The sequence below is a fragment of the Natronomonas aquatica genome, assembly GCF_024449025.1.
GTDB classification, from domain to species: domain Archaea; phylum Halobacteriota; class Halobacteria; order Halobacteriales; family Haloarculaceae; genus Natronomonas; species Natronomonas aquatica.
This window is the reverse complement of record NZ_JAHLKM010000002.1, coordinates 1-56026: the sequence shown is the minus strand read 5'-3', so window position 1 is coordinate 56026 and position 56026 is coordinate 1. Positions and strand designations below refer to the sequence as shown.

Here is a 56026-nt window from a genome sequence, read left to right as displayed (position 1 = left end):
AACTCCGCGCGTCGGGTCGTCGTCCCGAGCGTGGTGAAAAGCCGGTTTTCCGATTCGGCGGTCGCATCGAGGTCCGGGTGTAACCCCTCGTTTTCGTCGATATCGAGCTCTTCGGCCAGCCGCCGGAGCAGCGTCGACTTGCCGGCGTTCGTGTAGCCGGCCAGTGCCACCAGATCGAACCCCGACTCGCGGCGCTGTTTTCGCCGGTGGGCTTCGGTCTCCTCGATCCGCTCTAGCTCGTCTTTGATCCGGCTGATCCGCGCTTTGATGTCCCGTTCGCGGGACTCGTCGTACTCGCCGAGTCCCATGAATCCCGGGCGCTCGTCGCGCTTTGCGAGGGAGGCTTTCGCCTCCGCGCGCGGCAGTTCGTACCTGAGCTCGGCCAACTCGACCTGTAACTGGGCCTTCTTCGTCTGGGCGCGCTGGCCGAAGATATCCAGGATTAGCTTGAACCGATCGAGAACTTCAACCCCCTCGGGGAGTTCGTTACCGAGGTTGTACGTCTGGTACGGCCCGAGCCGGTTGTCGAAGACGACTATCGTCGCCCCTTCAGCGGCGACGAGTTCGGCCAACTCCCCGACCTTCCCCTCGCCGAGACACAGCGCCGGATCCTCCGTGCGCGTCTGGGTGACCTCGCCGACGACGGTGTAGCCCGCCGCCCGGGCGAGATCGCGTATCTCCTCGGTGTCCGGGTGGCCGTCGTCGATACGTTTCGCGACGACGGCTCGACCATTAGTTCCCGTCACTTACCGTCGGGTACGTCGTCACGGTATTTAAGCACCGGGCAATCGTGCCAAGTCATGCCGTACCTACCGTGTTTCGAGGTCGTCTTCGTCCTTGATGATCCGTGTCTCCGCCTCGCCGCTGGTCAGCTCGTTGACGAGATCGTAAAAGTCGTTCTGGAGGCCGGCCGGGAACCGGAGCACGCCGACCCACGAGCCGTCTGGTTGCCACTCCTCGCGTTCGAGGTCGCCGAACTGTCTGATCTGCGCCTGGGCGCTGCCGGCGTAGTCGGCGGGGATCTGGGCGGCGATGACGACCTCGTCGAATCGGATCGGGATCACCGGCCGGAGCGCGTCCAGCGCGTCGTCGATCTGGTTTCCGACGGGCTCCATCGGATCGATCGTGAACCCGGCCTCGTCTAAGGCACGCTCGATCCGTTCCGGTGGGTGCGGCGCGTCGTCCATCTGGGGGTTGACCGCGTTCCGTGCGATCTCGTTTACGAGCTGGTTGTGCTTTCGATCCTGCATCTCGCGGCGCTGTTCGGCCGTGATCTGGATCTCGCCACGCTTGATAACCTCGGGGATGATCTCGAGTGGTTCGGTCGTCTCGAAGACCTCCTCCAAGGCGTTTTCCGGGGGTCGATCGCCGGAGGAGGCGTCCTCGAAGACGTCCTCGGCGGCGATGACGTCCTCCAGGTCGCCGTCGAACTCCCCGCGTCTGATCCCGAGGGCGGCGTCGGGATCGACGAGCACCTCGAAGCGCTGACCGTGGGACTCGAGTCGGGCCGTCACTGCCTCGTCAAGGGATATCATATGTGCCGGTAGACGCGCGGCTGATAAAAGGTATTGCCAAACGAAGACGAGCCCCGAAGGGCGGGATCGGAGTCGTTACTCCCCGTCGTCGGCGTCGGGATCGTCGTCGGACTCGTCGGCGAGGAGTCCGGCGGCTTCGAGATGGTCCTCGATCTCGTCGTCCGAGAGCTGTCCGAACCCGTCGTCGCCGACCGAGACGGTCGCCAGGCCGATCCCCTCCGGCGTGAGTTCGCCGTCGTTGACGGACGCCAGCGCCTCCAAAGCGAGGTCGACGCCCTCGTTGAGGGCGAGATCGTCCCGGTAGTGCTCCTCGAGGTAGTCCTCGATGTCCCCACGGTCGGCGCCGACCGCGAGCGCCTGCCACTCGTAGGGCGTTCCCGAGGGGTCCGTCTCATAGAGGCGAGGCTCGCCGTTCTCGATGCCGCCGATGATGAGCGCGACGCCGAACGGACGGGCGCCGCCGACCTGCGTGTACTGCTGGATGTGGTCGGTGACGGCCTTCGTCAGCGTCTCGACGCCGATCGGCTCTTCGTACCGGAGCTGGTTGACCTGTGCTTGCCGCCGCGCGAAGTCGATGAGTTGGCGGGCGTCGGCGACGTGGCCCGCGCTGGCGATGCCGATGTGGTCGTCGGCCTTGTGGATCTTCTCGACGCTGGTCCGCTCCATCAGCGGGCTCCGGATGCGTTTGTCCACGACCAGCACGACCCCTTCTTCGGTCCGGATACCGATGGACGCCGTGCCTCGTTTGACCGCCTCGCGCGCGTACTCGACCTGGTACAGACGGCCGTCCGGAGAGAAGATGGTGATCCCCCGGTCGTACGCCTGCTGCTGCGATTGTCCCTGCATTGTTTAGTTGTCGCGAATATCGAGTGCTGTCGCGCCGACGCGGCCATCCGAGTCGACGACGTCAATCCGGTCGCCCCGGACGACTGCGGGTCGCTCGGTGTCCGCGAACGCGACGGTTCTCTCTTTAGATCGTTCCGGCGGACGGCGTATATACTTTTCTTCACAGGCCCGGACGGTCCCGCTCGTTCCGCGGATCCGGAGGCCGACCGGCTGGCCGTCGACCTCGTCGATCGCCGCCAGGGCGGCCCGACACTGTTCGACGGCGTCCCGACGGACGCGGACGACGGCGTCGCCCTCACTGTCGTCGAAACGGAAGTGGAGCAGGCTCGAATCGAGCGCGGCACTGCCGACATCGCCGAGGAGGTTCCCCGCGGCGAACCAGAGCGCCCGCTGGAACGCCCGCCGGTCGACGTCGGCGTCGGGCCAGGCCTCGATCCCGACGGCGAGGTACCGCCACCGGGGCCGGAGGTGCTTCGGGAGATGCTTCACACCTTCGAAATCGGCCCCCAGACGCATAGCTCCGGCGGCACCGGTTGCGGATGGCCGCCTCTCATCGGCCGCCCTCTCCGTCGCCGTCGCGGGGTTCGACCCGGACGCCGGGTTCGATTACCGCATCCGAACGCCGCGTCCGGTTGCGGTCGGCCAGTTCGCCCCACGCGGCCAGACCGCTCGCGATCGCCTCACGCTCGAACCCGACCGTCTCGCCGACGGCTACCAGTTCCCGGGGCGCCCGTAGCTGTAAATGTGAACGCGCGTCGGCGGAGACGACGTACGGCGCGTCGTATTTTTCGACGAGTTCCCGGAGCTTTCGGAGCCCCTTGATCGCCCCGACCCGTTCGCCCCCCTCCGCCCGGAGGACGCGAGCGAGATTGAACTCCAGGTGGACGCCGTTCTCGGCGGCCGTCTTCGCCAGCACGTGGTTGATGTCCCCGCCGTCCATCGGGTGGGCGAGTACGTCCACCGCGGGCTGTTCGACCGCAAACCGGTTCAGCGACCCACCGTGGACACAGACGATCGTCCGCTTCGAACGGTAGTTCCCGACGAGGCCGCTCGCCTGTCCCGGATCGTCCGAACGGATCTCGATACCCCGGACCACGTCGATCCCGTAACGTTCCCCGATCCGGCCCGGATCGTACTCGGTCTGGGCGTCGCCGTGGTTCCGGATCACGACCCCATCGTAACCGAACGCCGCCGCGGTCTTCGCGAGCCTGGCGGCGGTCGCCCGGCCGTCGGGGTATGCATGGACGCCCTCGTACATGTCCGGGGGTCCGCTCCCGCCGACCTTTGGTGTTGTGTCTCGCCTCTCCGGCTCCCGTCTCACTGGCGTGGCGTCGCCTCGCGCGACGTATGCAGGATCCGGCCCCGACCGGCCACGGCGCCGAGCGAGAAGCCGACGAAGTGAGCAACCAGCGCGACGCCCGGCGCAGCCGTCGCGAGCGTCAAAACCGCGGCGACGACGGCGAAAAGCGTCAGCCGGCCCCGACGTCCGATCGGAAGCCACGCAAGCACCGCCTCGGAGGCACGGTTCCCCACCAGCGTGTAGCCGAGAAGCGCGAATATCGCTCCGCTGGCGCCGAGGACGGCAGTCGGACCGAGCGGGACGGTGAGGAAGATCTGTGCGATGGCGGCGATCGCGCCGGTACCGAGGAAGAAGGCGTGAAACCGGATCGGGGTCGTCACGCGGGCGACGAGCGGGCCGACGACGGCGAGCGCGACGGCGTTGGCGAGCAGGTGTGTGAATCCCCCGTGGGCGTAGACGCTCGTGACGATCGTCCAGGGTCGATCCCCGAGCGGGAGCGCCAGCGCGAAAAGCCCCGTCCCGATCCCGACGACCCCGCCGAGCGTCTGTACCGCGAAGACGGCGGCGAAAAGCGCGAGCGTCCGAAGCGTCGGCCTGGCCATATGCGTCTTCATCTTCAGGGCTCGAAGGTGATCAATACTCGAGGTCGTCGGTGTACCGGTCCAAAAGGAGGACGGCAACCGCACCGACGACCGCGGGGACGACGACGAGCGCGGCGGCGGACGGAGAGAGGGTGGGCACGCTACCGCTTATTTCGGTGATCGGAAGCCGCAGCGCGCCGACCATGAGGCTGACCAGAAAGACGAGCGTTCCCTGTCGGTATCGAGCCAGCGCTGCCCGGACGGCGTGGGCCACCGAGAACAGCCCCACGAGCGCGCCGGCCAGGAAGACGATGAGGGGAACGAGCGCCCCGAAAAGCGGTTCCGGGTTCCCGCCGAGCGCTGCGATCGCCCCCTCGACGATCGACCGGGGGATCGAACTGACGTACTCGTATTGGCCCAAGACGAGCAGGAGAAAGGCCCCGGAGACGCCGGGCAGCACCATCGCCGAGATCGCGACCGTGCCGGCGAGAAACAGCACCGGAAGCGTCGAGGTGCGCGTCCCGGACAGTGACGGATCCGTGAGGAGGAACGCGACCACCAGGCCGATCCCGCCGACGAGGAGCCGCGGCGGCGTCCGGAGGGTCACGTGGCGAAACAGCACGACCGCCGAGGCGGCGATGAGACCGAAGAAAAACGCGTAAGTCGGCGCGGGATACCGGGTAACGGCGGCGTGCATTCCGGTCGCGACCGTCGCGGCGGCCGACAGGACGCCAGCGCCGAGGACGAGAAGAAACGGAACGTCGGCCCGAACGAGCGCCGTCGCCGCCCGTCTCCGACCTTCGGCCGTGTGGAGGGCACGGAGCTGCCACAGCGTGTCCGTTCGGAGTCCCGTCAGCGCCGTTATCAGCCGCTCGTAGACGCCTACCACGAGCGCGATCGTCCCGCCGGAGACGCCGGGGACCGTGTCGGCAGTACCCATACAGACGCCCTTGAGATACACGACGAGCCACGCGCGGATCCCGGCGGCCCGGCTCATCAGGACGCGGGCACGACCCGGCTGTTTTCGGCCGTTTCGGCGCCCGACGTGTCGTCACCGTCGGTCACGTCGGACTCGCCGGAGTCGTCCACGTCGTCGCCGATCAGCTGGCTCTCGAGGGACGCTAACTCGACCGTCACGGGGCTGTCGTCCTCGCCGATGACCTGTGCCTCGGAGACGTTCGCCTGCCCGATCGCGCCAGCGTCGGGGGCGATGAACTGGTAGCTACCGTTAGACCTGACACTCGGGTTCGTGTACCCCTCCTCGGGGCCGAACTCGTCGTAGCCCGTCGTCGAGTACGGGAGCGTCATCTCGAAGTTCCCCTCGGCGTCAGTCTCGGCGTACTGGGCGTAGACGAACGTTTCGCCGGTCGTTGGGATCTCCATCTCGACGGACGCCTGGACCTCAGTGTTCGCCGGGCCGGTCCCCTCGACGGTCGCGCCGTCGACGCGCTCGAAGGTCTTGACCCACGATTGGCTCGCGGAGGGCGCCCGGCCGCCCAGATCGGTCGCCGTCTGCTCGCTGGCGTGGACCATCCGGAAGTGCTCGAGCGCCTCGACTCGCTCGGCGGGGGCTCTCAGACCGCCGTGCATGGCGTTGGGATCGTCCGCGGCCGCCTCGGCGGCGGCTTCCGAGGAGTTATACTGTTCGATCATGTCGCCGCCCTCCGGCTGGATCGCCCAGCCCTCCTCGAGGTTGCTTTCGCCGAACCGGAGGACGTTCGTCGAGGGTTCGATCGCGGAGCCGTGGTGTTGGTACAGCCGGACGCGCATGCTCTCGTAGGCGCGCTGTGGTTGAAGCGTCGTTCTCAATCCGCCCTCCTGATTGATCAGGAGGATCCCGATATCGGGTATCGTGCTGATCTGTGCGCCGTTGCCGAAGTCGACCTGTTGTCGGTCGATCCCTCGGGAATCGAACGCCGCGGGGGCGTTGTACTTGGTCGTTCCGGCGACGCCGAGCTGGTAGTCGATCATGGCGTACCGGACGCCCTCGCCCTCGCCGGCGTCCTCCTCTAGTCCGTCTATCGCGGCGGTCTCGTTGCCGGCGAGCAGGAAGTCGGCCGCGATCCCTGCGTTCTGCTGGAACGGGTTGGCGACCGGGACGCGTTCGCCCCGTGTCGTGATGTAGTGGCCGTAGTCCCACCACGCGATCACGCCGTACTCCCCGTCGCCGTACTCGTAATCCTCCCGGTTCTCGTAGAGCCCGTAGTACTCGAGGCTCGGATCGTCGCCGGTGCCGTAGGCCCCGAGTTCAGGCGTCTCCTCGGAGAGCCAATCGAGGCTGTCGCCCCAGTACTGCATCTCGCCGGGCTGGGTGGCCCGGTCCGCCGTCGCCGCCGTCGAGCCGGCGATGACGGTCGGGCCGGCGATGACAAACAGGATCGCGATGACGATCAACACCTGATACGGCTTGACGTTCCGGATGTCCTCCCGGACGTCCTCCAGGTCGACGAACTGGTAGATCCACCCGACGATGTAGGCGTTTCCGGCCGCGACCGCGACGACCAGATAGTGTTCGAACCGGGTCTGGGTCAGCGTAAACAGGAGCATGAACGCCCCGAAGACGGCGATCAAAAGGAAATCTGCCCGTGGGCGTTTTCGTGCGACGACGCGATAGAGGACGAGCGCCCAGCCGATCAGGGCGGTGTAGAACCCGAGCCCGTAGCTGTTATAGAAGAGCCCGATCGGGTCGCTAGGCGATTGGGCCTCGCCGATCGTCGCCGCGGTGTCGGTCGTCCCGAGCCCGGCGACGCGCAGGAACTGCGAGATGAAGAAGTCCGGTACATCGGGTGCGGCGACCGCAAGGATACCGACCCCGACCAGCCCGGCACCGAGGATCCCGAGCGGGTACGCCGTCCGGCTGAGTTCGCGCCGCTCCCATAGCCGGGCGACGCCGGCCATGAAGGCCGCACCGGCGGCGACTGCAAGCGGGAGGAGAACGTGCGCGATCGAGTAATCAGTCGGGTTTAAACTGAAATCCTGCAGGAACGGCACGACCAACACGGCCGCCGTCACCATCGCGACGACGGAGGGAATCGCGATGTGGTCCGGGCTGTGGCCGCGGACGAACTCCAAAGAGAGGATGAAAAAGAGGAACGCGCCGAAGACGCCGAAGAGGAAGACCGCCGGCGGCCAGTTGAGGACGGCGAGGGTAAACAGGACGCCGAGGACGAGTCCCCATTTCACCGGTTCGCGGAGCAATCCGAACTCCCGGGTCCGGATGAACTCGTAGATTGCGCCCTCACGCTGGGCGACGGCGAGGAACTTCATCCCGGCCGCCAAAACGAGGAGGGTGAGAAACACTTCGGCGACGTGGTGATCGTAGAATCCGGCGACGCTCCGGGTGAGGAACTGCCCCGGCGTGATCGCGAGCACGACCACGCCGATGATGCCGCCGAAACGCCCCCCGAGACGCTTGCCGATGTAGTACATCGGGATCGCACTCAGAGTAGCGAGCACCGGCGCGACGAAAAGTGTCGTCATAACGACGGTCTCCTGGGAGGGGGAGCCGAGTCCGACGACGAGCGCGACCGTCGCGACGAACTGATCGTAGATCGTTCCGAACTGGCCGGTTCGATGCCCGGCCGCGAACCCGGTCCAGGGATCGAACGGCATCGTGAACGGGTAGTTCTCGATGACGAAGTTCGTCGACCGGAGGTGGTAGTAGGGATCGTTCCCGCGGTAGAGCGGTTCGCCGTTCTGGCCGATGTTATCGGTGTAGTTTCGGACCCGTATCCAGAACATGAACAGCATGAGGGCTGCCAGAACGGGGATGTGATACAGCCGATATACCGTATCGATCTGCGACTCGTATTCCGAGAGTCGCTCCTCGAACTCGTCGAACCGCTGGCTCATTGTCCTGATACACTGTCAAAACGCGCATAAGCCTTTTCCATTGGCCTTCCGGGCGATCGTCGCCGTCCGGAAGATCAGGCGGCCACCGACAGCTACCACTGCGGCGGTTCGAGCCCGAACTCCTCGAGGAGGCCCTTCCAGCGTTTCTGGACGGTCAGCCGCGAGACACCGACGGCGTCGGCGACGTCCGACTGGGACCGGCGGTCCCCGGCGATGAGCGCCCCGGCATAGAGGCTGGCGGCGACCGTCGCCCGCTTGGATCGCTCCTCTGTGGGGACCGTCGAGAGAAACAGGTCGATCGCCCGGGATTTGGCGTCCCCGTCGAGGTCGAGCCGTTCGGCGGCGTCGTCGATGGCGGCGAGCCACTCCTCGTTTTCGACCTGATCGCGGGCGCGGTACATCTCTGGTCGTCTCCGGATCGGACTGCCGGATATATAAACTTCGTCACGGAAGCGCGATTCCGCCACCGCTACTGGAAGCCACGGATCGGCTGGGCCTCCGTGCTCTCGTCGCGGCCCACCTCCTGGAGCCGTTCGGCGAGCTGTTCGCGCGCGTTCTGTATCTCGTCGGCCCGCTCGATCAGCCGACCCGTATCGACCTCGACATCGGCGATCGGACCGACGCCGTGTTCGAGGATCGTGCGTGCGGCCTCGGGGTCGGGGAACTGCGGGTTCGTCTGGACGATGAGCCCGACCGAATCGAGCCCGGTCTCGGTCGCCCGGTGCAACAGCGCGCCGGTCGGGCCGGTAACCATTCCGCCGCCGCGGGGTGGGACGATCCCGGCCTCTTCGAGGACCGGCTCGGCCGATCCGGTCGCGATCCCGTACAGCTCCGGGGCGCCGTCTTTCTCCTCGCCGAGGCCACTCAGATAGAGCGGGAGGACGTCGTTCGAATCGACCCACCCGGTGACACAGTCGGCGAACTCGCTGGCCTGCGTCGGCGAGACGGGAACGTCGCTCTGAAGCGCGAGGAGCTCGGCCGCCTCGTCGGCGTAGAGCCGAACCGGCGGTCGAACCACAGAGGACTCGCCCTCGTAGACGGCGACCTGCGGGAGCCCCTCGCAGTGCAGCGACCCGTAGTACGTCATCCCGAGTGTCTCGATGAGGTGATCGGCGGCGATCTTGCCGACGAGCCCGGCCCCGGGAAGCCCCTCGATCAGCACCGGGTCGTCGAATTCGAGGTGATCGGTGTGGATCTGGATGCGCGCCATGACCGGATGAACGCCCCCGCCGGTAATAAGCGTGGGCTGTCAACGAGACCGCAGCTTCCCGGTCGTGGACCGATACCGACAAACCGTCGGCCGATCGAGGGGCACCATGGATCCGCTCTCGAGATACGACCCGCTCGCCGACGATCCGGCGGCGTTTCACGCGGCCTGTGAGCGCCCGCTGCCGTCGGTCGTCAGGGTCAACGGAATAAAGGCGACGCCAGAGCGCGTCCGGCGGGCTTTCGAGGCGGCGGGCGTCGAGTTCGAGCCCGTCGGCTGGCACGAGGGGCTCTTCCGGCTGGGCGAGGGGGAATCGCCAGGCAACTCCTGGCCGTTCGTCCACGGGTGGATCTACGGCCAGGAGGAGGTCTCGGCCGTGCCGGCGCTGGCGCTCGATCCACAACCCGGCGAACGGGTGCTCGACTGCTGTGCCGCGCCGGGCAGCAAGACGACGCAGCTGGCGGCGCGCATGGAGGATCGGGGGCTGCTGGTCGGCAACGACAACAACCTCGGGCGGCTGTCGGCGCTCCGCTCGAACGCCGAGCGCTGTGGCGTGAGCAACCTCGTCGTAACCAGGGCGGACGCACGGAACTTCTCGTTGAAGCCGTTTTCCGGCGAACGGTTCGATCGAACGCTCGTCGACGTCCCCTGTTCGTGTGAGGGGACCGTCCGGAAGAACCCCGAAGCCGTCGAGTCGTGGTCGCTCGATCACGTCGAGGGCATCGCCGGCGTCCAGCGGGGAATCCTCGCCCGATCGATCGAGGTGACCCGCCCCGGCGGAACCGTCGTCTACTCGACGTGTACGTTCGCCCCCGAGGAGAACGAGGCCGTCCTCCAGCACGCACTCGAGGAGTACGACTGTCGGCTCGTCGAGTTCGAGTTGCCGCTGGAGTCCGTCCCGGGGATCACCGAGTGGAACGGCGAGACCTTCGAGGACTCGATGCGGCGGGCAAAGCGGATCTACCCCCACCACAACGACACCGGCGGGTTCTTCTGTGCGAAACTGGAGGTGGCCGGATGACCGACGGAAACCGCGGCGCGCAGCCCGAAAGAAACGACGGATCGCGGTTCGATCGGCTTCCGGCGACCCCCGATGATCGGACCGTCGAGGGACGGGCGACGCGAAGGGAGGTGATCGAGTGGTGGGTCGAGCGGTTCGGCCTCGATCTCGAAACGTTCGAGGGATACACGTTCTGGGAGAAGGGCGCCGGCAAGATCTGGGCGTTCGCCGACGAGATCGAATCGCCGGCTGCAGTCGAGGGACTCGGCATGACGTTCCTGCGGACTAGACAGGAACACTGGAAGCCGACGACCGACGCCGTCCAGCGGTTCGGTCGCGAGGCCGACCGGAACGTACTCGTCCTCGAGGAGGCCGAAGCGAGGGCGTTCCTGCGCGGGGCGGACACCGACCCGGCGTGGGACGGGGACTGGGGGTATCTCATCGCCGCCCACGGGATCGCCGGCGCGGTCGAGCCGATCGGCGTCGGCCTGTATCTGTACGGCGAACTCAGATCCCGGATGCCGAAGGGCCGACAGCGGGAGTTCGATCCCCGTCAGGAGTAACGAACGCGAGGGCGAGAGGGCGGTCGTTCCCGGCCGCCGGGGCAGGGGCTACGAGGATACCGCCGGTCGCGCCGCTCACGTCTCCCGCAAGGTCCCGCCGCTCAGCCCGTCCCACTCGATGCGGTATCCGAGCCGCGAGAGGACGGCGCTCGTCTCGTCGATCCCGTGTCCGTCCAGAACGTCTTCGACGGCCGAAAGCGTCATTCCGGGTTCGAGCCGTGTCTCGACCTCCGAGAGCACGCCCGGCCGGAGGAACGTTCGGCCGACCTGTTCGTGGTCGGGCAGCGTCGCCGCCTCGATCGCCGACTCGGGAACGCCGTGGCGTTCGGCCAGCCCATCGACGGTCACGACGCCTCCCTCGGGAGAAAGCGGCTCCGGGATCGCGTCGGCGCTTTCCTTTCGGAGCCGCTCTTCGTAGGGCCGGAGCGCGTCCCGGACGCTCTTCAGCCGGACCGTTCCGGTGTAGGGGATCGCCCGCTGTCCCGTCGCCTCGATCGCCTCGCCGACGCCGAGGCTCTCGTCGTAGGCGACCAGAAAGGCGACGTCCTCCAGGTCGGCGAACCGCGAGAGCTTCTTTTCGACGTACTCGGGCGTCCAAAAACCCATGATCTCGAAGAAGACCCGGAACTCCCCGTAGGCCCACTCGAACGCGAAGTCCGGAACGACGACGTACTCGCCGGCCTCGAGCGGTTCGGGCTCCCTGAGGAGCCGCCAGTCGAGATCCAGCGCCGAAAAGCGGGAATAAAAATCCGATTCGACGCCGCTGTCGAAAGTCGGCTCGGCAACCGGCTCGATCCCGGGGACGGAGACGTCACCGTCCTCGAGGACCAGCCGTCGTTCGGTTCCGCGGTCGTCGATCGTCGCCTCGAGGTGCCACTCGTCGGCTTTCGCGACGGTACGAAGGAGCCGGGCGAAGCGGGTCCCGTACCGGCGCGAGCGTTTGAAAAGGGCGTCCGGGCCGGTGACGATCACCTCTCGCCCGCCGTCGGTCCGGTGGATCTCATAGAGCAGCCGGAGCCGTTTGACTGTCGAAACGAGCGCCTTCGGATCCGACGAGCGGATCCGGACCTCGACGGCGTCGAAGAGTGCCGTCTGGGCCAACGAGAGGTCGTACTGTCGTCGGAGCGAGGGGGGATCGTAGTCGGTGTCGATCCCGGCCAGGACGGCCGCCCGCTCTAGGTCGGCGAACAGCGACGACTCGACGGCCTCGGGCGACCGGCCGAGCCGATCCGCGGCGGTTTCGAGGGCGGCTTCCCGCTCGGTCGCCGTGACGACGCCGTCGGGTTCGGCGGCCTCGAAGGCGGCCGTCCGGGCGCGCCGGGGCTCGATCGGGGCCCGCGTCTCGAAGGTCGCCTCCCGTTCGAGCAGCTTCGCGAACCCCCGAACGAGCTTGAAATCCGCGGCCTCGCGCTCTACCTCTTCGAGTGCCGCCTCCAGCTCCGAGCGGGTCCGTCCGACGTGGCCCTGATAGACGCCGAGAACCCGCGCCGCGATCGCCTCGTCGTCGGGATCGGTAAACCGGGGGCGGTAGCCGCCGCCGGCTCGCGAGACGCGGAGCAGGTCCTTCGTCAGCATACGTTGATTCCGGTCTGCGGGATACAAAAGGTCCCCGGCGATGGGGGTGTTCGGATCCCGTAACACCATTATCGGCTCGCCTCCAATTCCGAGTATGGTGTTTTTCGCCTTCCTGGCTCGGCTCGGCGGCGAGTGGGTCAGCTATCCCGCGTCGGTGGTGATCCTGGCGGTGCTTTCGCTCGCGGGACTCGGTACCGGGATCCTCTTTGGCCTGAGCGTCGTCGCCTACCGGCGCCGCCGGAGCCGGCGATACGCGCTTATCGCCGTCGCCGTCGGCGCGCTCTTCGTCCGTTCGATCCTCGGAATGGGGACCGTCCTCGGGATCGTCCCGATGCCCGTCCATCACCTGCTCGGACACGGTCTGGATTTCGGTATCGCGGCGGTGATCCTCTCGGCGGTCTATCGGAGCGGTCCCGACCGTTCGACGACCGGCGCCGGGTGAGCGTCCGCCGAGGCCCTGCTCGGATTCACGGGCGACTGCGTGTTACTTGCCGTTCGACTCGGGCGCGTCGGCGGGGTCGATCACCTCGCCGGTCTCGGGATAGACGCCGACCTGATCGCAGAGATCCGCTATCGGACAGGCGTCGGGATCGTCCAGACACGCCGGTTCCCGGGCCGAGCAGTACTCCCGGCCGAACTGGATCATCGCGGTGTGGCCGAACCCACACTTCTCGCCGGGGACGGCGGCCTCCAGCGCTTGCCTGACCCCCTCGTGGTCGCCGTCAGCGGGGGCGATCCCCAGCCGTCGGGCGATCCGGTGGACGTGCGTATCGACGGGAAAGACGCTGCCGCGCCCGCCGGCGAAGAGAAGGACACAGTCGGCGGTTTTGGGGCCGACGCCGCCCATCTCGAGAAGCGTCTCCCGGACGTCTTCGGGTGGTTCCTCCCTGACAAACCGGTCGAACCCGTCGGCGCCGCCGTACGTCTCGACGATATCCTCGGCGATCCGGATGATCCGTTCGGATTTCTGGTTGTACAGTCCGGCCGAGGAGATCGTCTCCGCGAGTTCGGACTGTTCGGCGGCGGCAAGCGACGCCGCCAGGTCGTCCCCGGAGCCGTACCGTTCCATCAGGGCGTCGTGGGCGGGCTGGCTTGCCTTGTCGGAAGTGTTCTGGCTGAGGATCGTCCGGACGAGACATTCGAGGCCATCCCGACCGCCGTACGCTTTCTGCCAGTACAGTTCGCCGAGGCGATCGACGACCGCCTCCGATTTCGTCTCCGCCTCGTTCGGCTCGAACGCGGCGAACGCGCCGCCGCCCGAGTCGCCACCGGAAATGTTCTCGGCTGGCTCGTCGTCCATGTCCCCGCCTACGGTCGCCGGGAGAAAAACGCTGTCTTCCGGAAAACGCCGGTGTCCTCACTCGACCTCGAAGAGACATTCCAGTGTCGCCCCGTCGGCGAGCGCGTCGACGAGGGCGCGATCGATGTCGGCCGCTGCGGTGTCGGCGCCGATCATCACCGTCCGATCGTCGACGTACTCGCTTGTCCGCCCGACCATGCTACGGTCGCTCTCGAAAGTCAACGCCGGACTCCCACGACCCTCGATGATCTGTTCGTGGCCCTCGACGCGTAGCGTGGCGGTTATCGTCGCCGTCTCGGATCGGCAGGCCTCGACGAAGCGATCCTCGAACGCCGCCGGGACGGGCGCGGCCTCGATTCCGAGGATGCAGTCGCCGGCCGGCGTCAACCAGTCGTCGCTCGTGAACTCGAACGTACTCGTGTGTTCGGCGGTGACGTTTTGGTGGCCGATCGCCTGTACGCGCTGTCTCATTATCGGTTCGAGGCCGACGGCGCACTTCAGCGATCCGGAACGTACCGGGGGTGTGGCCGGTTCGTGACGTGGTCGTTTATATGTTCCCGAACATAGTGTGTGAACACTTAACGTAGCTTCTGCCGGGCTGTGAGGGGTGTTTCCACGGGTTATGCGCCCCACAAGCTTTAAATACCGACGCAATATATGTTTGGTTACCAGAACGCGTCCGGCGTTCGGCAGCATCGTCAGCCGACCAGAATGACAGGGAACCTTCCTTATACGGCGACCGACGGTTCAGCAGCGGTTGCTGTCCGCGGCCGGAGCGGTAATGGAGCAACGTGAGTAACCATGGCAGAGTCAATTAGCGAATCCGACAACGTAGAACTGACAGAAGACGACCTCGAGAACAAATCCAAGGGCCAGCTTATCAAGAAGGCCGGTCAGCTCCGTGACCGACGGAACGAGCTGAACCAGATGGCCTCCGAGCGCGCCTCCAAGCGAGATGAGTTCAACGCGAAGACCCGCGAGAAAGTCGACGAGGCCCAAGAGCACCGCGAGAAGCGCGACGAACTCAACGAACAGGTCCAGGAACACAAAGAGAAACGCAACGAACTCAACGCGAAGGCCAACGAACTCTTCGATCAGGTCGACGAACTGAAAGACGACCTCGAGCTGAACGAGGGCAAAAGTGTCGACAAGCTCGAAGAGGAGATCGAGGACCTGGAATTCAAACAGCAGACCGAGGTTCTCTCGACGGAGGACGAGCGCGAACTCATCGAGAAGATCGAGGAGAAACGCGAGAAGCTCTCCGACCGGAAGGAGAAACTCGATCAGGGCGGCGAACTCGAGGAACTCAAAGAGGAGGCCCAGGAGGTCCGCGCCGAGGCCTCGAAACACCACCAGAAGGTGACCGAACTGGCCGACAAGGCCCAAGAGCACCACAACAAGATGATCGAGGCCTACCGCGAGGCCGACGACATCCGCGACGAGGCCGACGAGTGGCACGACAAGTTCGTCGAGGCCCAGGAGGCCGCCGACCGCCACCACGAGGACTTCGTCCGCGTCCAGAAACGGCTCCGCGAGCTCGACAAAGAGGAAGAGGAGGAACGCGAGGAAGGCCGCGCCGAGGAACGCGAGGCCGCAAAGGAAGAAGCCGAGGAGATCTACCAGCAGTTCAAGGAAGGCGAGACCCTCGATACCGAGGACCTCATGAAGCTGCAGAAGGCCGGCAAGCTATAGCGGTTCACTGACTGTATCGGTCGAGTACTCGAGTACGTTTTTCCCGTGACGCTTAGCGCTCGGGTCGTTCCTCTCTTCGGTGAGTAGCCCCCGAAACTGTCGGCTCCGGACCGGTACCGTACGGTATATAGATCTCATAGCAAGCGACTTTCCCCGACCGTCGATACATCGGGTATGGATGCCGATAGCCCGGCGGCGTTCGGCCGACAGCTCGAATCGCTTACCGACCGGTACCTCGAGGATCTCACCGTTTGCGTCGGGACGCTCCCAACGCTCGTCGACCGGTACCGGGAGGGGGGTGACTACGGCCCGATCGTCGAGCGAACGCGGCGCCTCGAAAGCGACTGCGACAGGACGGTTCGGGAACTCGGCGGGTTCGTCACGGATGTCGATCCCGAAACGGCCGGTATCCGGCTGACCTGGATCTATTTCCACACCGACCGGCTGCTCGAGCTGTACGGTACCCTCGATTCGGTCGCCAACGCCACAGAGCAGTTCGCGACGGAGTTGGCGGCGATCGAACCGCGACGACGCGAGCCGTGTCTCGACGGCCTCTACCGGATGGCTGAACACGCCGTGGCCGCCGTCGACGAACTGGAAACCGCCGTATCGACGTTCGTTCGCGCGCTGTGTCGCCCGGACGGCGCCGTCTCGATCACCGAACAGGTAACGCGGATCCGAACACGCGAAAGCGAGGCCGACGCGATCCGAGGGGACGTGCTGTCGGCGGCTTTCGACGGCGATTCCGACGGCACAGGCGTCGTCTACCGGCAGCTCGCGGTACTTTTGGACGACGTTCTCGATGCGATCGAGGACGTGACGGACCGGATGCATCTCCTCTCGGGTACCGAGGAGTGGCTCGATCTCGACGTCTACCCGGCGCCGGAACTCGGGTAACGCCGGAGTAGACCAGGCGAGACGTCGGTTCAGCCCGCTGAAGTGCTACCGCCGTTCGAGCAGTTCATCTACATATCGTTCACGAGCGATACGGAATGGTATATGCGGTTCTTATAAGCGTTCATGTATCGGCAGAAAGAATTCCCGTTCAGGGCCAGATCGGATGATCTCCCGACACCGGCCGGCGGTCATCGTCGGCACTGGCGCGTTCGCGTTTTCCCCCGGCGGGATGGCAGGCTGGCTCGCCGACCCCATCTACGTCGATCCACACCTCGTCGTCCTCATCTTTCTGTTCGGGTTCTGTTTGCTGTACGCCGTCCTGTTGGCCGTCGATGTCGTGACACAGCGGCAATCGGGCGATCCGAACCCAAAGGAATGACGCGGGCGTTCCTCGACGGACGATCCCGTCGCTGTACCCGTATCTACGCGACTCGCGACCGCTCGTGAAAAACAGGCCGAGGGGGATTTAAACCCGATACGAGACTCCGCCCTGCTCGTTTCGTGTGGTTCGAATCCCGCTCTGCCGGTTCGTTCACCTGCTCGCTACGCTCACGGTTTTACTGTACGGGCCGAGGGGGATTTGAACCCCCGACCGTCTGGTTAAGAGCCAGATGCTCTCCCTGACTGAGCTATCGGCCCCGCGTTCCCACGTATCGGCGGTCGGTTCAAATAGGTTGCGTTCGTCGGGCGGATCGTCCGACAGTGGCACGACTCGGCGGGTACGGGCATATTAAGTGTTCGCCGCTCCTCGTCGCCGCTATATGAGCACCGCCATCTCGATGGCTTCGATGTCGACGTACGCGATCCTCGGTTGCGGGAGCGTCGGCCACGCCGTCGCGGAGGGACTCGTCGAGGAAGGCAAGGACGTACTCATCCTCGACCGGGACGAGGGGCGCGTCGAGGCCCTGCGGGATCAGGATCTCGACGCCCGTACGGCGGACATCCGCGAGGATGCCGCCGCGGAGGCCATCGCCGACCGGGACGTCGTTCTCATCCTTTCGTCGGACATCGAGGCGAACCAGGCGGCCGTCGAGAACCTCGAAAGGCGGAGCGGCGAGCGGTTCATTATTGTTCGTGCCTCCGATCCCGTCACCGCCGAGGAACTCAAGGAATCGGGGGCGGACGTCGTCATCAACCCCTCGAAGGTCATCGCAGACTCGGCGCTCCGGGCGCTCGAACAGGGGGAACTCGAGTACAAGACCACCCAGATGGCCGAGATCATCGACGGCGGTGACTCGCTCGCGATCCTGGCCCACCGTTCGCCGGGTCCGGACTCGATCGCCTCGGCGGTCGCGCTACAGGCGATCGCCGAGGCACGCGACGTCGAGGCGGATATCCTCTATGAGGGCGAGATCGGCCACCAGGAGAACCGCGCGTTCGTCAACCTGCTCGGCATCGAGCTGGTGCCGCTCTCGAACACCGACCTGGAGGAGTACGATACGCTCGCGTTGGTCGACTGTGCGAAGGCGACCGACCCGGTCGTCGAGGGCGACGTCGACATCCTCATCGATCACTTCGAGCCGGAGGTCGAGTACGACGCGGCGTTCTCCGACGTCCGGTCGAACGTCTCCTCGACGTCGACGATCCTCACGAAGTATCTCCAGGAGCTCGATCTCAGCCTTTCGGAGGAGGTCGCGACCGCACTCCTGTATGGGATCCGTGCGGAGACCCTCGATTTCAAGCGGGACACGACGCCGGCGGATCTGACCGCGGCGGCGTACCTGTATCCCTTCGCGAACCACGACACGCTCGAACAGGTCGAATCGCCGTCGATGAGCCCCGAAACGCTCGACGTGCTCGCGGAGGCGATCCGGAGTCGTGAGGTAAAGGGCTCACATCTGGTGTCCAACGCCGGGTTCATCCGGGATCGGGACGCCCTCTCGCAGGCCGCCCAGCACCTGCTGAACCTCGAGGGGATCACGACCTCGGCGGTCTTTGCGATCGCCGACGACACGATCTATCTCGCGGCCCGCTCGAAGGACATCCGGATCAATATCGGCAACGTCCTGCAGGACGCCTTCGAGGAGATCGGCGACGTCCGGGGGCACTCGACGGACGCATCAGCGGAGATCCCGCTCGGGATCTTCACCGGGCTCGAGATCACCGGCGACAACAGGGACACGCTGTTAGAGCTCACCGAACAGGCGGTCCGGTCGAAGCTCTTCGAGGCGATGGGCGTCGAGAGCGGCGGCGAGAGTTCGAACAGTAGCTAGACGTTCTCCTCGTCATCCGGATCCTGGAGCCGTTCGACGATGTCGTTGATGAGGACGATATCCCCGACGGCCCGGACCCAGCGATACGGGACGATGACCCCCTCCGAGTCCGAAACCCGGACGTCGAACAGCTCGTTGTTCACGTCGCCGAGCGCGAGCCCGGTGACCAGTTCCTTCTGTAGATCGAGGCGGATGTCTTCGATCTCGCCGACGAAGACGCCGTTGTTCGAGTACACTTCCCGTCCGACGAGTGACGTGATCTCCTGCGGTACGGACTCCGTTTCCATGGCGGCGAGTCGGGTGGATTCCCCTTAACTGTTGTCGCCTATCCGTCCGGTCACGCGAGGTCGAACTTCTCGGCGGCGGTCTGCATGTCTTTGTCCCCGCGGCCACAGAGGTTGACGAGGATCGTCCCGTGGCGGTCCTCCTCGGCGAGTTTGATCGCCAGGGCGATCGCGTGACTCGGCTCCAGGGCGGGAATGATCCCCTCGGCTTCGCTCAGCTCGCGGAAGGCAGCGAGCGCTTCCTCGTCGGTGATTCCGTGGTACTCGGCGCGCCCGAGCGACTGCAACGCGGCGTGTTCGGGTCCGACAGCGGGGTAATCGAGGCCGGCGCTGACCGAGTGATTCGTCGTTTCCTCGTCGATAACCTTCGTCTTCATCCCCTGGAAGACCTGTGGCTCCTCGTGTTCCGTTGCCGAAAGCGGCGCGGAGTGTTCGCCCGACTCGAGCCCCTTCCCGGCCGGTTCGGCCCCATAGAGCGAGACGTCCTCGTCGTCGATGAAGCCGCTGAAGAGCCCGATCGCGTTCGACCCGCCCCCGACGCAGGCGACACAGGCGTCCGGGAACTCCCCGTGGAGTTCGAGGATCTGCTCGCGGGCCTCCCGTCCGATGACCGACTGGAATTCACGGACCATCCGGGGGTAGGGGTCGGGGCCGACCGCACTCCCGACAAGGTAGTGCGTCTCCTCGAACGTTTCGGCGTAGTCCTCCAAGGCGGCGTCAACCGCCTCGGCCAGTCCCTGATTGCCGCGGGTCACCGGCTCGACCTCGGCGCCCATGAGTCGCATCCGAAAGACGTTCATCTCCTGTCGGTCGATGTCCTTCGTGCCCATATACACCGTCACGGGCATATCGAGCAGCGCACCGACCATCGCCGTCGCGGTGCCGTGTTGTCCCGCCCCCGTCTCGGCGATGAGCCGGTCCTTCCCGGCTCGCTTGGCCAGCAGACCCTGTCCGAGGGTGTTGTTCAGTTTGTGCGCCCCGCCGTGCAGCAGGTCCTCGTGTTTGAAGTAGATGTTCGCGTCGTATCGCTCGCTCAGCGTCTCGGCGCGAAAGACAGGGGTCGGACGGCCCCCGAAGTGTTCGAGCAGTCGATCGAACTCCGCGCGGAACGCCTCGGAATCGATCTCCGAATCGAACGTCTCGGCCAGTTCTTCGAGCGGTGCCTCCAGCGGTCCCGGAACGTGTCGCCCGCCGAATCCCTCGAAGTCACCGTCAGTGGTCATGTCTATCCACCTCTACGGGAACGGGCTAAATCATGGTACCGATTACGGGAGCCCCACACGACAAAAGCGAACGAGCGACAGGCAGCGTCGGAACGACACGCGATCGACGGGACATCCCCACGCTCGCGTCTATCGATCGTGAGTGTACGAACGATACACAGCCGGTGGAATTAATTCAGCCCTTTGTGAATCTGCCAGTATGAACGACGCAGAAGACATCGATGAGATTCGTGAACGGAAACGCGAGAAACTGGCCGTAGGTGCCGAATCGACGGACGAACCGGTAGACGTCGAAAGCGGCGAACACCTCGATGAGCTTCTCGAGGGGCATCCGGTCGTTCTCGTCGATTTCTACGCTGACTGGTGTGGGCCGTGCAAGATGCTTGCGCCGACCGTCGCCGAGACCGCCGCCGAAACCGACGCGACCGTCCTGAAAGTCGACATCGACGCCCACCAGGATCTGGCGACCGACTACCGGATCCAGGGCGTGCCGACGCTGTATCTCTTCGCCGACGGCGAGGTCGAAGAGCGGATGGTGGGGTTCCAGGACAAGGCGACGATCGTAGAGAAAGTAGAGTCAGCCGCCTGAATTCGATTCCCGGGTTACTCCTGTCCGGGCTCTCCGGGTGGCAACATCGCGTCGACGTCGGCGTAGTCGGCCAAAAGCTCACCCATTCTCGCGACGGTGTCGGCATCGCGCGTTCGGCCGCCCCGGATCACGTCCTCGATCCGATCGATGGTCGTCCGGGTATCGGTTCGAACCGAGATGATCGGCACGCCGGCCGATTCCGCCCGCCCAACGACGGCGTCCGGCGGGCTGATTCCGCCGGTCAAAACGAGACACTCGACGCCGCCCGCCTCGAGGGCGGCGGTCTGTATGTCGGGACGGTCGCCGCCGGTCACGAGTACCGCCTCGCGGACCTGCCGGAGCCGTCCGTGGGCCTCGTTGGCCGACATCGATCCGACGACGGATCGACGGACGCGGGCGTCGGTCGGGGCGTCGGCCGTCAGCAGCTCCGCGCCGAGTTCGTCGGCCAGTTCCGCGACCGTGACGCCGGCCAGCGCTTCGTCGTGTGGGATCGTCCCGTAGACACGGATTCCGCAACCCTCCAGAAACGGGACGACGTCGCTCGCGAGCGTATCGAAGGCGGCGTCGGGAACCCCGTTGAACAGGACGCCGCCGAGCCGGTCCCCGAGCAGCTCCGTGGCTGCCAGAAGGTCGTCGACGTCGCCCGGTTCGGAGAAGGGTGCGACGAGAACGACGGTCGCATCGAACAGCTCGGCGATGTCGCCGTCGGTCAGCCCGACGATCCCGCCGGTCGTCAGCGAGCCGCTCCCCTCGAGTATCATCCGGTCTACCTCCGCGGCGAGCGACTCGAACTGCGTCAGCACCTGCTCGCGGAGCGCATCGGGGTCCTCGCGGCCCCGGATCGCCTCGTGTACGAAGGTGGGCGAATAGACGATCGGCTCCATCTCGTGCATCTCGGCGTCGAGATCGAGCAGTTCGCGTGCGAGTTGGGGGTCCTCATCGAGGGTCTTGCCGACTGCCGACTGCAGTCTGGTCCCTTTCGGTTTCATGTAGCCGACGCGTTCGCCGCGGTCGCGCCCCGTGATCGCAAGCGCCAGTGCGACCGCGGTCTTGCCTGTGCTCTCTTCGAGTGAAGTGACGAGTACGGTCATAGTTTTTCGGGGTCGACGGTGAGACGGAGATCGACCGCGGCGACGCCGTCGGGAGTCGCCACGAGAGGGTTGATATCCAGTTCGACGATGGCTGGGAAGTCGGTGACGAGCTGTGAGATCCGTCCGATCGTCTCGACGATGGCGTCCTCGCGGACCGGCGGGCGGCCGCGTGCCCCCCGCAAAAGCGGCGCCGACTCGATCTCGTCGATCATGGCGGCGGCCTCGGGCTCGGAGACGGGCGCGATCCGGACCGTCGTGTCCTCGAAGACCTCGACGAAGACGCCGCCGAGGCCGAACAACACGACCGGGCCGAACTGCGGATCGCGGTTCGTCCCGACGATCGTCTCGACGCCCTCCTCGAGATCGATCCGATCCTGTATCTGAACGCCGTAGATCCGTGCGTCCGGCTGGTAGTTCCTCGCCCGGGTGACGATCGACTCGTAGGTGCCCTCGACGTCCGCCGGGTCGACGCCGACCTCGACGCCCCCGATGTCGGTCTTGTGAAGGATGTCCGGCGAGACGATCTTCATGACGACGTCGCCGCCGAGCCGTTCGGCCGCCGCCAGTGCCGCGTCCGGCGAATCGACGATCTCGCCGTCGACCGTCGGGATCCCGTAGGCATCGAGCAGTTCCATCGCCTCGATGCCGAGCCTGTTGTCCGACCGCCGTTCGACCCGTCCGAGGATCGAACGGGCAGTGTCGGTATCGACATCGAACTGCGTCGGCGATCGCTCTTTGCGGTCGCGGACCTCCCGGTATCGGTACAGCGCGTCGATCCCGCGGACGGCCCGGGTCGGATCGAAGTACGTCGGCGTATCGGTCTCCGCGAGCGTTTCGGCGGCTCCCTCGACGGCGGCGCCGCCCATCAGACAGGCCGCGAGCGGGATCGACTCCCGGCGGCGGAACGCTGCGAGCGTCTCCGCGAGCCGATCGAACGAGAGTACGGCGGAGGGACACGCGATGACGACCGCGCTCCCGACGGCCGGATCCGAGAGGACCACCTCGAGCGCGTCGTGGAACCGCCCGGCGGGCGCGTCGCCGATGACGTCGACAGGGTTGTGGACGTTCGCCGTCGCCGGCAGGGCGTCTGCGAGCCGTTCCCGCGTCTCTTCGGCCAGCGACGCCAACTCGGCGTTCGAGTCGCCGATCGCGTCGGTGGCGATCACGCCCGGCCCGCCGGCGTTCGTCACGACGGCGACGCCGTCGGCGGAGGGAACGGAGCCGCCGGCGAGCATCGCGCCGGTATCGAAAAGCGCCTCCGTCGAGTCGACCCGGATCGCGCCCGCCTTCCGCAGGCCGGCCTCGTAGGCCGCCTCGCTGCCGGCGATCGCGCCGGTATGTGAGGAGGCGGCCTTCGCCCCGGCGTCGGTCCGGCCGGACTTGAGGACGACGACCGGCGTCCCTTCGGTCACGTCCCGTGCCGCCTCGATGAAGCGCCGGCCGTCCTCGATCGATTCGAGATAGCCCAATACGACGTCGGTATCCGGGTCCCCGCCCCACGTCTCGACGAAGTCGGCCTCGTCGAGGACCGCCTTGTTACCAAGCGAGACGATGTCTTTGAACCCGATCCCGCGGTCGGCAGCCCACTCGAGGATCGCGGTGACGAGCGCGCCCGATTGACTCATAAACGACATCGTTCCCGGACGGGCGTTGTCGGGGGCGAACGTCGCGTTCAGCCCGGAGGGCGTCGAGATGACGCCGAGAGAGTTCGGCCCGACGATACCGAGGTCGTACTCGGCTGCTAGCTCTTCGAGTTTCGCTTCGCGTCTGGCCCCCTCGCTACCCGTTTCGCCGAACCCGGCGGTGACGACGACGAGGCTCTCGATCCCTTCCTCTCCGGCCGTCTCGACGGCTTCGAGGGCGGCCTCGGGTGGAACGACGACCACTGCGAGATCGGCGTCCGTTCCCGCGAGGCTGTCCCGACACGGGCGATCGAATACCCGGTCGATGTTGGGGTTCACCGGAACGATCTCGCCGGCGAAGTCCTCGAGCAGGTTCCGCGTGATCGCGCGGCCGACGGATCCCTCCCGTTCGGTCGCGCCGACGACGGCGACGCGCTCGGCATCGAACACGCCGTCTACCCGTACCATTCGGTCAAGACTGCGGTTCGCCGAAAAATATAGCCGTCGATCGACGCGACGCATCGGGGCGACGACCCGACCCGGGAAGGCGATCCGATCGTCCGTCGCTGTCGTCCGGCTGTCACCCGTTCTCGCCGTTTCCGCCGTCCCGGGCGACGGCCGCCCGCGTCTCCGCGTCGCTTTCCGTCCGGGTCCCCCCCCGATTGAGGCGGATCCGGAGCCGGTTTCGCGCCCCGACGGCGAGATACGACGCGATCGCGACGAGTACGATCGTCCCTCCCGCGGCGACGTCGTACCAATACGAGACCGTCACGCCCGCGACGGTCGCGAACTGCCCGACCGCGACCGCAGCCGCCACCGACCGCTTGAACCCTGTCACCGACGTCGAGGCGGCGACGGGGATCACGAGCATGGCGGCGACGAGGATCACGCCCATGATCTGCATCGCGCCCACGACGACGACCGCGGTCAGCACCGCGAGCAGCCGGTTGTAGCGCGCGACGTCGAGCCCGGCCGCCCGGGCACCGATCTCGTCGAACGTGACGTACACGAGCGGCCGGTAGGCCGCCGCGACGACGACGACGACGACGGCGGTCGTGGCCACGAGCGAGCCGGCGTTCGTCCGTGAGACTGTCGCCAACGACCCGAACAGGTAGGCATTGATACCGACGGCGATCCCGCCGTCAGTCGCCGTGATCAGGACGCTCCCGACGGCGAAAGAGCCGGTCAACACGATCGCGAGGGAGGTGTCACGGTACGCGCCCGCGTAGTCGACGAGCGTCTGGACGAGCAACGCGGCGACCGCGGCGACGACGAGTGCGGTGAAGATCGGGGGAACAGAAACCGCCAGAATCGAGTTCGCGAACAGCCCCGCGGCGACGCCGGCGAACGCCGAGTGTGCGAGCGTGTCGCCGATCATCGCCATCTCGCGGTGGACGAGGAACACCCCGACGAGGGGGCCGACGATCGCGACACAGACGGCCGCGAGGTAGGCGCGCTGCATGAACGGGGAGCCGAGCATCTCGATTCCGGTCACGCGGGCGAGAGCATCCAGCGCGGTCCCCCAGAGCCCGTCGAGCACTGCATCGAGGAGCCGGCTCGTCGCACTCTGGAGGGCGATCGAGGCGTTTCCTGCGGAACGTATCGGTTGGTACATCGTTATCAGTTAGTGGTCGTGGTGGATGACCCGCTGGGAGCCGCCGTAGGCGTCGGCCAACGCGTCGGTCTCGACGAACTCCTCGGGGTCGCCGTGGAAGTACAGCCTTCGGTTGAGACAGGCGATCTCGGAAGCGTGGGTCGTCACGACGCCGATGTCGTGTTCGATGAGGACGATCGTGATCCCCTCGTCGTTCAGCTCGTGCAACAGCCGATAGAACGCCTCCCTGGACTCGGCGTCGACGCCGACAGTCGGTTCATCGAGCGCCAGCAGGTCCGCCTCGCTGGCGAGCGCACGCGCGATGAACACACGCTGGCGCTGCCCGCCCGAGAGGCGTCCGACGCGTCGGTCCGCGAGGTCCTCGATCCCGACCCGCTCTATCGCCTCCCGCACCGACCGTCGGTCGTCGTCGGTGAACCGTCCGACCCATCGGTGGGGATACCGACCCATTCGGACGGCCTCCTCGACGGTGATCGGCATTTCGTCTTCCGTGGCGGCGACGTCCTGTGGGACGTAGCCGATCCGCTCGCCGTCGTCGAACTCGACTGCGGGTTCATCGAACAGCCTGACCGTACCGCTGTCGGGCGCTTCGAGCCCGATGATGAGCTTCAAAAGCGTCGTCTTCCCGGACCCGTTCGGGCCGACGAGCCCGAGAAACTCCCCTTCGGCAACGTCGAGCGAGACCGACTCCACGACCGGCTGCTCGCCGTACCCGAAGGTGACGTCCCGGACTTCTATAGCAGCCATTATGCGTCTAGGGCCTGTTCCAGCGTGGGTATATTCACGTTTTCCATTATCCCGACGTATCCCCAGCCGTCGGCGTCCCACTCGTCGGTCAACCCGGGCATGGCCGTCAGCGGCAACACGCCCTCGACGTTGGTCTCTTCGGCCAGTTGCTCGGCAGCCTGCTGGGATTCGAGGGGATCCGCACAGAGATACTCGATACCGTGCGTCTCGACGACTTCCCGGGCGCGCTCGATATCGCGCGACGTCGGCCTGTCGTCGGGAGAGACGTTGGTGAGCGATTCGACGGTGACGCCGTACCGGTCCACGAAGTAGCTGAAGGAGTCGTGTCCGGCGACGAGCAAGACGTCGCTGGACGCCTCGGCCACCAGCGAGTCGATCCGCTCGTGGAGGTCCTCGAGTTGAGCGCCGAAGCTCTCGGCGTTCTCGATGTAGGTGTCGGCGTTGGCCGGATCGACGTCGGCGAAACCCTGGCTGATCGTCCCGACCGCCTCCCGTGTCCGAATCGGGTCCATCCAGAAGTGGGGATCCATCGCCCCGCTGTCGTGGTCGTCCCCTTCCTCGTGGTCCTCCCCGTCGTGGTCGTCCTCCTCCTGTCTGTGGTCGCCGGCTTCGAGCAAGGACACATCGGCGCTGGCGTCGACCGTCGCGACGTCGGCCCCGTCGGCCAAGAGGTCGCCCCGAATGTTGTCGACCCACGGCTGGAATCCCTCCATCCCGTGGACGAACAGGTCCGCATCTCCGATGTCCTCACGGACCCTCGGCCCGGGCTCCCAGCCGTGTCCGTGCTGTCCGACCGGGACGAGGAGTTCCGACGCCGCCGCGTCGCCGGCGACGTGGTCTGCGATATCGCCGAAGACGAAAAACGACGACTGCGCGGACGTCTCGGACGCCCCGGCGTCTCCGCTGCCGCCCGAGCCCTCGAGACAGCCCGCCGTCGCCCCGATACCGCCCGCGGTTGCGGCCGCGAGCAACGCCCGCCGTCTGGTTAGCTCCATCGTATTAACAAATATCTATAGAAGTTTAATAACCTTGGCATTCGAAGTATATTACAATAATAAAAACGGGACACTGGTCGGTTTGATACTAACAACGAACCGGACATATTGCGTCGACTGCCAACCGACGGGATCGGAACCGGCGGACTACAGCGTCGTCTCCGTCCCGACGCCGTCGTCGACGGCCGTCTCGTAGACCAGTTCCGACGCGGCGGCGTCCAGTACTGCGGTCCCGACGGAGGCCACGACCAGCACGTCGTCGGGGTGGCCCCGTCCAGCGTTCCCCTCGAGGACCGCCGAGAACGGCGTCAGCGCGTCCGAACCGTGGTTCGGGAAGTCGCCGGTTTCGGCGGCCTCCTCGGGGACGTCGGCGAACAGTTCGGCCGCCCGATCGACGGTCCGATCGTCGAGTTCTCGCGTTTCGGGGGTGTAGGCGCCGACCGCCACGACGAGCGTTCCGGGCGCGAGGTCGTCCCCGTCGATGACGGGTTCGGTCGCCGTCGTCGCGGTGACGACCACCGAGGCGTCACGGACCGCAGCAGCGGGTGAACCGACCGCCTCACAATCGATCCCTCTCGCCCGGAGGTCGGCGGCACACGCCTCCCGGGAGTCGCTCGGGGCGTACACCCGGACCGATCCGATCCCGCTCGCCGCCGAGATCGCCCGGACCTGCCATCTGGCCTGTGTTCCGGCCCCGATCACGCCGATACGGAGCGGTCCGTCGATCGCCAGTTCCCTGGCCGCGAGGCCGCCGATACAGCCAGTCCGGGCGTTGGTGATCCGGTTGCCCGCTAGGTATGCGACCGGAAGTCCCGTCCGGGAATCGGTCAACGCGATGGCGGCGTTGACCGTCGACAGCCCGCGGGAGGGGTTGTCCCCGACGACGCTGGCGGTTTTTGTGGTAAAGTACGGCGAGCCGTGAACGTACGCCGGCATGACGAGCCCGGTTCCGGACGGATCGGGGCGCGGATCGCTACTCTCCGGCGGAACGGCGCCTTCACCGATCGGGAAGTGGGGGCGGTCGGGGCGTTCGATCTCGCCGCGTCCCTGGGCCCGGAGTGCGTCGGCGACGGCCGACAGCAGCGTTTCGAGATCCAGACACGCCGCCACGTCGCCGCCCGAGAGGACGCGCACGGTTCGGGTATCCCCCGGCGTCGTCATGCGCCGGTTTCGACGACGTCGGTTACGGTCGCATCGGAGAACCCGGCGATGCTTTCGGGATCGATCGGGAAGACCGCCTCCGGCGTCCCGGCGGCGGCCCACACCTCATCGAACTCCGTCAGCGTCTCGTCGAGGAATACCGGCACCGCCGTCCGGTGACAGAACGGCGGGACGCCCCCGATCGACCACCCGAGCGTCGTCTTGATCTCGTCGGCGTCGGCCATCGAAACAGTCGCCGGATCGACGCCGACCCGCGCCGCGATCTTCGCCTCGCTGACGCGGTTGGCGCCGCTGGTCACGGAGATGACGAGATCGCCTCCAGCCGAGAGGACGATCCCGCTCGCGATCTGTTCGACCGAACAGCCGACCGCCTCGGCGGCGTCGGCGGCGGTTTTGGTTCCCTCCGGGAACTCGTGGACAGCGACCTCGAACCCGTATCGCTCCTCGACGCGTTCTTTGAACTCCTCGGCGCGGGGGTGCATGGGGAGAGGTCCGGCGGCGCCTCGCTTGAAACTCACGGTCACTCGGCGACCGACTCTGCGGCGAGTTCCCGCAACGCCTCGGCGCCGCCGCTCGCGTACGGTCGCCCGTGGCCTGGACAGGCGGTCTCGAAGCGTCGGTCGGCGATCCGGCCGATGCTCTCGGTCGTCCGGGTCGTATCGTAGGAGTCGAGCCACGGCGGCGGGACGAACCCCGTATCGGTCCGCCAGACGAGATCGCCGAGCAACGCGGTCCCCGAATCCGAATGGAGAAACACAGTATGTCCGGGGTTGTGCCCGGGGGTATGAAGCGCCCGGAACCCACCGATCCACTCGCCGTCGGAGACCGGCCTGAGATCGGTACCGGACAGCGAATACAGCCGGCGGACGAGACGGTGGAACGCCCCCTTGTGGTGTCTCCACGGTGGCGACCACGAGCGTCTGACGAGCTGACAGTCGGGGGCGCCGAGATACACCGGGACGTCGAGGTCGACGCGAGCCAGACCGCCGACGTGATCGACGTCGTAGTGTGTCAACAGCACGCGATCGATATCCGAAAGCGCGTGGCCGGTCCGTTCGATCTCTCCCGAAAGCGACCGCCGCGGGAACGGCAAGCCGGCGTCGACGAGCGTGACGTCGCCGTCGTCGACGAGATACGCGTTCGCGCCGATCGGCTCCGGCCATGCCACCTCCAGAAGCCAGACGCCGTCGACGAGTTCGCGCGCCATCTACCGGAGCCGCTTGGAGACGTACGGCCCGTTCTGGTAGTAGCCGAGTTTCTCGCGGTAGTACTGACGGGCGCCGATCCCCGAAATGACCGCGAGCTTCCCGTAGCCCGCCTCGGCGGCCAGCGCTTCGGCCTCCCCGAGTAACTGTCGGCCGTAGCCGCGGTGTTGGTGATCGTCCTCGCCCGCCTCGTCGCCGACACCGATTTCGCCCCCGTAGACGTGAAGTTCCCGGACGAGGGCTGCGTCGTCCAGTTCCGTCCGGGTCGGGTCGTGGGGAAACCGGAGCCGACAGAAGCCCACCAGCAGGTCCTTCCGGAAGTCCTCGATTGAGATGAAGTGTTCCGTTCCACCGGCGGCTTCGTAGGTCTCGATGTCGAGTTCGACCTCCCCCGGCTCCTCGTCGTTCATGCCGACCTCCCGACAGCGGATACACTCACACGTCCAGCCGTGTTCGTCCATCCGTTTTCTGGCGAGCTGTCGCAGGTTCGACTTCCAGACGCCGGCGTCGATGAAATCAGCCGGGATGTCGCGCTGGACGCGCTGGAGGCGGGTGTACCGCGGGATCATCGATTTGATCTCGGCGACGAGGTCGGCGGCCTCCTCGTTGGTGAGGGGGTCGTACTCGTCGCGACGCCACATGTCGTAGGTGACGGTATCGCGGACGACGAGCGTCGGGTATATTTTCAGATAATCGGGCCGCCAGTCGGCGCACTCGAACAGCTCCCGGAAGTCCTGCAGGCACATCTCCTTTGACATCCCCGGCTGGCCGGGCATCATATGAAAGCCGATCTTGAACCCGGCGTCCCGGAGCCGTCGGTTGGCGTCCAGTGAGGCCTGGATCCCGTGGCCGCGGTGCATCTCGCGGTTGATGCGCTCGTAGGTCGTCTGGACGCCGACCTCGACTTTCGTCCCGCCCAGCCGTAACATTCGGTCGATCTGTTCGGGATCACACCAGTCGGGTTTGGTCTCGAAGGTCGTCCCGATGTTCCGTATCTCCGCCGTCTCGTTTTCCGCGATGACGTCCTCGAGGTACCGGAACTCGGTCTCCTCGGGATCGGGCTTGAACGAGTCTGTCTCGCTCGGTTGGGGCGGAGCGTCGAGATCGTAGTCGTTCATGGCCTCCAGTGCGCGCTTGAGGAACCACTCCTGGTAGTCGTGGCTCCGTGCGGTCATCGTTCCCCCCATCAGGATGAGTTCGACCTTCTCCACCGGGTGGCCGATCTCCCGGAGCTGGTGGAGCCGCAGCGTCACCTGTCCGTAGGGGTCGTAGTCGTTCTGCACCCCGCGGGCGGCGGCGGGTTCGTGGCCGGTGTAGCTCTGTGAGGAGGAAAACTCCGAAGCCGGCCCGCCCGGACAGTACAGACACTTGCCGTGTGGACACATATGCGGCGAGGTCATGATCGCCACCGGGGAGACGCCCGAGGCCGTCCGGACGGGCTTGCGCTGCAGCACCGATTCCAGTTCCTCGCGGCGCTCGTCGGGTGCGTAATCCAGCAGTTCGGTGTTCTTCGGGACCTTCGGCGAGGCGTGCTCCCGACAGGCGTCCATCTTGGCGGACTCGAGATCTTCGCGGTCGATCTCACCATCGAGGATCGAGGCGACGAGCGACTCACAGACGCGCTCGAACGCCTCCGAGTCGGCCGGGTCGGTGTCGGTACTCATGTCGTTCGCTATCGGCACAAGGGGACGCGTCGGGAAAGGGATAGCGGTCCGGAGCCCGGATCCGTCTCAGGCCGAAGGCGCGACGGTCGCCTCGGCGACGGCATCGACGACCGCCTCGATGACGGCGTCGCGTTCGCCTGCGAGGAACTCGAGTTTCGGCTGGCGGGCGCCGGGATCGGAAACGCCGGCGTTCGGAACCGCCGTCGAGACCGACTCGACGATCGCACCGAGGTCGAGTTCGGCCGTCGAACGGATGTGGAGCTCGTCCGTTCCGAACCCGACTACGACCGTCGAATCGAGCTGTCGGGCGAGTACGTCGAGCAACAGCCTGGTCGGCGGGAAGTCGTACTTGTGTGTGTACGCCTCGGTATCGAGGACAGTCAGGGGAGTGCCCTCGACAGTCCGCTCTTCGAGGTTCGGTCGCGCGGTGTCGAGTTCGGCCTCGAGTTTCGTTTCGAACTGCTCGGAGACCTGTTCGGCCAGTCCCGTCCGCTTTTCGAAGAGAAGGTCGATGACGAGCTGGCGTTTGTCCTCGTAGGACTGATAGAACGCCTCCAGGGCGATCGCCTCTCGGAGCCGCGTTGCCGCCTCGTCGTCGATCCCCGCCTCGGCGGCGAGGTCGGCGTAGACGTCGGGCGTCTCCGCCCAGTAGCTGACCGCCGGCAGATGCGTCACGTCACCGCGGGCGTCGTCGTTGACCGCCGCAGCCACGGCCGCCGCGACCGTCGTCGCCGTCCGGTCCTCGACGGTTACGAGCGAGTCGATCTCTCCTTCGATCGCGTCGTCGGCCGGCCGGCCGTCGAGGACGATCCGGGGCGCGTCGTAGATGTCGAGCAACTCGAGACCGTCGAGGGATGCCGCCGTCGATCCGGCGGCCGCGAAGACGAAAAGCGGCAGTTTCTCGTCGTGACGGTCCCGGTCGCCGAGCATCCGGGTGACGTCTTTCGTGGCGTCGTTCATGTCGTAGACGCCGTCTTCGAGCGGCCGGCGGTCGAAGTAGTGATAGACCGCGTCGGCGGCGGCGTGTTCGGCCTCGACCAGCGGGAGGACAGCACGCTCGATGGCGGCGCCGGCGACGTAGCCGTCGGTCGTCGCGTCGTGGCGGACCACGATCGGCCGAGATTCGATGACGGCCCGCCTGATCTCGGTCGCGACGGCCCCGATGTCGTCGGTTACCGCGTCGATGGCCGTATCGTCGGCGAGAGGTTCGACGGTCTCGGGGTTGGCCCGGTCGTCGAGGGCCTCTTCCATCCGCGATTCGACGGCCGAACGCGCCTCGCCTTCCAGCGCCACGAGCGATTCGGTTTCGATCTGGATCTCGTCGCGGCGGAGTCGAGCCTCGCCGTCCAGCCGAACGACGTCGTCGGCTTCGATGTCCGGATACGCCCGGACGCCGGCCTCGACGAACGCCGCACAGTCGACGACGCCGGTCTCGTCTCTGAGCTCGAACACTGTCGGTCCGGACGTCTGTCGGACCGAGGCGACCGTCCCTTCGAGTCGGACCGTCTCGCCGACGTGATCGCCCAGCGATTCGATCTCGGTTCGGTCGATGTCGGGTGCGGGTTCGTCGCCGTCTCCCTCCTCGGTCCGATCCTCGCCGGTCGCGGCTTCGGGCGTGTCGGCCGCCGTCTCCGCGAGGTCGGCGTCGCTCGGGTTCCCGCCGGTCTGTTCGTCGGCGCCCGCCGTCTGTTCGGTCGGTTCGCTGGATTCGGTCTCGGTCTCGGCCTCCGTCTCCGCTTTCGATTCTGTCTCCGTCGGCTCGTCTTCCGTGTCCGTCCCGGCGCTGTCGAGCAGCCGGTCGCCCTCGGGCGTCTGGACCAGCATGCCACGGAAATCCTCGGGCGATTGCCGGATCGACCAGTCGAGATCGATGTCGCCGTTGTCACGGACGTTGTTGACCTGGACGCAGATCTCGTCGCCGACCTCCCACTCGAGGCTCTCGAGGCGTCGGTCCAGTTTGCTCCGGTGGAGGAGCCCGGTTACGTTACCGATGTTGACGAACACGCCGAAGTCGGCGTATCCGTCGACGGTCCCGATATAAAACCGCCCCGGCGTCAGCTGTGACGGTTGGTTCCCTTCGAACTCGAAGACGACGTCTTCCTGATGGACGTCACAGATCGGCCCATCGGTCGACGTGCCGCAGATGATACAGTTGCCCATTATCGGACTCCAACAGTCGCGGCTTAAAACGGTTGTCGGATTCCGTCAGCCGTCGGCGCCGACGTTCTGGGTCGATTCGATGGTCCGGGGGTCCGGTTCGATCGTCGCGTACTCCACCGCCCGCCGGCCGAGGATCTCGACGCGTTCGCGGACGTCCCCGTCGGTGATCTCGCCGTCCGAAAAGCAGTTTCGGGCCCGCGGGATCGCGACCTGGTGGGGAAGCACCCACGCGTTGAGCGCCCGCCCGACCGATCGGAGGTGATCCAGCGTCGTCGTCGGGAACGATCCGCCGGCGACACACAAAAGCCCGACAGTCGTCGCTTCGAGTTCGTCGAACCCACAGTAATCTAGGGCGTTCTTCAGCGCCGAGGAGTACGAGCCGTGATAGACCGGGCTGCCGAGGATGACCGAATCGGCCCGCCGGATACGGTTTCTGAGCACCTCGGCGTCGCCCGCGTCGTCGGCGTCGGCGTCGTAGACCGGCAGCGAAAGCGACCGGAGATCGACGAGATCAGTTTCGACGCTCTCGAACTCGGCGGCGGCCGAAAGCGCGTGTCGGCACGCCGGACGGGTGTAGCTTTCCGCCCGAAGGCTCCCGACGACGGCCGCGATCCGTAGTTCGCTCATACGTTCCGATTGGCGGCAAGAATAAAAACCGTGGTGGATGTCTGATCGGATGTCCCGAAACGGCGGAAACGACGGGACACGCCGAAACAGCTCAGGTAACCGAGTCCCAGTCCCAGTATTGGCCGTGATACTCGACGGCCTCCTCGAGCCACTCGTCCACCAGCGCTGTCGGTTCGTCGAACCGCCCGAACGGGTCGTCGTACCCGTAATGATCCAGATCGATACGGCGGTCGAGGACGCCCTCGAAGACGCCCAGCGTCGCAAACGAGAGGTGCGATGTCTGGTATCCGCCCTCCTGAATCAGCGCGAACTGTCCATCCGCCGTCTTTTCGGCGAGGGTGCGGAGACGGGCGCCGAGGTTGCGGAACCCGTCTCTCGTGACGAGGTTTCGCGCGTTCGGATCCGCGGGTCCCGCGTCCTGTCCGGAGCTCACGAGGATGAGATCCGGGTCGTACGCCGACACGATCGGATCGACGATCCGCTCGAAGAGACGGTCGTAGCCCCGGTCTCCGGTGCCCGGTGGAAGCGGGACGTTTACGTTGTAGCCCTCGCCTTCGTCCCGTCCCGCCTCGTCGAGCGATCCTTCCTGGGGATGGTACTCGTCGTGCCACGACCCGTGATCGTTGTGGGCGCTCACGAAGAGGACGTCATCACGGTCGTAGAACGCCGCCTGGGTACCGTTTCCGTGGTGGACGTCCCAGTCGATGATCGCCGTCCGATCGACGCCTTCGGCGACCGCTGCCTCCGCTGCGATGGCGGCGTTATTATAAAAACAGAACCCATCGGCACAGGACGGCTGGGCGTGATGACCGCTCGGTCGACAGAGCGCGTACGGGACCGTTTTCGAACCGTCGAGGGCCGCTTCGGCCGCGGCGATGGCCGCCCCAGCAGCGTACCGGGCGGCATCGGCTGTGGCCCCGTTACAGCCGGTCGCCGTATCCTCTATGCGCCCCCCGCCGTCCGCACAGAACGTCTCTAGCCACCCGACGTACTCCGGGTCGTGTACGCGTTCGATCTCCGTGTGATCGGCCTCCGGGGGCTCGACGTACCGGTTTTCGTCCGGAAAACAGTACTCGAGCATGGCCCGGATGTTCTCGACGCGTTCGCGTCGGTCCGGGTGGGGCTCGTCTTCGGCCACGATCGGCGACGAGGGGAACTTGTACGCTCCGGTCGGCGGCTCGTGGTCCAACATTCGATCGTGCCAGTACGTCGTGAGCGCGGTCTCTCCGTCGGTGTCGGTCGGCGTCGACATTATCCAGCCCTCGCCCGGAGATCGTCCGGTCGGATGCGTCCGGTTTCCCCGCAGGTCATATGGCGACGGATACCGCCAGGAGATCTAAGGGATGGGATTCGTTCGAGCGTATCCGGTCGTTTCGTTGGCAGTGTCCGCTGTGTCATCTGCGAGGACATGTTCCCGTCGGTCAATATAAGATTCGTTCGAGGCAATCGAATTCCGGGACACCCATCCGGGGTCGTTCCGTTACCTGCGGAGCCGAACGACGACTGTTCCGTCGGCGCTGTCGACCTCGACCAACCCGTCGTCGGCGAGATCCTCGAGTAATCCCCGGAGCCATTCGCGGCCGTACTCGCCGTCGGGCGCGTAATCGACGCGGACACGCGGTCCGAGGCCGTCCAGTGGGAGTTCGTCGTACTCCCGCAGCGTCGAGACCACACGGCCGCGCATCTGTCGACGCGAGCCCTCGAACGCGGGCTGTGTCGGCACGTCGGGCGCGGTGAAATCGCCGGTCTGGTACGCGTGACACCACTCGCGCCACGGACAGCCCTCCCGGTCACATCCGGGCGTCTTCTCGCAGGCGACACCGCCCAGCTCCATGATGGCGTTGTTCCAGACACGGGACCGGCCGTCGGGCAAAAGCTCCTCGGCGGCCCGCCCGAACGCCGTATCGTCGTCTGGAACGTCAAACGCGCGGTAGAGGACCCGCTTGACGTTCGTGTCGACGACCGCGTTCCCGTCGTTGAACGCGAAGGAGGCGACGGCGTTTGCGGTGTAGGGGCCCACGCCCATCAGTTCCTCGAGGTCTTCGGGCGTTTCGGGGAACTCGCCGTCGTGTTCGGTACAGACCTGCCCCGCCGCCTCGTGGAGGTACTTCGCGCGGTTGTTGTACCCGAGCGAGTGATCGCTCCAGAATCCGACCACGTCGGCCCGATCGGCGGCCGCGAGCGCCTCGACGGTCGGCCACCGCTCGAGGAAGCCACGCCAGGCGTCGACGACCCGACCGAGCTGGGTCTGTTGGCTCATTACCTCCGAGACGAGTATCTCGTAGGGATCCTCGGTCCGTCGCCAGGGGTACTCCCGGTGGCTCCTCTCGTACCACTCGATGAGCGCCGAGCGAACGGGACCGAGGTCAGCAGGGAGCGCCGGCGTCTCCTCGCCCATACCACCCTTTCCGTCGGCCGGCGTTTGTGTGTGACGGTCCCGGGAGCGAAACCGACTTCCGCCGGCGCCGGCGAGAGGGGACATGGGACTAGACAATCTCTCGGCGGACATCGAGGAACGCTACGCCGATCTCGGCGACGAACTGACCGTCGATCTAGACAGCGAGACTCGAAACGAACTCGCGATGCTGGAAAGCGCCTATGACCCCGACGGGACCGACGAACTCGTCCGGCGGGCGGTACACATGCTGTTTCAGACCGCCGTCGAGACCGGAAACCTCGATTTCCACCTCCGGAGCGGCTACGACGTGACCTACGACGAGTATCTTATGGACATGACGATGGATAGTTTCAACCAACAACAGGGATTCCCGCAACCAGATACAAACGACGACCGACGTTATCAGTTCTAACAGATTGAGACAGAGTGTCTATTCTATAGATGTACATTTAATTTCGCTCTTCAGCATCGATATAGGGCTATATATTTTTTAGCCAATAAACGATTCAATACCATAATCCGGACGCCTCGGTGTCTACAATCGTTCACGATGGCGCTCTAGCTCGTTCTGTAGCTCCGCCCAGTTGACAGGAGGTTCGAATTCCTCTAGTGTCTGAATGAATGAATCGATCACCCCACTGTGTTTCCGGCCCCACGAGGGTTCGGCGACTTCATCCACCCGGTGGCTGATATCAGTACGTAGCGTCTCTAATTCCTCAAGACGTTGCTCGATCCCGTCGCAGTGATCGTCTATCTTGCGATGGGAGGCTATCTGCTGGAGGACATCGAGTTCAGCCTGCACGTCTTCAATAAGCAGTTTCTGCATCCGATTTTGGAGTGCGGTATCGGCCCACGCAAGAGCCAAATCGGTTTTCCCGTCCCCATCGTCTTCGACATCGGACACGGTAGTAGTGACTTCCAGCGTTTCTTCGATCACATCCTCGATGGCATCGATATCCTCCCGTAGCTCGTCGGCCCACCTGTCTGGATTCCGTAGTTTGCGCTCGAACGACTCAATTTCGACGGCAATCGCATCGGCGTCTCTCTGGGCATCGGTAGCGCCGGAACGTATCTCTCGGATAGCTCTGCCGATCGTGTAGATATCGTCGGGGCTCTGAGTGCGCTCGACCAGCGATGTGAGCCGCGATCCGAGGGCGTCGACACGCTCCTCGAGCGCCGAAATCTCCGACTCGAATTCGTTCAGCCGCGAGCGAACTACGTCGGTGTCCCTGACGGGCTCAGCGGCTTCGCGAGCATCCGCCAGCGCCGTCTGGGCGACCTCGACGCGTGTTTCGGGGGTAGCGACTACCTTCGAGAGGTCGGCCAGTGATTCGTCGATGCCCCTCCGCGTGACGGTTCCTTCCTCGCTGATTTCGGCGAGTGCCTTCCGCACCGCCTCGTGGTCACGATCTTCACCCGCGACAACCTGCTCGGCTATCGCCGTTACCGAACGGCCCATGAACTCGCTCGCGTCGTTCTCCTGGCCCATGCGCGGGATTACTTGAACGCGAGGTTATAGCTTTCGTCACGAAACTGATAGAACACAGTACCTCAATATAGCGGTATATAACACACTTTTGCGAACGTAGTCCTACGTTCCGGTCGGGTATCGAATATACCGATACATCCCCTCTCGTACCCCTATTATAAAGGATCTTTACCTGATCCTCGGTCGATTCCGGTGATGTCGGAGCAATCAAAGCGGTCGGGTGTATCACGGCGAAAGTTCATTATCACCACCGGGGCTGCCGGGGCTGCCGGCATCGCCGGCTGTTCCAGCAGCAGCGACACGGGGAACGGTAACGGGGACGGTGGCAACGGTGACGGAGCGAGCGACACGAGCAACACTGCGAGTACCGACGGCAACGGCGACGGGAACGACGGTGGTGGGACGGAAGCGCTTACAGCCGAGGGCTCTTCGACGGTATACCCGATCTCGAACACCGGCGCATCGTACTGGAACGGGAACCCGCCGGCGAGCGACGGCGAGTACTGGGGCTCCAACGACGAGACGTCCGTTCCCGGCTGGGGTGAGATCGAGACAGACATGAACCTCGCGGATTACTTCGCCAGCCAGTTCGGCTTCGAACCGACCGGCGAGCGATCGAGCGCACCCTTTACCGTAACCGTAGGTCTCAGCCACTCGGGGACCGGCTGTAAGGCCGTCCGTGACGGTCTGGTCGACATCGGCAACTCGTCGGGGCCGATCACCGCCGAACTGGGCATCAGCGACGAAGAGCGCGACGCGAACTACGTTGACCACGTTGTCGGCCGGGACGGACAGCCCGTGTTCGTCAGCCAGGACGTCTACGACGGCGGAGTCACCCAGCTCACCGGCGAGGAAGTCCGCGGCATCTATCAGGGCGAGATCAACAACTGGAGCGAGGTCGGCGGTCCCGACCAGGAGATCTACGTCATCGGCCGCGCCGAGGGCTCCGGGACGGACACGTCGTTCCGACTCAATATGCTCGGCGATGCCGAGGCGTCGATGGAAGTCGATACCCGAAAGGGACAGAACCAGCAGGTCAAGACCTTAATGCAGCAGAACGACGGCGCGATCGGATACATGGCGCTGGCGTTCCAGGGCGAGGGGATCGCGCCGGTCGCTATCGACTTCGACGGAACGCTCTATGAGCCCGACAAGGACGCCGAGAACACGATCTTCGACAGCGACTACCCGCTGAACCGCGATCTTCACATGTACACGCGGATCAACGACGAAACGCCGGACGGAACCGACATGCGGGAGGCCGCGTTCCTCAACATGTTCCTGACCGACTTCGGACAGCAGGTGTTCGTCGAGGGCGTCGAGTACATCCCGCTGCCGACGAGCGACATCGAGGCCGAGCGAGGCAAACTGCCGGACTCCGCCTGAACACGGTCGCCGTAGCCCCGGCGATCGACACTACGCTCTATGACCCCGTTTAGACACACCAGATACGGACTGATACCCAGAGAGAACGAATGAATCTGATCCCCCGGAGTCGCGCCACTGACTGGATAGTAGACGCCCGCAAATTCGTCGACGAGACCCCCACATCGGCGCTGGTAGCGCTCACTATCGGAACCGTTTCGATACTGAGCTCGCTGGGTCTCTTCTTCACCGCGTCCCCGCTGACTTCGGTCACCCTGCTAGTGTTTCTGGTCTCGGCCGCCTACGGCTGGATCCGCCATCGTGAGCTAACGGCACGTGCGGTGACGATGGCGATGACGGCTTCGATGATTCTCATTCTCGCGTTGATCGTCGTGTTCATTTTCGTCGAAGCCTGGCCTGCATTCGATGTTGCGCGGGCGGAGGTGTTCGGAATCAGCGTTCCGGGGCTGCGGCTGTTCGTCCAGACCGAGTGGGCACCCCGGGCGGCCGAGCGCTACTCACTGGTCCCGTTGATCCACGGTACAGTGATGGTAACTCTCGTGGCCACGCTCGTGGCCGGGCCGCTCGGTGTGGCCTCGGCACTCTTCGTCAGCGAAATCGCCCCCGCAGCGGTTCGGGAGGTTGTCAAACCGGGGATCGAGATCCTCGCAGGTATCCCGTCAATCGTTTATGGGTTCATCGGTTTCACGATTATCAGCCCGTGGGCGAGCGAACAGTTCGATCTCGTCGGCCAGGGTACCTATCTGTTCGTCGGGGCCGTGGTCGGTTTGATGGCTCTCCCGACAGTCGTCTCCGTTGCCGAGGACGCGCTCAACAGCGTCCCGGAATCGATGAAGGACGGCTCGCTCGCGCTCGGAACGACGGACTGGCAGACGATGACGACGATTACGCTTCCGGCGGCGTTCTCGGGGGTTTCGGCGGCGGTCCTACTGGGCGTCGGACGCGCGATCGGTGAAACGATGGCGGCGACAGTCATGCTCCGGAACAGCCCACAGCTCCCGGAGCCGCTGTACAACGTCTTTTACGGGTACGACACGCTCACATCGGCGATCGCGGCACAGTACGGTGAGGCCACAGCGGACCAGCTGAGTGCGCTCTTTGCGGCCGGTGTGGTCCTCTTTATTACCGTCATGTTCCTCAGTATCGGATCCCAACTGATCGAACGGCGCATGAAGCGCCAACTCGGGGGCCACGAATGAGTACGATCACCAGCCGAAATTCGCTCGTCAACGGAGGAACCAATCGCTACGAGTTCGTCGCCGGGGCGACGATCGCCCTCTCGGCACTGCTGTTCGCGCTCGGTATGACGGCGCTGTTCGAGTTCGTGACCCTCACCGATCCGATCGCTGGTGTACCGACCGTGTCGGTGCTCGGTGGCCTGCTCGTGTTGATCGGCATCGGTGTCATCGGGCTAGGTGTCTCTTCAAGCTTGGAGCTGATCGAGACGACGCCAGACCGTAGCGCCGGTCTCGTCGCGGGCGTCGTCTTCGGCGGGCTCTGGTTCGGTATCGGCGGTATCGTTGCTGCGGGAATACTCGGACTCGGCGGTGCCGGCTGGATCCTTCCGGCCCTCTTACTCGGCGGCGGGGCGTTCGCCGTGACGACTTTCACCCGGGAAGACATCGGCTCGACGGTTCCCGCAGGCGTGTTGGCAATCCTCGCTGGAGGCGTGTTCCTTACCGGCGTTCTCGGACCAGGTTGGTCGTATTCGCCCGGGTCATTCCCGTCCGATAACGCGGTGACGTTCTTTCCCTCAGTGATCGTGCCGGGATCGGTGCTGTTCTGTTCGTTGCTCGTCGGGTGGGCGTCGGCCAAGGCCTACGCCGGGTTCGGGGCACGCGGTCGGCACCTCGGCGCACACGTCCTCATCTATCTGAACGCGCTCGGGATCATCGCAGTGTTGTTCGGCTTGGTCGGCTTCGTGGTAATCAAGGGCGCTCCGACCGCTTTCACCGAAGTCGCGATCGGTCCGGGCGTCGGGCCCGAAGTCAGCGTCCTCGGGCTCTCGTTTTCGCTTCCGGTATCGTGGCCCTTCCTGATGAACGGCGCCTCGGTCTTCGTGCGGGTGGACGGGATCCTTCCGGCGGTCGTCGGGACAGTCTGGCTGGTGGTCGGCGCCGTTCTCTTTGCGGTCCCGATCGCCGTCGGAGCGGCGGTCTTCCTCGCGGAGTACGCCGACGAAGGACGGTTCACGAGTGTTGTCGAGGTCGCGACCAACGGACTGTGGAGTACGCCGAGCATCGTCTTCGGACTCTTCGGCGCCTCGTTTCTCATTCCGCGGTTCGGTGGCTCGAAATCGCTGATTGCGGGGATGTTGACGCTCGGGTTCATGCTGCTTCCGTTGGTCTTGATCACCAGCAGAGAGGCGATGCTCGCCGTCCCCGACGAGTACAGGGACGCGAGCGCCGCCCTCGGCGTCAGCAAGTGGCAAACGATCCGGAGCGTCGTCCTCCCCGCAGCGCTTCCGGGGGTGGTCACCGGGATAATTCTCGGTGTCGGCCGAATCGCCGGCGAGACTGCCCCGATACTGGTGACGATGGCCGGCGGAACGCTGCCCGCCGGGGGCGAGACGGTGGACGTCATCGGCGGCTTCGAGTTCATCGCCACGCCGCCGTTCGTCACGAACGAGGCGCTGCTGCAGGCGTCGAGTGCGCTCCCGTACCAGCTATACGCACTCATCACGGCGGGCTTAGGGGGACCGCAGTTCGAGGATGCGCCGTTCACGGCGCTGGAGTTCGCCTGGGCGAACGCTTTCGTGTTACTGACCGTGGTCCTGTCGTTCTACGCGATCGGAATCACGACGCGGTATTACTTCCGGAGGAAACTGAACCGATGAGCGAGCCATCTCCAACGACCGAAACGACCGAATCCGAATCGACCGATACAAACGATCCGACGTCAACGCGGACGGCGGCGACAGCGAGCATGTCCGGAACGTCAACCACCACCGGTGAGTCCGAGGAGGAACTCCGCGAGGAGTGGACCGACTACCAGTTCGCCGGCGAGACACATGTCGCCGCCGAGAACCTCGATGTCCACTACGGCGACGACCACGCGCTCAAGGACATCTCGATCGATATCCCCTCCGAGAGCGTCACGGCCCTGATCGGCCCGTCCGGCTGCGGGAAATCGACGTTTCTCCGGTGTATCAACCGAATGAACGACCGGATCCGGGCCGCAGAAGTCGACGGATCGGTCGAGGTCGACGGCGTGGAGATCTATCAGGACGGCGTGGATCTCGTCGAACTTCGCAAGCGCGTCGGCATGGTGTTCCAACAGCCCAACCCGTTCCCGAAGTCGATCCGGGACAACGTCTCCTACGGCCCACGGAAGCACGGGGATATCCGAACTGGTCTGATCGACAGATTGCTCGGACGGGGCGAATCCGACGCGGAGCTAGAGCTCGTCGAACGGGCGTTGAAACGGGCCGCCCTCTACGACGAGGTCTCGGATCGCCTCGGCGACAACGCTCTCGGGCTCTCCGGAGGGCAACAGCAACGGCTCTGTATCGCCCGGGCGCTGGCGACCGACCCGGACGTGCTACTGATGGACGAACCGGCCTCGGCGCTGGATCCGATCGCCACCTCGAAGATCGAGGATCTCATCACCGATCTGAGCGAGGAGTACACCGTCGTCATCGTGACTCACAACATGCAACAGGCGGCCCGGATCTCCGATCAGACGGCAGTGTTCCTTACCGGCGGTCATCTGGTCGAGTACGACGATACGGATAAAATATTCGAGAACCCCGAAAGCCAGCGTGTCGAGGACTACATCTCCGGCAGGTTCGGATGAAAATGGCCCGAACTGACTACCAGGAGCAACTAGACGCGCTCCGTTCGGACGTCCTCGAGATGAGCGATCTCGTTATAGAGCGATACGAGATCGCACTGAAGTCCCTCGAATCGAAAGACGAGTCGTTGGCCCGGGAGGTCATCGAGGGCGATCAGAGGATCAACGAGTTGTATCTCGAACTGGAGAGTGACTGCATCGACCTGTTCGCGCTCCAACAGCCCGTCGCGGGCGATCTCCGGTTCGTTGCCTCGTCGTTCAAGATCATCACCGACTTAGAGCGGATCGGCGATCTCTCGACGAATCTCGCCGGCTACGCGCTCGACGCCGAACGAGAGCGATACCCCGAAGTCGACGTAGTATACATCGGAACGGAGGCGGGTGCGATGGTAAGCGATGCGGTGGATGCCTACCGACACGACGATGCCGAGTCGGCCCGTGAGATCGCAGATCGCGACGACAAGATCGATCGGCTCTGTGGCGACGCGAGCGGGGTTGTCATCGAAGACCTGCTTCGAACGGAGTACAGCGACACCGACAAGGAGATGATGGACGACGTCTCGCGGTTGCTGTTGACGATTCGGGACCTCGAACGCGTCGCTGATCATGCAGTCAACTTCTGCGCCCGAACCGTCTACATAGCCGACCACGACACGGAGTTGATTTACTGACAATGCAACGATCGACCAAAGACACGGGCGGTCCGATAGAACGGAAGGTACAGGTCACCGGCGGGTCAACGTATACTGTTTCGATCCCGAAAACGTGGGCAGATACCCACGGGATCAGTTCCGGATCATCGGTTTACATATACCAATTCAACGACCGACTCATCATCGCCCACCCGGACAAAGATGGAGAGTTCCGGCGTTCGAGAATCAATGTCGAAACGGTAGGCGAAGAAAATCTAAGCGGACAGATCGGAGCCGCCTATGCCGCTGGTAGCGACGAGATCGTCGTTGAGTCCGATACGAACTTTTCAGCATCGGAGCGTCGTGCTGCCAGTCAGACGTTCACCGATCTCGTCGGGGTCGAGATAGCCACCGAGACTGAAAAAGAGCTGACCGCGAAGACGCTGCTTGATTCCAATGAGATCTCATTAGAGGGGACGATCGAACAGATTCGTCGGATTGCGCTGTCGATGCACGAACACGCTATCGAAGCCGTCGTTAACGACGACGAAGAGCCACAACCGGAATATATTATCTCCCGCGATGATGAAGTTGACCGACTGTTCGGGCTCGTCAGTCGTCAGTTCTACCGCATACTCACCGATATTCGTGAGGTAAGTCAACTGAAAGCTAATCGAAAGACAGCGTTCACCCAGTTCCGGACGGCCCGTCAGCTTGAACGAATCGCAGACCACGCGGAGCGTATTGCGGTCATAGCTGACAAACAAACTGAGCCACCCGATGTAAAGATCAGTGGGGAATTCGAAACGCTCGCGACGGATGCTCGTCGCGTTGTGCGAACGGCACTGGATGGCAACGCTGGCGAGGCGATGCTGCGGCGTAATGACGTTGTCAAGGAGCTTGACGCGCTGGATAAGGAACTGTACGACAGTCAGAGCGACGATGTGTATGTGTATGGGCGGGTACTCGAAAGCATCCGTCGAACAGCCGAATACGGCGGTAATATCGCCGAGATTGTCACACTCTCAGAGATGACCGAGCGGCCCTGAGTACATGTCCTGAGACGGTAATTTCCCTCACTCCGCATAACCGTTTACAGGCGATTGAGGCGAAAGCCCACGGCTTCGGCCGTTGGGGGATTTCAGTATTCAGCGACCGTCGCTGAGCTCGCCGAATAGGTGCAATACTCGCTGTTCGATTTCGTCACGATTCTCGTGCATTCGGTCCAAATCCGCGCTATTGGGAGCTTCAAGCGCCCAATCACGAATACCGACGTTTCTCCCGACTCACTGATATCGAGTGTTGAAGTCCGGATCCGAACGGCGGTCGGGGATGAGATCGAGCGTGCCTTCGATATCGCCGAGCACCGAAAGCGCGTAAAACCGGAGGTAGGCCACGACGGGGACCTGCAGGAGCGCCCAGAGGAGTATCATCGCGAGCACGAAGACGACTGCGAGAACCGCGAGGACGGCGATCCCGAGCGTCGAGGAAAGCGACAGGGTGAGGTACGCGAGCGCCGCGAGCAGTCCCAGCGGGATCAAAAAGATGAGCGCGCCGATCCCGACGCCGACCGACCTCAAAAGCCCCGCCGCGACGTTCAGTACGAACCCGAGAACGGCGTAGGCGAGATACTGTTTGGGCTCGGCCTTGATCGACCCCCAGAGGGGCCGCCATCCGGCCAGCACGCCGCAGTCGTTTTTGATCATGATCGGGACCACGAAGACGGTGGTAAACGACGAGACGAGCGCGTACAGGAGTCCGACGAAGAAAAACACCGGCAGTCCGAGGAAGAACGCGCCGAACGGGACGATCGGGTCGGAGGATCCCCGAAAAAGCGGCAGGAAAAACGCCGCCATCCAGCCGAGTCCGATCGCGAGGACGGGCAGCCCGATCGCGATCCGAAAGCCGAACAGTCGAAGCCCCTGTCGCCACCGTTCGTGCCAGTACTGACGGATCGAGACGGTCCCGTTTCGGAGGGATTCGACGAACACGAACTCCATGATCGCGCCGACGACGGTAACCAGGATCCCGAGCACGACGGCGGCAACGACGACGGCACCGACGATCGTCGCCGTTTCTGTGGGGAGGCTGGGCGGGATTCCCTCGGCGGGGACCTGCTCTGGGTTCCCGAGAACGTCGAACTGCGCACTCGGGAAGCCCAGACCGCCCCCGATAAAGAAGGCGACGACGGCGAGTTTGAGCCAGCGTCGGGGGCCGATCGGTGTCAGAAACTCCCGGGTGAGCGTAAACGCGTCTCCAACGTTTTCGACAGCGTGGAGGGCCATACGGGTAGTTCGTACAATATTTAAATAGATCTTTTGAAGGGTACGAATCGCCTTTTATTCTCGGACACCGTGTCATCTAAACGATCCCTGACGGGAGCCGACGCAAGCGGGCGGCGAAACACGTTCGACCGGGGAGACTTCGAAAAGAAAGTGCAAGGAACACAGCGCATAATCAGCATATCTCTTTGAAGTAAGTTTCCCACCGTCTATATTAGGTTTTTAACAACATTTGTCTGATATATATTCTTTTATTAGTTGGTTTTATAATTCTTTCCTCCGAAAACCGTAAGTGGTCAGATATGAACAACAAACCGACTCGGATCGAGCAGGCAACGGGGAAAAGCCAGGAGTCGAGGTCACACATCCCGGGAGAATGACAGACCGCAAGCGGCGACGATGGTGGCCCTCACGCTCGGTGCAGCGAGCAGTCCATCTCGTTCTCGCAACGATCCTGGGAGTGTTTCTCTACTCACCACTCAGGTCGATCCAGGGTAGTGATCTGGTCCTCCAGGTGATTGTGTTCCCATTTTTGACACTCTCGGGGCTGTTTATGTGGAAGGGACACGTCATCCGGACCCGATTGCGCCAGTTAGACCTGACTGGCGACACGTTCCCACAGAAACTGTTCTTCCTCGTCGCCCTCTCGTTCGTGTTCGGTGCCGGTCACCACATCGATCACGTCATTCGGGGCAATCACGTCGGGTGGCCGGTCATACCCGATATCAATGCGTTCACGTTCAGTCTGCTGGTGTATCCGTTCTTGGGTCTCGGATTGTATCTCGGCTGGCGAGAGCGTGCTGGCGTCCGATACTGGGCGGTGTTCTTCCTCGCCACGTCGGTATTAGTCATCCAGCAACACTTCGGACCGTATCCGAACGAACCGCCATCGCACGTCATCGGGCCCTACGAGAGTCGTCTCTTGGGGTTGGTCGCATTCGGTTGGTTGGTTGTCTTCACCCTCTTTATCGTCGCAGCACTACTGTACAGCGTAGTGGTGTGGTATAGACAGCGTGACAGCCACAGTGAGCGCACCCAAGTGGATTCGGGAGGGTTGTAGATGAGCGGAGACATCATTTACGAACGCGTGACCGCAGATATTGGGGGTGAGTTCGTGGTGTTTCGTATCGGGATGCGGATCAACAAGCTCTGGAAAGTACACAAGTGGGCCCCAGTTTTTGTGGCGATGCCACGAATGTTGCGGGAACTCGAAGAGGACCCCGACAGCGGGCTGCTTGGCTACCAGCGGAATCTCGGCATCCGAAACCACATCCTGTTCATGTACTGGCGCTCGTTCGAAGACTTACACGAGTACGCGCGTGACCCGGATCAAGAACACTTGCCAGCCTGGCAGGAGTACAATCAAGAAGCCGGAACCGACGGGGATGTCGGTATCTGGCACGAAACGTTCCTCGTCGGAGACGGAGAGTACGAAGCCGTCTACAACAACATGCCTCCTTTCGGCCTCGGGGCTATCTCAGACCGGATGCCCGCGTCCGGACAACAGGAAACCGCGGCTGGGCGTCTCGGTCGGACAGACGGCGATTCGATGCCTGAGAGTGTAGATGGACCAGCAAAGAAGGATCCCTGAGTTTTGCTCCGGAGGGCGGTTCTTCGCAGTGACCCGCTGTATTTGCGCACTACATTTTGTTTGTGAACCCTGACAAGACCTACGACTCGCTCATCGAACGCTGAATCTCAAAGCAGCGAGACGACCTTGCGGGCTGTCTTGTCGGTCTGGCCGACGAAGTGATGATCCGCACTCAGTACGACGACTTCGCCGCCGTGGTCGCGGACGCGCTCTGCGACCGCCGCCGCGTCGACGGTCGTGTCGCGCTCGCCGTAGACGACGCCGACCGGACAGTCGATGTCCGCGATGGCGGCGACGGCGTCGATCTCGGGTGCGAGTTCGGCCGCCGGCGACAGGGCGACGACAGATTCGGGGGTGACACCGGCGGTCGATTCGCGGGCCGCAGCGACCAACGCGAGACAGCCGCCGAAACTGTAACCGAACAGGCTGACGCGGTCGTAGTTCTTTCGGGCCCACGCGTACGCGTTGCGGGTATCCGATAGTTCGCCGTATCCCTCGTCCCAGGGGCCGTAATCGAACCGGAGACAGGCACACTCGAGCGCGTCGCTGACAGCTTGGATCCGGGAATCGCTCCGGTCGCCGCCCATCCCCGGGTGGGGCGGACACGCGAGGACACACCGGTCGCTTTCCGGAGAATCGAGCGTCCCCCGAACGTCCCGTTCGGCGGGGACGATGACTGACTCACTCATCGGAGGAGTCGGTCGCCGGTCATGGCGTCGGGGATCTCGACGCCGACGAGCGACAAAAGCGTCGGCGCGATGTCGGCCAGCGTCCCATCCGGACGGACGTTTCGGCCGCCGTCGGTGCCGTCCGGTGCTACGTATATGAACGGGACCGGATTCGTCGTGTGGGCAGTGTGGGGATTTTTGCGCGTCCCCATGTCGTCGGCGTTGCCGTGATCGGCGGTGACCAGCAGGTGACCGCCGGCGTCCCTGACGGCCCGTTCGAGCCGTCCTAACTGTTCGTTGACGGCCTCGACGGCCGCCACGGCGGCCTCGAAGTCACCGGTGTGGCCGACCATATCCGGGTTGGCGTAGTTCAACACGAGCACGTCGGGGTCGTCGGTCTCGATTGCTTCGATCGCGGTGTCGGTCAGTTCCGGCGCCGCCATCGCTGGCCGTTCGTCGTAGGTAGGGACGTCCGGGCTCTGGACGATCTCGCGGCGCTCGCCTCGGAATTCGATTTCCCGGCCGCCGTTCAAAAAGTACGTCACGTGGGCGTACTTCTCAGACTCGGCCGCCCGAAGCTGTGTGAGTCCTGCCTCCGAGACCGCTTCCCCGAGGGTCCGTTCGGGCTCTGTGGGCGGATAGGCGACCGGCAGATCGAACCTTCCGTCGTACTCGGTCATCGTGACGAGTTCGATCTCGTGTGGCGTCGTCTCGAAGCCCCACTCGGGATCGATGTCGGCGAGCATTCGGACGAGCTGGCGGGCCCTATCGGCGCGGAAATTGAAGAAGACAACCCCGTCGCCGTCCGAGAGAGCTCTCTCGTCATCGCCACCGTCGACGAGCGTTGGCTCGACGTACTCGTCGGTCTCGCCGCGCTCGTAGGCCGTCTCGACGGCCGTGACCGCCGAATCGGCCTCGTGGGGCGCTGTCCGGTCGACGATCGCGTCGTAGGCCCGTTTCGTCCGGCCCCAGTTCTCATCGCGGTCCATCGCGTAGTACCGACCGCAAACCGTTGCGACCCGTCCGGTTCCGTTCGTCTCGGCGGTCGCCTCCAGATCCGCGAGGAATTCCGACCCGCTTTTCGGCGCTGTATCGCGGCCGTCGGTGAAAGCATGGGTGACGGCATCGATGCCCCGGTCGGCGGCGAGTTCGACGAGTGCGTGGAGGTGAGCCTGATAGGAGTGGACCCCGCCGTCGCTGACCAGCCCCATGAAGTGAACCCGTCCGTCGTTTTTGCGGGCGTACTCGAAGGCGTCGCCGATCGCCTCGTTGTCGGCGAAGACGCCCGCGTCGATGTCGTCGGTCACCCGCGTCGAGTCCTGTTTGACCACCCGGCCGGCGCCGATGTTGAGGTGGCCGACCTCGCTGTTGCCCATCTGGCCATCCGGGAGGCCGACCCGACGACCGTGGGTCTCAAGCGTGCCGAACGCTCCCCGCTCGCGGAGCCGATCGAACGTCGGCGTCTCGGCGGCCGCGACGGCGTCGCCGGGACCGCCGTCACCGAGGCCCCACCCGTCAAGGATCACAAGCGCTGCTCTCATTGGGTGGGGAAAGCGGTCGACCGCCTAAGGCCGTATCGCTTCGAGTCTCGGAAAGGTTTTCCCGGATCCGCCGGTAGCCGGGGGTATGTACCTGCGGGCCATCGGCGTTTTGCTGCTCGTTCCCCTCGTGGACGTCCTGTTGCTCGTCGTGCTGGCGACCGGGTTCGGGCCGGTGACGATCGGCCCGGCGGCGACCGTCGCGGTCGTCGTGGTGACCGCGCTGCTCGGACTGCTCTTGGTCCGGGCCGAAGGCAGACACACGGTCCGGAGGATACAGCGAAAGCTCGGCCGGGGAGAGCCGCCGACCGACGAACTCCTCGATGGGGCACTGTTGCTCGTCGCCGGCGCGTTGATGCTCACCCCCGGGCTCATCACTGACCTGATCGGGCTCTTGCTCGTCGTCCCGCCGACCCGGTATCCGATCCGGATCGTCGTCAAACGGTACGTCGTCACACCGTTTCTCGACGGCAAAACCGGCGGCTTCGCGACCGGTAACGTCTACGTCGGGGGATTCCCTGGCGGCGGGGACTCGGGCGGCTTCGAAGCGGGCTTTCCCGGCGGTCGCGGCCCGGACGGTTCGGATTCCGGCGAAACCACCGTCGAGATGGGCGAGGAGGACTACGAGTTCGAGGACATAGACGACCGGGACCCGTCCTCGGACACCCACGATCCCGAGAACGGATCCGACTACGACGACCTGGAGGACCGCTAACCCGTGGCACCGATCGACGGGGAGCCGTCGAAAAGAAACGTTTAAACGACCCACGGCGCTACGACAAGACGCGCCAACATCGGGCCAATAGCTCAGCTAGGTATGAGCGCTCGGCTGATAACCGGGAGGTCCTCGGTTCAAATCCGAGTTGGCCCATTCAGTTTCTGAACGGTTCTTAGGCGCGACAGATCGGCGGTCTCGGGACCTGATCGCCGCATTTTCCGCATTTAGGTAGATTCGAGACATGCCAATCGTGCTCGTTATCTCAGTCACTTTCTGTACGGGGGTCGCCTCTGTCTGCGATTCTGATTAGCCGAAACGGTTCTGCCAAAATAAAATTTGTGATAACAGTTAACAGTGGTCATATACTATCTTGTAGACTTAGCGGGGAACTAGTATAGCTGCTAATATTTTACAAGATGGCGCAGCAAGATAGAGAGTGGATACAGCTACACCAACGGTGCTATTTCATCCACCTGATCTCGTATTCGAGTTCGTACCGTTGGTCTCCGGTTTCTGAATCCGTGAGTCGTTCGAGTTCGACTTCGAATCGAGGACGTTCCGGCACAGCCACGCGCTGTTCTTCTACGTCGCTCAGTAACGTGACATCCCCGGATTCGATCTCATCTGCAGCGTCGCGTAACGCTTCAGCAATCTCGGTTCTCGGAAGCTCTTCCTCGGTCTTGAATAGCACTTCTTCGGGCATCAGTTCTTCCTACACGCTCCAGGGAAATAGAGCCACCTGCGAATCCTATGACAGAAGAATACGGTTCGATGCTGTATTCGCGCCCTGAATTCAGCACCTATCAAACGAACGGTATGACTCCTGGTACAAACGGCGTGCTGAAAACAGAGGGTGGATGCAGTACGGCGGCTTCTTTTCGTTCGTGCTGGAAACGTTGAACCAGCCGCTTAGTAAGCCTGCGGAATTGAGCAGTTGGGGTTACCGAGGAGTCAGGACTCACGCCACTTGTGGCCACACTCGACGCAGGTGAACAGCCGAACTTCGTAGGAGCCGCCCGGCTTCGGCATCATCTCGTAGTGGGCCCGGTCGCTGTCACAGTCCTTTGCTGGACAGGTCTCCTGCATCGTCTCGGTGGCACCCTGGGTCGCGTCGGCCACGACGGGTGCCCCGTCGTTTCGCTGTCCATCCTGGGTCGTCATCGCCGCTTCCGCTTGCGAGTTCTGCGGCTCCTCGTGCTCACAGGAGCGACACACCCACGTGTCGCCTTCCGCGTGCATCATCGAACCACACTCGTCACAGAAGTTCATATTACGTAGAACTACATGGTTTCAGATATATGTGTTAACTTCCGACCCGTCGTGGATTTCAGGAACCTGCTTATGCTGACTGTATCGACCGATTCACTTTGCCCGCTCTTCGAGCAGATTATCGTGCAAGACTCGCGCCGTACACCTTGCAAAAGACATCGTAACTAGATACTAATACATCCGTTCTACTGAGTTCTGATAAGATAATCGTACCCAACACTCCATCGTTACTGCCAACACTTGGCATCAGGCCTGTAGCTGTCCTGTTGGGTCTCGTATAGGCCGAGGGTTTAAAACAGCGAGTTTCATTTGATTGTATTATCACCAATGAGTACAGACGACGAATCCACCGCACATCTGCCGGAAGTCCCGAAAAAACTGGCTGGACATATAGATGAACTCCCAGATGCTGTAAACGATGGTGAGACGATAGTTGGAAACGGGAATATCAAACTCACGAGCGAACACCCGGTTAGCGTAGTTGAATACTTCCTTACGGTCCACGTCGACGGGTGGTCTACCTCGACGTATAAAGACTACTCGTACGACTTGACGAGATTCTTGGAATACTGTAAATACGTCGATCACGACGACCTCGGCAAGTTGTCTTCTCGTGATCTACAGGGGTTCAAAGAGTGGCGAAAAAGAGATGATAACGTTGGACTGGCTGCTCTCCACGGCCAGCTAGCAAATATTCGAGTGTTTATTCGATGGTGCGAGTCAGTCGAAATCGTCGATGATGGACTTGCCGACAAAATTGAGATGCCTGATCTCGATCCATCCGATATTGTCTCGTACACGCGTATTGAATCTGAGACTGCCGAGCAGATCTTAGAGTACCACGGACAGTTCGAGCACGTCACTCGTGAATTCGCTGAATTCGTGCTAATGTGGACTGTACTCACTCGCCTTGGTGATGTACGTTCGCTGGATCTTGACCACTACAATCGAGAGGAAGGCTACATCGAACTCGAACACAGGCCCGAGGAAGGTACGCCACTGAAAAACGGGGAGAGCGAAGTAGAGGGCGAAGGCGGGGAGCGGAAAATTAATTTGCCGGATTGGGTCTGTGAGATACTCAACACATACATCGACGGAACTGGCGACCCGAACCATCCGAAACGGATTGCTGTAGAGGACGACTATGGACGTGAGCCTCTGTTCAGCACTAAGTTCGGAAGAGTGTCAGAATCTACGCTTCGCAGGGATCTCTATCGCATCACTCAGCCCTGCCGACACGGGACAGAGTGTCCCCACGAGATGGATCCTGAAACGTGTGAAGCTAGGAACGACAACAATCTTATCAGCCAGTGTCCCTCAAACGTCTCGCCACATCCGGTTCGTCGCGGTGGCATTTGCCACCAGCTGAAGGAAGGTGTTCCGAAAGATACGATCTGTGAACGTGCTGACGTGTCCCGCAAGGTGCTGAACCGGCACTACGACCTCAGAACAAAAGAGGAAGCTAGGAAGCAGCGCCGCAACGAGCTACGGAAACATCTGGAAGGATATGACGGATCCCCACAGACTGCAGGTAGTGATCAATCGTTCCTACAGGGAGAAGCGCCGTTATTAACAGATAGTGTTGGGTTCGCAAACGATTATTTCGACATTCCCGATGACGGCCTGGGCCGAACTCGGACGGCCAAAGGATTTGCAGGCTATGTAGCCTTTGTTCTCCTGCTCGGACTCAACTTCAGTTTACTTGGTATCGGTGTCGATCCGATAACGTGGGAGATTGTCTTCCATCTTCAGTAGGGGTGGCTCAGGCCCTCATCTACCGCGGTGCTCTGGTAGTAGAGTACTGTGAGTTCCGATCCAGAGAACACTTCGTCTCAATTGTGTTAACTCCTATTAGATATTATCCAGAATCATCCTATGCTTTATACTAAATCCCTGTAGATGGCTGTAATACGTGGTATCTGGGTCTGGTAAGGGCTCTTAGAACCCCGTTCCTTCAGAACACAATCGAACTTCTGCACGACCTTGCTGGCGTGGTGTTGTATAGGAACGCTCACCGTTAGGTGTACACCAGGCCCCTGGTTCAGCTGTACATCCTGAGTCCGCTCACCCATTACAACTACCTCGCGGTCGTCCGTAACACGATGGTCTTGGCGAGCCTAAGGAACCTAAGGTTCACGCAGCCCCTGAGTCATACCAGGAACACAAGCTGCCGTAACTACCAGGCGTTCGAATATTCGCCGAGGTAGATGACGGTGAAGAGATTCGTTAACTGGGACGTATTAGTATCTATACGTGGGAGTTTACGAACCGCCCCGGAGACCCGGTTCATCCACGTGACTAGTCCGGGGACCTACCAACTGTGGATGTCAGTCACGCTGAGGTCAGGGATGGCTCCACTTGATCCAGCCGTTCGTTCCGGATCGGGAGTAGCGTAATCGCTGGCTTCAGTAGCGTCATAACCGGCTAATAGCTTATTGAACCAGTAAGGTGTCGGTTGTGATGGCGTACAGCGTTCGCTACTGATCACCGTATCCACGATATTTGCCGTGTACATTCACTGCTGGTCAGTCAATTCCGTCAGTAGATCGTCGTCTTCGTCCACCACGTCAGCTGGCGTGTATGTAGTTGGACTGGAGTCATCATCACCGAGGTCGTGGATTGCATAGAGCGCTTCCAGAAGATCGTATGTAGTTCCGTGTGAGAGGGTGGTGAGGCTAGCAATTTGCCGGATAGTGATGTCGCCCTCGCTATGGGATTTAATGAGATCGTGAGCGAGGGCAAAGGTCACGAGTCCGTGGTCGTCGCGCACCCGGGCGATGATCGGGTATTCGTCGGCGTGTGCCACGACTGCGACGAGTTCAGGAGTGATCGACACTTCGACGCCTCTAATTGTGAGTTGTAACTCAAAGTCCTCAGCTTCGTACGGACTAGGACTGGTCTCATCTCCCATTTCACTGATGAGGCCCGCCTGTTCTAATCTGTGTAGGTACTCGTAGACCGTCTTTTTCGAGACATCTGCCGTCTCGACGAGGTCGGGCGCAGTAATGCCTGGCGAGCGGCGAATCGCTGTATAGAGCCCAGCGAGAGCCGAATTTGTGAGTAACTCCGTAAACGTCGGGACGCCAGTAATCGGCTGTATGCCGTCACCTACATTCCGCACATGCTCTGTCTCGTAGCTCATTGTGTAGAGTTACGTAACTCGAAACCATAAGCGTTTGTCTTGGATAGTTACTCCTCGCGGAATCGATACTCCCACTCGCGGAGTCTGTCGGCGGCTTCATCAAGATGTGCAGCTCCAACGGAAACTGCCTATTTCGTTAGTAAAGTGGGGTTTGCGTCTGTAATCAGCTAAATTCGCGCGGTCAAACTTGGATCCTGCCATCGTTCAGTATTGGAGCTTATCAGCAGGCGTTCGTAGCGGTGCTACACACGAAAAGTATCAGACCTCGGTCATACTTGATAAGGTACCGAGATGCTGCTTTCCCTATAGCAAGGAAATTTATCTATCTTATTATACTAAAGACATCTGATCTTTTCTCAACTTCTTCTCATACAATTCTGATGCTATTTATAACGAGCAGAGTTGTACCGCGGTTTCATACTTTGCATATGCTGTTTACAACATCGACCCCATTTCTGCCGTTTCGTGGTTTTTGGTTTTTCGTATGCTATTTATAACGGGGTGATTCTTACGTCTTATCAATACACAGTTAGGTTAGTTTACTAACTATTATTGCGGGTCGATCCAGTGCGATAGTGGATGTCGACGAAATTCTACTCGTGTCTTTGAATTTTCGGGAAATTATACTGTTATTCTAATGAACTCGGGACCGTTTGCTGGCTTGCGGTTTCCGTGAATTCATATTGAATTTATAACGACCCTATAGCATAGATCAAATCACGTCTCCACAACTACCGAGCATCTGCCGATCTCTTAGGATTTTACCCCGCTTCTATCCGGCGGTTTTATGCTTTCCTTATTGAATTTATTGTGAATTCACCGATCTATCAGATCGATGGTAAAAACACCAAGAAAAAGCTTAGAGATTCTAAGGCATTTAGAAACAACAAGGAAATATTAAAATCTGTTATTTGTCTCTCGCACAGTTCTATTACCCCCGTGATTTTCCATAGGTGTGTGTGGTAATAGATGGGTGTGCGATATTCAATCTGAGTGATATATGTTTTTGCCGCCGGTTGGCGGGACCTATTCAAGCGCCATATTGGTTCCCGGCTTTTGGATCTTGTGTCACTATTTCGAAATACATTCGGCACCCCCTGTGAGTCGAAGTATCGCTCGGGACTAGTGATCTATCCCAAGTTCCCAGTGTAGTGTGTAGCGGTTGCTGACTCTGTCCAAGCCACAGATGCGCGGTAGGGGTGACCGCGCTGGTTGGTTGGCGTGTGGAGTACAGTCCACGCTGCTGGGGGTACTAGCAGCTTCACTTCACTTGCTACCATCATAGTAGGCCACTACAGCGGTCATCCACCGGCTGATACTGGTTTCGACCCTCATCTGTTCATAGCCGCAATCACTTACTTTTGCGGCTATCGAGACTGCGGGACTTGCCCTGCCTGGTGTTTCTGACACGCTGTAAGCATCTCAGGTATTCACAGTCCCACGCCACACCAGGCTGTACAGGTACCGCACGTTCCTTGTTCAGTTCTGGTTCCACAGGAAGAGCGTGTCATAGAAAGCCTCCCAAGGGAGGCCGCAGGGTTTGGAAACTGTGTCCAGCAGTACCAACGCCCTGCAAG

At 63.2% G+C, this 56026-nt stretch carries 54 protein-coding genes and 2 tRNA genes (1 of these 56 cut by a window edge); 20 read left to right on the top strand and 36 right to left on the bottom strand.

What is annotated here, in order from left to right; genetic code table 11:
* From hflX to KM295_RS02110, 10 genes are all read right to left on the bottom strand, one after another.
* On the bottom strand, positions 1 to 746 hold the 5' portion of the coding sequence (gene hflX / locus KM295_RS02155; protein WP_256028224.1) for a GTPase HflX. Its footprint begins 562 nt before the window's first position; the window shows 746 of its 1308 coding nt (coding positions 1-746); its start codon is at positions 744 to 746; the stop codon falls past the left edge of the window.
* A gap of 63 nt (positions 747 to 809) precedes the next feature.
* Positions 810 to 1535: a ribosome assembly factor SBDS gene (locus KM295_RS02150; RefSeq protein WP_256028223.1), complete on the bottom strand. Its 726-nt coding sequence runs from the start codon at positions 1533 to 1535 to the stop codon at positions 810 to 812.
* A gap of 75 nt (positions 1536 to 1610) precedes the next feature.
* On the bottom strand, positions 1611 to 2381 hold the full coding sequence (psmA, locus tag KM295_RS02145) for an archaeal proteasome endopeptidase complex subunit alpha (protein WP_256028222.1): 771 nt from the start codon (positions 2379 to 2381) through the stop codon (positions 1611 to 1613).
* Positions 2382 to 2384: 3 nt separating this feature from the next.
* On the bottom strand, positions 2385 to 2870 hold the full coding sequence (locus KM295_RS02140) for an Rpp14/Pop5 family protein (RefSeq protein WP_256028221.1): 486 nt from the start codon (positions 2868 to 2870) through the stop codon (positions 2385 to 2387).
* Between the two features lie 61 nt (positions 2871 to 2931).
* Positions 2932 to 3639 carry an RNase P subunit p30 family protein gene (locus KM295_RS02135; RefSeq protein WP_256028220.1) on the bottom strand — a complete coding sequence of 236 codons (708 nt, stop codon included), beginning with the start codon at positions 3637 to 3639 and terminating at the stop codon, positions 2932 to 2934.
* A gap of 59 nt (positions 3640 to 3698) precedes the next feature.
* Positions 3699 to 4283, bottom strand: a complete 585-nt coding sequence (locus tag KM295_RS02130) for a rhomboid family intramembrane serine protease (protein ID WP_256028219.1) — start codon at positions 4281 to 4283, stop codon at positions 3699 to 3701.
* 31 nt (positions 4284 to 4314) lie between these two features.
* Positions 4315 to 5259, bottom strand: coding sequence for a DUF368 domain-containing protein (locus tag KM295_RS02125; RefSeq protein ID WP_256028218.1), 945 nt, complete (start codon positions 5257 to 5259; stop codon positions 4315 to 4317).
* Positions 5259 to 8114 carry an oligosaccharyl transferase, archaeosortase A system-associated gene (locus KM295_RS02120; protein WP_256028217.1) on the bottom strand — a complete coding sequence of 952 codons (2856 nt, stop codon included), beginning with the start codon at positions 8112 to 8114 and terminating at the stop codon, positions 5259 to 5261. Before KM295_RS02120 ends, KM295_RS02125 begins: the two co-directional genes overlap by 1 nt.
* 92 nt (positions 8115 to 8206) lie before the next feature.
* Positions 8207 to 8515, bottom strand: coding sequence for a transcription initiation factor IIB family protein (locus KM295_RS02115; RefSeq protein ID WP_256028216.1), 309 nt, complete (start codon positions 8513 to 8515; stop codon positions 8207 to 8209).
* Positions 8516 to 8583: 68 nt separating this feature from the next.
* Positions 8584 to 9324 (bottom strand): proteasome assembly chaperone family protein, encoded by a 741-nt coding sequence (locus KM295_RS02110; RefSeq protein WP_256028215.1) that lies wholly within the window; start codon positions 9322 to 9324, stop codon positions 8584 to 8586.
* 106 nt (positions 9325 to 9430) lie between these two features.
* Between KM295_RS02110 and KM295_RS02105 the strand changes: the two genes are divergently transcribed.
* Together KM295_RS02105 and KM295_RS02100 are read left to right on the top strand one after the other, a co-directional pair.
* Positions 9431 to 10342 (top strand): RsmB/NOP family class I SAM-dependent RNA methyltransferase, encoded by a 912-nt coding sequence (locus KM295_RS02105; protein WP_256028214.1) that lies wholly within the window; start codon positions 9431 to 9433, stop codon positions 10340 to 10342.
* A complete protein-coding gene (locus KM295_RS02100; RefSeq protein WP_256028213.1) occupies positions 10339 to 10884 on the top strand; it encodes a DUF7122 family protein in 546 nt (181 codons plus the stop codon). The genes KM295_RS02105 and KM295_RS02100 overlap by 4 nt, the downstream gene beginning before the upstream one ends.
* A 75-nt stretch (positions 10885 to 10959) precedes the next feature.
* Here KM295_RS02100 and KM295_RS02095 read toward each other — a convergent pair whose 3' ends face one another.
* On the bottom strand, positions 10960 to 12459 hold the full coding sequence (locus tag KM295_RS02095) for a DUF790 family protein (RefSeq protein ID WP_256028212.1): 1500 nt from the start codon (positions 12457 to 12459) through the stop codon (positions 10960 to 10962).
* A 94-nt stretch (positions 12460 to 12553) separates the two neighbouring features.
* Here KM295_RS02095 and KM295_RS02090 point away from each other — a divergent pair, with 94 nt between their 5' ends.
* Positions 12554 to 12901: a DUF7471 family protein gene (locus tag KM295_RS02090; protein WP_256028211.1), complete on the top strand. Its 348-nt coding sequence runs from the start codon at positions 12554 to 12556 to the stop codon at positions 12899 to 12901.
* A gap of 42 nt (positions 12902 to 12943) precedes the next feature.
* On the opposite strand, the gene KM295_RS02085 is transcribed toward KM295_RS02090, so the two are convergent.
* Together KM295_RS02085 and KM295_RS02080 are read right to left on the bottom strand one after the other, a co-directional pair.
* Positions 12944 to 13759 carry an endonuclease III domain-containing protein gene (locus KM295_RS02085; RefSeq protein ID WP_256028210.1) on the bottom strand — a complete coding sequence of 272 codons (816 nt, stop codon included), beginning with the start codon at positions 13757 to 13759 and terminating at the stop codon, positions 12944 to 12946.
* Positions 13760 to 13816: 57 nt separating this feature from the next.
* Positions 13817 to 14230: a DUF371 domain-containing protein gene (locus tag KM295_RS02080; RefSeq protein ID WP_256028209.1), complete on the bottom strand. Its 414-nt coding sequence runs from the start codon at positions 14228 to 14230 to the stop codon at positions 13817 to 13819.
* A gap of 330 nt (positions 14231 to 14560) precedes the next feature.
* Here KM295_RS02080 and KM295_RS02075 point away from each other — a divergent pair, with 330 nt between their 5' ends.
* The 3 genes from KM295_RS02075 (at position 14561) to KM295_RS02065 (ending at position 16727) form a co-directional block, all read left to right on the top strand.
* A complete protein-coding gene (locus KM295_RS02075; protein WP_256028208.1) occupies positions 14561 to 15451 on the top strand; it encodes a coiled-coil protein in 891 nt (296 codons plus the stop codon).
* A 174-nt stretch (positions 15452 to 15625) separates the two neighbouring features.
* Positions 15626 to 16348, top strand: a complete 723-nt coding sequence (locus tag KM295_RS02070; protein ID WP_256028207.1) for a DUF47 domain-containing protein — start codon at positions 15626 to 15628, stop codon at positions 16346 to 16348.
* A gap of 163 nt (positions 16349 to 16511) precedes the next feature.
* A complete protein-coding gene (locus KM295_RS02065) occupies positions 16512 to 16727 on the top strand; it encodes a hypothetical protein (protein WP_256028206.1) in 216 nt (71 codons plus the stop codon).
* A 186-nt stretch (positions 16728 to 16913) separates the two neighbouring features.
* On the opposite strand, the gene KM295_RS02060 is transcribed toward KM295_RS02065, so the two are convergent.
* Positions 16914 to 16987: transfer RNA gene (locus tag KM295_RS02060), tRNA-Lys, on the bottom strand.
* Between the two features lie 122 nt (positions 16988 to 17109).
* Here KM295_RS02060 and KM295_RS02055 point away from each other — a divergent pair.
* Entirely contained in the window at positions 17110 to 18561 is a 1452-nt protein-coding gene (locus KM295_RS02055) for a DHH family phosphoesterase (protein ID WP_256028205.1), read from the top strand.
* On the opposite strand, the gene KM295_RS02050 is transcribed toward KM295_RS02055, so the two are convergent.
* The gene (locus tag KM295_RS02050) at positions 18558 to 18848 is read right to left on the bottom strand and encodes a PRC-barrel domain-containing protein (protein ID WP_256028204.1); all 291 of its coding nucleotides are present in this window, start codon (positions 18846 to 18848) and stop codon (positions 18558 to 18560) included. The genes KM295_RS02055 and KM295_RS02050 overlap by 4 nt on opposite strands.
* 50 nt (positions 18849 to 18898) lie before the next feature.
* Complete coding sequence (gene trpB, locus KM295_RS02045) at positions 18899 to 20068, bottom strand: tryptophan synthase subunit beta (RefSeq protein ID WP_256028203.1); 1170 nt, start codon at positions 20066 to 20068, stop codon at positions 18899 to 18901.
* Between the two features lie 199 nt (positions 20069 to 20267).
* On the opposite strand from trpB, the gene trxA reads away from it, so the two are divergent.
* Positions 20268 to 20657: a thioredoxin gene (trxA, locus tag KM295_RS02040; protein ID WP_256028202.1), complete on the top strand. Its 390-nt coding sequence runs from the start codon at positions 20268 to 20270 to the stop codon at positions 20655 to 20657.
* A gap of 14 nt (positions 20658 to 20671) precedes the next feature.
* Here the strand turns inward: trxA and KM295_RS02035 are convergent, their stop codons facing one another.
* The 13 genes from KM295_RS02035 to KM295_RS01975 form a co-directional block, all read right to left on the bottom strand.
* On the bottom strand, positions 20672 to 21748 hold the full coding sequence (locus KM295_RS02035) for a phosphotransacetylase family protein (RefSeq protein ID WP_256028201.1): 1077 nt from the start codon (positions 21746 to 21748) through the stop codon (positions 20672 to 20674).
* A complete protein-coding gene (locus KM295_RS02030; RefSeq protein WP_256028200.1) occupies positions 21745 to 23838 on the bottom strand; it encodes an acetate--CoA ligase family protein in 2094 nt (697 codons plus the stop codon). Before KM295_RS02030 ends, KM295_RS02035 begins: the two co-directional genes overlap by 4 nt.
* Positions 23839 to 23950: 112 nt before the next feature.
* Positions 23951 to 24985: a metal ABC transporter permease gene (locus KM295_RS02025; protein ID WP_256028199.1), complete on the bottom strand. Its 1035-nt coding sequence runs from the start codon at positions 24983 to 24985 to the stop codon at positions 23951 to 23953.
* A 9-nt stretch (positions 24986 to 24994) separates the two neighbouring features.
* Positions 24995 to 25732, bottom strand: coding sequence for a metal ABC transporter ATP-binding protein (locus KM295_RS02020; protein WP_256028198.1), 738 nt, complete (start codon positions 25730 to 25732; stop codon positions 24995 to 24997).
* The gene (locus tag KM295_RS02015) at positions 25732 to 26727 is read right to left on the bottom strand and encodes a metal ABC transporter substrate-binding protein (RefSeq protein ID WP_256028197.1); all 996 of its coding nucleotides are present in this window, start codon (positions 26725 to 26727) and stop codon (positions 25732 to 25734) included. Before KM295_RS02015 ends, KM295_RS02020 begins: the two co-directional genes overlap by 1 nt.
* Before the next feature lie 147 nt (positions 26728 to 26874).
* The gene (locus KM295_RS02010) at positions 26875 to 27888 is read right to left on the bottom strand and encodes an ornithine cyclodeaminase family protein (RefSeq protein ID WP_256028196.1); all 1014 of its coding nucleotides are present in this window, start codon (positions 27886 to 27888) and stop codon (positions 26875 to 26877) included.
* Positions 27885 to 28370 (bottom strand): YbaK/EbsC family protein, encoded by a 486-nt coding sequence (locus KM295_RS02005; protein ID WP_256028195.1) that lies wholly within the window; start codon positions 28368 to 28370, stop codon positions 27885 to 27887. The genes KM295_RS02010 and KM295_RS02005 overlap by 4 nt, the downstream gene beginning before the upstream one ends.
* 38 nt (positions 28371 to 28408) lie before the next feature.
* Positions 28409 to 29095: an MBL fold metallo-hydrolase gene (locus KM295_RS02000; RefSeq protein WP_256028194.1), complete on the bottom strand. Its 687-nt coding sequence runs from the start codon at positions 29093 to 29095 to the stop codon at positions 28409 to 28411.
* The gene (locus tag KM295_RS01995) at positions 29096 to 30757 is read right to left on the bottom strand and encodes a tRNA uridine(34) 5-carboxymethylaminomethyl modification radical SAM/GNAT enzyme Elp3 (RefSeq protein ID WP_256028193.1); all 1662 of its coding nucleotides are present in this window, start codon (positions 30755 to 30757) and stop codon (positions 29096 to 29098) included.
* 66 nt (positions 30758 to 30823) lie between these two features.
* On the bottom strand, positions 30824 to 32917 hold the full coding sequence (locus tag KM295_RS01990; RefSeq protein WP_256028192.1) for an OB-fold nucleic acid binding domain-containing protein: 2094 nt from the start codon (positions 32915 to 32917) through the stop codon (positions 30824 to 30826).
* 45 nt (positions 32918 to 32962) lie between these two features.
* Entirely contained in the window at positions 32963 to 33544 is a 582-nt protein-coding gene (locus KM295_RS01985; RefSeq protein ID WP_256028191.1) for an NADPH-dependent FMN reductase, read from the bottom strand.
* Positions 33545 to 33635: 91 nt separating this feature from the next.
* Complete coding sequence (locus KM295_RS01980) at positions 33636 to 34796, bottom strand: arginase family protein (protein WP_256028190.1); 1161 nt, start codon at positions 34794 to 34796, stop codon at positions 33636 to 33638.
* A 228-nt stretch (positions 34797 to 35024) separates the two neighbouring features.
* On the bottom strand, positions 35025 to 35942 hold the full coding sequence (locus KM295_RS01975) for an HhH-GPD family protein (RefSeq protein ID WP_256028189.1): 918 nt from the start codon (positions 35940 to 35942) through the stop codon (positions 35025 to 35027).
* An 82-nt stretch (positions 35943 to 36024) separates the two neighbouring features.
* Here KM295_RS01975 and KM295_RS01970 point away from each other — a divergent pair, with 82 nt between their 5' ends.
* Positions 36025 to 36354: a ribbon-helix-helix protein gene (locus tag KM295_RS01970; RefSeq protein ID WP_256028188.1), complete on the top strand. Its 330-nt coding sequence runs from the start codon at positions 36025 to 36027 to the stop codon at positions 36352 to 36354.
* 123 nt (positions 36355 to 36477) lie between these two features.
* Here the strand turns inward: KM295_RS01970 and KM295_RS01965 are convergent, their stop codons facing one another.
* Complete coding sequence (locus KM295_RS01965) at positions 36478 to 37431, bottom strand: coiled-coil domain-containing protein (protein WP_256028187.1); 954 nt, start codon at positions 37429 to 37431, stop codon at positions 36478 to 36480.
* 195 nt (positions 37432 to 37626) lie between these two features.
* On the opposite strand from KM295_RS01965, the gene KM295_RS01960 reads away from it, so the two are divergent.
* The 6 genes from KM295_RS01960 to KM295_RS01935 all read left to right on the top strand — a co-directional run bounded on the left by KM295_RS01960 (position 37627) and on the right by KM295_RS01935 (position 44290).
* Positions 37627 to 38817, top strand: a complete 1191-nt coding sequence (locus KM295_RS01960) for a PstS family phosphate ABC transporter substrate-binding protein (RefSeq protein WP_256028186.1) — start codon at positions 37627 to 37629, stop codon at positions 38815 to 38817.
* A gap of 89 nt (positions 38818 to 38906) precedes the next feature.
* Positions 38907 to 40016 carry a phosphate ABC transporter permease subunit PstC gene (pstC, locus tag KM295_RS01955; RefSeq protein ID WP_256028185.1) on the top strand — a complete coding sequence of 370 codons (1110 nt, stop codon included), beginning with the start codon at positions 38907 to 38909 and terminating at the stop codon, positions 40014 to 40016.
* A complete protein-coding gene (gene pstA / locus KM295_RS01950) occupies positions 40013 to 41653 on the top strand; it encodes a phosphate ABC transporter permease PstA (protein ID WP_256028184.1) in 1641 nt (546 codons plus the stop codon). The genes pstC and pstA overlap by 4 nt, the downstream gene beginning before the upstream one ends.
* Entirely contained in the window at positions 41650 to 42612 is a 963-nt protein-coding gene (pstB, locus tag KM295_RS01945) for a phosphate ABC transporter ATP-binding protein PstB (protein ID WP_418904729.1), read from the top strand. Before pstA ends, pstB begins: the two co-directional genes overlap by 4 nt.
* 2 nt (positions 42613 to 42614) lie before the next feature.
* Positions 42615 to 43280, top strand: coding sequence for a phosphate signaling complex protein PhoU (phoU, locus tag KM295_RS01940; protein WP_256028183.1), 666 nt, complete (start codon positions 42615 to 42617; stop codon positions 43278 to 43280).
* 2 nt (positions 43281 to 43282) lie between these two features.
* The gene (locus tag KM295_RS01935) at positions 43283 to 44290 is read left to right on the top strand and encodes a phosphate uptake regulator PhoU (protein WP_256028182.1); all 1008 of its coding nucleotides are present in this window, start codon (positions 43283 to 43285) and stop codon (positions 44288 to 44290) included.
* Positions 44291 to 44527: 237 nt separating this feature from the next.
* Here KM295_RS01935 and KM295_RS01930 read toward each other — a convergent pair whose 3' ends face one another.
* Positions 44528 to 45526 carry a DUF7544 domain-containing protein gene (locus KM295_RS01930; protein ID WP_256028181.1) on the bottom strand — a complete coding sequence of 333 codons (999 nt, stop codon included), beginning with the start codon at positions 45524 to 45526 and terminating at the stop codon, positions 44528 to 44530.
* Between the two features lie 415 nt (positions 45527 to 45941).
* Between KM295_RS01930 and KM295_RS01925 the strand changes: the two genes are divergently transcribed.
* Positions 45942 to 46583, top strand: a complete 642-nt coding sequence (locus tag KM295_RS01925) for a hypothetical protein (RefSeq protein ID WP_256028180.1) — start codon at positions 45942 to 45944, stop codon at positions 46581 to 46583.
* The gene (locus tag KM295_RS01920; RefSeq protein ID WP_256028179.1) at positions 46584 to 47114 is read left to right on the top strand and encodes a DUF4188 domain-containing protein; all 531 of its coding nucleotides are present in this window, start codon (positions 46584 to 46586) and stop codon (positions 47112 to 47114) included. It abuts the gene before it with no gap.
* A gap of 107 nt (positions 47115 to 47221) precedes the next feature.
* Here KM295_RS01920 and KM295_RS01915 read toward each other — a convergent pair whose 3' ends face one another.
* Together KM295_RS01915 and gpmI are read right to left on the bottom strand one after the other, a co-directional pair.
* Entirely contained in the window at positions 47222 to 47803 is a 582-nt protein-coding gene (locus KM295_RS01915; RefSeq protein ID WP_256028178.1) for an alpha/beta hydrolase, read from the bottom strand.
* Entirely contained in the window at positions 47800 to 49323 is a 1524-nt protein-coding gene (gene gpmI / locus KM295_RS01910; RefSeq protein WP_256028177.1) for a 2,3-bisphosphoglycerate-independent phosphoglycerate mutase, read from the bottom strand. The genes KM295_RS01915 and gpmI overlap by 4 nt, the downstream gene beginning before the upstream one ends.
* Positions 49324 to 49408: 85 nt before the next feature.
* Between gpmI and KM295_RS01905 the strand changes: the two genes are divergently transcribed.
* The gene (locus KM295_RS01905; protein ID WP_256028176.1) at positions 49409 to 50035 is read left to right on the top strand and encodes an FxsA family protein; all 627 of its coding nucleotides are present in this window, start codon (positions 49409 to 49411) and stop codon (positions 50033 to 50035) included.
* An 81-nt stretch (positions 50036 to 50116) separates the two neighbouring features.
* Positions 50117 to 50191 (top strand) — tRNA-Ile (locus KM295_RS01900).
* Positions 50192 to 50498: 307 nt separating this feature from the next.
* Here the strand turns inward: KM295_RS01900 and KM295_RS01895 are convergent.
* Positions 50499 to 50741: an amphi-Trp domain-containing protein gene (locus KM295_RS01895; protein ID WP_256028175.1), complete on the bottom strand. Its 243-nt coding sequence runs from the start codon at positions 50739 to 50741 to the stop codon at positions 50499 to 50501.
* Between the two features lie 248 nt (positions 50742 to 50989).
* Positions 50990 to 51307, bottom strand: a complete 318-nt coding sequence (locus tag KM295_RS01890) for an RPA12/RPB9/RPC11 RNA polymerase family protein (RefSeq protein WP_256028174.1) — start codon at positions 51305 to 51307, stop codon at positions 50990 to 50992.
* A gap of 327 nt (positions 51308 to 51634) precedes the next feature.
* Here KM295_RS01890 and KM295_RS01885 point away from each other — a divergent pair, with 327 nt between their 5' ends.
* The gene (locus KM295_RS01885) at positions 51635 to 53062 is read left to right on the top strand and encodes a tyrosine-type recombinase/integrase (protein WP_256028173.1); all 1428 of its coding nucleotides are present in this window, start codon (positions 51635 to 51637) and stop codon (positions 53060 to 53062) included.
* A gap of 760 nt (positions 53063 to 53822) precedes the next feature.
* Here the strand turns inward: KM295_RS01885 and KM295_RS01880 are convergent.
* Positions 53823 to 54449: an ArsR/SmtB family transcription factor gene (locus KM295_RS01880; protein ID WP_256028172.1), complete on the bottom strand. Its 627-nt coding sequence runs from the start codon at positions 54447 to 54449 to the stop codon at positions 53823 to 53825.
* Positions 54450 to 56026 lie beyond the last annotated feature (1577 nt).

Excerpts from the sequence above, each read along its gene's own strand:
- KM295_RS01960 (WP_256028186.1), top strand. The coding sequence starts at position 37,627 with ATGTCGGAGCAATCAAAGCGGTCGGGTGTATCACGGCGAAAGTTCATT.
- KM295_RS02020 (WP_256028198.1), bottom strand. The coding sequence starts at position 25,732 with ATGGCTGCTATAGAAGTCCGGGACGTCACCTTCGGGTACGGCGAGCAG.
- KM295_RS02075 (WP_256028208.1), top strand. The coding sequence starts at position 14,561 with ATGGCAGAGTCAATTAGCGAATCCGACAACGTAGAACTGACAGAAGAC.
- KM295_RS02110 (WP_256028215.1), bottom strand. The coding sequence starts at position 9,324 with ATGGCGCGCATCCAGATCCACACCGATCACCTCGAATTCGACGACCCG.
- KM295_RS02095 (WP_256028212.1), bottom strand. The coding sequence starts at position 12,459 with ATGCTGACGAAGGACCTGCTCCGCGTCTCGCGAGCCGGCGGCGGCTAC.
- pstB (WP_418904729.1), top strand. The coding sequence starts at position 41,650 with ATGAGCGAGCCATCTCCAACGACCGAAACGACCGAATCCGAATCGACC.
- KM295_RS02010 (WP_256028196.1), bottom strand. The coding sequence starts at position 27,888 with ATGACGACGCCGGGGGATACCCGAACCGTGCGCGTCCTCTCGGGCGGC.
- KM295_RS01885 (WP_256028173.1), top strand. The coding sequence starts at position 51,635 with ATGAGTACAGACGACGAATCCACCGCACATCTGCCGGAAGTCCCGAAA.
- trpB (WP_256028203.1), bottom strand. The coding sequence starts at position 20,068 with ATGACCACTGACGGTGACTTCGAGGGATTCGGCGGGCGACACGTTCCG.
- KM295_RS02150 (WP_256028223.1), bottom strand. The coding sequence starts at position 1,535 with ATGATATCCCTTGACGAGGCAGTGACGGCCCGACTCGAGTCCCACGGT.
- trxA (WP_256028202.1), top strand. The coding sequence starts at position 20,268 with ATGAACGACGCAGAAGACATCGATGAGATTCGTGAACGGAAACGCGAG.
- KM295_RS01975 (WP_256028189.1), bottom strand. The coding sequence starts at position 35,942 with ATGGGCGAGGAGACGCCGGCGCTCCCTGCTGACCTCGGTCCCGTTCGC.
- KM295_RS01935 (WP_256028182.1), top strand. The coding sequence starts at position 43,283 with ATGCAACGATCGACCAAAGACACGGGCGGTCCGATAGAACGGAAGGTA.
- KM295_RS02005 (WP_256028195.1), bottom strand. The coding sequence starts at position 28,370 with ATGCACCCCCGCGCCGAGGAGTTCAAAGAACGCGTCGAGGAGCGATAC.
- KM295_RS02000 (WP_256028194.1), bottom strand. The coding sequence starts at position 29,095 with ATGGCGCGCGAACTCGTCGACGGCGTCTGGCTTCTGGAGGTGGCATGG.
- KM295_RS01930 (WP_256028181.1), bottom strand. The coding sequence starts at position 45,526 with ATGGCCCTCCACGCTGTCGAAAACGTTGGAGACGCGTTTACGCTCACC.
- KM295_RS02125 (WP_256028218.1), bottom strand. The coding sequence starts at position 5,259 with ATGAGCCGGGCCGCCGGGATCCGCGCGTGGCTCGTCGTGTATCTCAAG.
- KM295_RS01905 (WP_256028176.1), top strand. The coding sequence starts at position 49,409 with ATGTACCTGCGGGCCATCGGCGTTTTGCTGCTCGTTCCCCTCGTGGAC.
- KM295_RS02115 (WP_256028216.1), bottom strand. The coding sequence starts at position 8,515 with ATGTACCGCGCCCGCGATCAGGTCGAAAACGAGGAGTGGCTCGCCGCC.
- psmA (WP_256028222.1), bottom strand. The coding sequence starts at position 2,381 with ATGCAGGGACAATCGCAGCAGCAGGCGTACGACCGGGGGATCACCATC.
- KM295_RS02030 (WP_256028200.1), bottom strand. The coding sequence starts at position 23,838 with ATGGTACGGGTAGACGGCGTGTTCGATGCCGAGCGCGTCGCCGTCGTC.
- KM295_RS02090 (WP_256028211.1), top strand. The coding sequence starts at position 12,554 with ATGGTGTTTTTCGCCTTCCTGGCTCGGCTCGGCGGCGAGTGGGTCAGC.
- KM295_RS02085 (WP_256028210.1), bottom strand. The coding sequence starts at position 13,759 with ATGGACGACGAGCCAGCCGAGAACATTTCCGGTGGCGACTCGGGCGGC.
- KM295_RS02130 (WP_256028219.1), bottom strand. The coding sequence starts at position 4,283 with ATGGCCAGGCCGACGCTTCGGACGCTCGCGCTTTTCGCCGCCGTCTTC.
- KM295_RS01915 (WP_256028178.1), bottom strand. The coding sequence starts at position 47,803 with ATGAGTGAGTCAGTCATCGTCCCCGCCGAACGGGACGTTCGGGGGACG.
- KM295_RS02025 (WP_256028199.1), bottom strand. The coding sequence starts at position 24,985 with ATGTACCAACCGATACGTTCCGCAGGAAACGCCTCGATCGCCCTCCAG.
- KM295_RS02100 (WP_256028213.1), top strand. The coding sequence starts at position 10,339 with ATGACCGACGGAAACCGCGGCGCGCAGCCCGAAAGAAACGACGGATCG.
- phoU (WP_256028183.1), top strand. The coding sequence starts at position 42,615 with ATGGCCCGAACTGACTACCAGGAGCAACTAGACGCGCTCCGTTCGGAC.
- KM295_RS02015 (WP_256028197.1), bottom strand. The coding sequence starts at position 26,727 with ATGGAGCTAACCAGACGGCGGGCGTTGCTCGCGGCCGCAACCGCGGGC.
- KM295_RS02105 (WP_256028214.1), top strand. The coding sequence starts at position 9,431 with ATGGATCCGCTCTCGAGATACGACCCGCTCGCCGACGATCCGGCGGCG.
- KM295_RS01965 (WP_256028187.1), bottom strand. The coding sequence starts at position 37,431 with ATGGGCCAGGAGAACGACGCGAGCGAGTTCATGGGCCGTTCGGTAACG.
- gpmI (WP_256028177.1), bottom strand. The coding sequence starts at position 49,323 with ATGAGAGCAGCGCTTGTGATCCTTGACGGGTGGGGCCTCGGTGACGGC.
- KM295_RS01995 (WP_256028193.1), bottom strand. The coding sequence starts at position 30,757 with ATGAGTACCGACACCGACCCGGCCGACTCGGAGGCGTTCGAGCGCGTC.
- KM295_RS02055 (WP_256028205.1), top strand. The coding sequence starts at position 17,110 with ATGAGCACCGCCATCTCGATGGCTTCGATGTCGACGTACGCGATCCTC.
- KM295_RS01920 (WP_256028179.1), top strand. The coding sequence starts at position 46,584 with ATGAGCGGAGACATCATTTACGAACGCGTGACCGCAGATATTGGGGGT.
- KM295_RS02120 (WP_256028217.1), bottom strand. The coding sequence starts at position 8,114 with ATGAGCCAGCGGTTCGACGAGTTCGAGGAGCGACTCTCGGAATACGAG.
- KM295_RS01890 (WP_256028174.1), bottom strand. The coding sequence starts at position 51,307 with ATGAACTTCTGTGACGAGTGTGGTTCGATGATGCACGCGGAAGGCGAC.
- KM295_RS02035 (WP_256028201.1), bottom strand. The coding sequence starts at position 21,748 with ATGACCGTACTCGTCACTTCACTCGAAGAGAGCACAGGCAAGACCGCG.
- pstA (WP_256028184.1), top strand. The coding sequence starts at position 40,013 with ATGAGTACGATCACCAGCCGAAATTCGCTCGTCAACGGAGGAACCAAT.
- KM295_RS01990 (WP_256028192.1), bottom strand. The coding sequence starts at position 32,917 with ATGGGCAACTGTATCATCTGCGGCACGTCGACCGATGGGCCGATCTGT.
- KM295_RS02065 (WP_256028206.1), top strand. The coding sequence starts at position 16,512 with ATGATCTCCCGACACCGGCCGGCGGTCATCGTCGGCACTGGCGCGTTC.
- KM295_RS01895 (WP_256028175.1), bottom strand. The coding sequence starts at position 50,741 with ATGCCCGAAGAAGTGCTATTCAAGACCGAGGAAGAGCTTCCGAGAACC.
- pstC (WP_256028185.1), top strand. The coding sequence starts at position 38,907 with ATGAATCTGATCCCCCGGAGTCGCGCCACTGACTGGATAGTAGACGCC.
- KM295_RS01985 (WP_256028191.1), bottom strand. The coding sequence starts at position 33,544 with ATGAGCGAACTACGGATCGCGGCCGTCGTCGGGAGCCTTCGGGCGGAA.
- KM295_RS01980 (WP_256028190.1), bottom strand. The coding sequence starts at position 34,796 with ATGTCGACGCCGACCGACACCGACGGAGAGACCGCGCTCACGACGTAC.
- KM295_RS02050 (WP_256028204.1), bottom strand. The coding sequence starts at position 18,848 with ATGGAAACGGAGTCCGTACCGCAGGAGATCACGTCACTCGTCGGACGG.
- KM295_RS02070 (WP_256028207.1), top strand. The coding sequence starts at position 15,626 with ATGGATGCCGATAGCCCGGCGGCGTTCGGCCGACAGCTCGAATCGCTT.
- KM295_RS01970 (WP_256028188.1), top strand. The coding sequence starts at position 36,025 with ATGGGACTAGACAATCTCTCGGCGGACATCGAGGAACGCTACGCCGAT.
- KM295_RS02080 (WP_256028209.1), bottom strand. The coding sequence starts at position 14,230 with ATGAGACAGCGCGTACAGGCGATCGGCCACCAAAACGTCACCGCCGAA.
- KM295_RS02135 (WP_256028220.1), bottom strand. The coding sequence starts at position 3,639 with ATGTACGAGGGCGTCCATGCATACCCCGACGGCCGGGCGACCGCCGCC.
- KM295_RS01880 (WP_256028172.1), bottom strand. The coding sequence starts at position 54,449 with ATGAGCTACGAGACAGAGCATGTGCGGAATGTAGGTGACGGCATACAG.